The sequence below is a fragment of the Cryobacterium adonitolivorans genome, from assembly GCF_004402695.1.
In the GTDB taxonomy this organism is placed as follows: domain Bacteria; phylum Actinomycetota; class Actinomycetes; order Actinomycetales; family Microbacteriaceae; genus Cryobacterium; species Cryobacterium adonitolivorans.
Genome location: NZ_SOFL01000022.1, coordinates 57,370 through 97,805, shown reverse-complemented (window position 1 = coordinate 97,805; position 40,436 = coordinate 57,370). Strand labels below are relative to the sequence as shown.

The 40,436-nt window shown below is 69.1% G+C and carries 34 protein-coding genes; 15 read left to right on the top strand and 19 right to left on the bottom strand.

The features are described 5' to 3' along the window. The first annotated feature begins 257 nt into the window (after positions 1-257). The gene (locus E3O42_RS06705; protein ID WP_134453196.1) at positions 258-572 is read left to right on the top strand and encodes a DUF6457 domain-containing protein; all 315 of its coding nucleotides are present in this window, start codon (positions 258-260) and stop codon (positions 570-572) included. A gap of 54 nt (positions 573-626) precedes the next feature. Here the strand turns inward: E3O42_RS06705 and E3O42_RS06700 are convergent, their stop codons facing one another. The 6 genes from E3O42_RS06700 to nirD all read right to left on the bottom strand — a co-directional run bounded on the left by E3O42_RS06700 (position 627) and on the right by nirD (position 10,093). Beyond that, positions 627-2,990 (bottom strand): FdhF/YdeP family oxidoreductase, encoded by a 2,364-nt coding sequence (locus tag E3O42_RS06700; RefSeq protein WP_134453195.1) that lies wholly within the window; start codon positions 2,988-2,990, stop codon positions 627-629. 131 nt (positions 2,991-3,121) lie between these two features. After that, the gene (locus E3O42_RS06695; protein ID WP_134453194.1) at positions 3,122-4,870 is read right to left on the bottom strand and encodes an FAD-dependent oxidoreductase; all 1,749 of its coding nucleotides are present in this window, start codon (positions 4,868-4,870) and stop codon (positions 3,122-3,124) included. Then, complete coding sequence (locus E3O42_RS06690; protein ID WP_134453193.1) at positions 4,863-7,031, bottom strand: molybdopterin oxidoreductase family protein; 2,169 nt, start codon at positions 7,029-7,031, stop codon at positions 4,863-4,865. Before E3O42_RS06690 ends, E3O42_RS06695 begins: the two co-directional genes overlap by 8 nt. A 148-nt stretch (positions 7,032-7,179) precedes the next feature. Continuing rightward, positions 7,180-8,619 carry an MFS transporter gene (locus E3O42_RS06685; protein ID WP_134453192.1) on the bottom strand — a complete coding sequence of 480 codons (1,440 nt, stop codon included), beginning with the start codon at positions 8,617-8,619 and terminating at the stop codon, positions 7,180-7,182. Positions 8,620-8,831: 212 nt separating this feature from the next. Further along, entirely contained in the window at positions 8,832-9,626 is a 795-nt protein-coding gene (locus E3O42_RS06680) for a sirohydrochlorin chelatase (RefSeq protein WP_134453191.1), read from the bottom strand. Beyond that, positions 9,623-10,093: a nitrite reductase small subunit NirD gene (gene nirD / locus E3O42_RS06675; protein ID WP_420897867.1), complete on the bottom strand. Its 471-nt coding sequence runs from the start codon at positions 10,091-10,093 to the stop codon at positions 9,623-9,625. Before nirD ends, E3O42_RS06680 begins: the two co-directional genes overlap by 4 nt. 251 nt (positions 10,094-10,344) lie before the next feature. Here nirD and nirB point away from each other — a divergent pair, with 251 nt between their 5' ends. Genes nirB through E3O42_RS06660 form a run of 3 tightly spaced genes read left to right on the top strand, consistent with a single transcriptional unit; the run spans position 10,345 to position 15,495 of the window. After that, on the top strand, positions 10,345-13,227 hold the full coding sequence (gene nirB / locus E3O42_RS06670) for a nitrite reductase large subunit NirB (RefSeq protein ID WP_134453189.1): 2,883 nt from the start codon (positions 10,345-10,347) through the stop codon (positions 13,225-13,227). A 4-nt stretch (positions 13,228-13,231) separates the two neighbouring features. Then, positions 13,232-14,332, top strand: a complete 1,101-nt coding sequence (gene cobA, locus E3O42_RS06665; RefSeq protein WP_134453188.1) for a uroporphyrinogen-III C-methyltransferase — start codon at positions 13,232-13,234, stop codon at positions 14,330-14,332. 8 nt (positions 14,333-14,340) lie between these two features. Further along, a complete protein-coding gene (locus E3O42_RS06660; protein WP_338144933.1) occupies positions 14,341-15,495 on the top strand; it encodes a uroporphyrinogen-III synthase in 1,155 nt (384 codons plus the stop codon). A 169-nt stretch (positions 15,496-15,664) separates the two neighbouring features. Here E3O42_RS06660 and E3O42_RS06655 read toward each other — a convergent pair whose 3' ends face one another. Next, positions 15,665-16,543: an LLM class flavin-dependent oxidoreductase gene (locus E3O42_RS06655; RefSeq protein WP_134453186.1), complete on the bottom strand. Its 879-nt coding sequence runs from the start codon at positions 16,541-16,543 to the stop codon at positions 15,665-15,667. A gap of 142 nt (positions 16,544-16,685) precedes the next feature. Between E3O42_RS06655 and E3O42_RS06650 the strand changes: the two genes are divergently transcribed. The 5 genes from E3O42_RS06650 to E3O42_RS06630 all read left to right on the top strand — a co-directional run bounded on the left by E3O42_RS06650 (position 16,686) and on the right by E3O42_RS06630 (position 20,742). After that, a complete protein-coding gene (locus tag E3O42_RS06650; protein ID WP_134453185.1) occupies positions 16,686-17,447 on the top strand; it encodes an SDR family NAD(P)-dependent oxidoreductase in 762 nt (253 codons plus the stop codon). Positions 17,448-17,532: 85 nt separating this feature from the next. After that, entirely contained in the window at positions 17,533-18,702 is a 1,170-nt protein-coding gene (locus E3O42_RS06645; protein ID WP_134453184.1) for a M4 family metallopeptidase, read from the top strand. A gap of 91 nt (positions 18,703-18,793) precedes the next feature. After that, complete coding sequence (locus E3O42_RS06640) at positions 18,794-19,060, top strand: protealysin inhibitor emfourin (RefSeq protein ID WP_134453183.1); 267 nt, start codon at positions 18,794-18,796, stop codon at positions 19,058-19,060. A 109-nt stretch (positions 19,061-19,169) separates the two neighbouring features. Next, positions 19,170-20,252, top strand: a complete 1,083-nt coding sequence (locus E3O42_RS06635) for a hypothetical protein (protein ID WP_134453182.1) — start codon at positions 19,170-19,172, stop codon at positions 20,250-20,252. 64 nt (positions 20,253-20,316) lie between these two features. After that, positions 20,317-20,742 (top strand): pyridoxamine 5'-phosphate oxidase family protein, encoded by a 426-nt coding sequence (locus tag E3O42_RS06630; RefSeq protein WP_134453181.1) that lies wholly within the window; start codon positions 20,317-20,319, stop codon positions 20,740-20,742. Positions 20,743-20,771: 29 nt separating this feature from the next. Here the strand turns inward: E3O42_RS06630 and E3O42_RS06625 are convergent, their stop codons facing one another. After that, positions 20,772-21,212: a hypothetical protein gene (locus E3O42_RS06625; RefSeq protein ID WP_134453180.1), complete on the bottom strand. Its 441-nt coding sequence runs from the start codon at positions 21,210-21,212 to the stop codon at positions 20,772-20,774. 87 nt (positions 21,213-21,299) lie between these two features. On the opposite strand from E3O42_RS06625, the gene E3O42_RS06620 reads away from it, so the two are divergent. Then, positions 21,300-21,551: a DUF167 domain-containing protein gene (locus E3O42_RS06620; protein WP_134453179.1), complete on the top strand. Its 252-nt coding sequence runs from the start codon at positions 21,300-21,302 to the stop codon at positions 21,549-21,551. Here E3O42_RS06620 and E3O42_RS06615 read toward each other — a convergent pair. Beyond that, on the bottom strand, positions 21,544-21,915 hold the full coding sequence (locus tag E3O42_RS06615) for an FKBP-type peptidyl-prolyl cis-trans isomerase (protein WP_134453178.1): 372 nt from the start codon (positions 21,913-21,915) through the stop codon (positions 21,544-21,546). The two genes, E3O42_RS06620 and E3O42_RS06615, sit on opposite strands and share 8 nt — an antisense overlap. 195 nt (positions 21,916-22,110) lie before the next feature. Further along, positions 22,111-23,334: a PrsW family intramembrane metalloprotease gene (locus E3O42_RS06610; RefSeq protein WP_166787913.1), complete on the bottom strand. Its 1,224-nt coding sequence runs from the start codon at positions 23,332-23,334 to the stop codon at positions 22,111-22,113. A 247-nt stretch (positions 23,335-23,581) separates the two neighbouring features. Between E3O42_RS06610 and E3O42_RS06605 the strand changes: the two genes are divergently transcribed. Genes E3O42_RS06605 through E3O42_RS06595 form a run of 3 tightly spaced genes read left to right on the top strand, consistent with a single transcriptional unit; the run spans position 23,582 to position 26,799 of the window. After that, positions 23,582-25,162, top strand: coding sequence for a DNA-3-methyladenine glycosylase 2 family protein (locus tag E3O42_RS06605; RefSeq protein ID WP_134453176.1), 1,581 nt, complete (start codon positions 23,582-23,584; stop codon positions 25,160-25,162). A gap of 4 nt (positions 25,163-25,166) precedes the next feature. Then, complete coding sequence (locus E3O42_RS06600) at positions 25,167-26,042, top strand: fumarylacetoacetate hydrolase family protein (protein WP_134453175.1); 876 nt, start codon at positions 25,167-25,169, stop codon at positions 26,040-26,042. Continuing rightward, positions 26,032-26,799, top strand: a complete 768-nt coding sequence (locus E3O42_RS06595) for a glycosyltransferase family 2 protein (RefSeq protein ID WP_241984681.1) — start codon at positions 26,032-26,034, stop codon at positions 26,797-26,799. The genes E3O42_RS06600 and E3O42_RS06595 overlap by 11 nt, the downstream gene beginning before the upstream one ends. A gap of 16 nt (positions 26,800-26,815) precedes the next feature. Here E3O42_RS06595 and E3O42_RS06590 read toward each other — a convergent pair whose 3' ends face one another. The 4 genes from E3O42_RS06590 to E3O42_RS06575 form a co-directional block, all read right to left on the bottom strand. After that, positions 26,816-27,730, bottom strand: a complete 915-nt coding sequence (locus E3O42_RS06590; protein ID WP_338144932.1) for an alpha/beta fold hydrolase — start codon at positions 27,728-27,730, stop codon at positions 26,816-26,818. A 38-nt stretch (positions 27,731-27,768) separates the two neighbouring features. After that, entirely contained in the window at positions 27,769-29,346 is a 1,578-nt protein-coding gene (locus E3O42_RS06585; protein WP_241984680.1) for an aspartate ammonia-lyase, read from the bottom strand. 201 nt (positions 29,347-29,547) lie between these two features. Next, a complete protein-coding gene (locus tag E3O42_RS06580) occupies positions 29,548-31,032 on the bottom strand; it encodes an NCS2 family permease (RefSeq protein WP_134453174.1) in 1,485 nt (494 codons plus the stop codon). Between the two features lie 144 nt (positions 31,033-31,176). Continuing rightward, positions 31,177-32,808, bottom strand: a complete 1,632-nt coding sequence (locus tag E3O42_RS06575; protein WP_134453173.1) for a carboxylesterase/lipase family protein — start codon at positions 32,806-32,808, stop codon at positions 31,177-31,179. A 124-nt stretch (positions 32,809-32,932) separates the two neighbouring features. On the opposite strand from E3O42_RS06575, the gene E3O42_RS06570 reads away from it, so the two are divergent. Further along, the gene (locus E3O42_RS06570; RefSeq protein ID WP_134453172.1) at positions 32,933-34,207 is read left to right on the top strand and encodes a uracil-xanthine permease family protein; all 1,275 of its coding nucleotides are present in this window, start codon (positions 32,933-32,935) and stop codon (positions 34,205-34,207) included. Between the two features lie 83 nt (positions 34,208-34,290). On the opposite strand, the gene E3O42_RS06565 is transcribed toward E3O42_RS06570, so the two are convergent. The 3 genes from E3O42_RS06565 to E3O42_RS06555 all read right to left on the bottom strand — a co-directional run bounded on the left by E3O42_RS06565 (position 34,291) and on the right by E3O42_RS06555 (position 36,462). Next, a complete protein-coding gene (locus E3O42_RS06565; RefSeq protein WP_134453171.1) occupies positions 34,291-34,623 on the bottom strand; it encodes a peptidase in 333 nt (110 codons plus the stop codon). Next, complete coding sequence (locus E3O42_RS06560; RefSeq protein WP_134453170.1) at positions 34,620-35,810, bottom strand: inorganic phosphate transporter; 1,191 nt, start codon at positions 35,808-35,810, stop codon at positions 34,620-34,622. The genes E3O42_RS06565 and E3O42_RS06560 overlap by 4 nt, the downstream gene beginning before the upstream one ends. 175 nt (positions 35,811-35,985) lie before the next feature. Beyond that, a complete protein-coding gene (locus E3O42_RS06555) occupies positions 35,986-36,462 on the bottom strand; it encodes an 8-oxo-dGTP diphosphatase (RefSeq protein WP_134453169.1) in 477 nt (158 codons plus the stop codon). Positions 36,463-36,541: 79 nt separating this feature from the next. Between E3O42_RS06555 and E3O42_RS06550 the strand changes: the two genes are divergently transcribed. Further along, the gene (locus E3O42_RS06550; protein ID WP_134453168.1) at positions 36,542-36,805 is read left to right on the top strand and encodes a mycoredoxin; all 264 of its coding nucleotides are present in this window, start codon (positions 36,542-36,544) and stop codon (positions 36,803-36,805) included. Between the two features lie 101 nt (positions 36,806-36,906). Here the strand turns inward: E3O42_RS06550 and E3O42_RS06545 are convergent, their stop codons facing one another. Further along, positions 36,907-37,935, bottom strand: coding sequence for a 6-phosphofructokinase (locus tag E3O42_RS06545; protein ID WP_134453167.1), 1,029 nt, complete (start codon positions 37,933-37,935; stop codon positions 36,907-36,909). 131 nt (positions 37,936-38,066) lie between these two features. After that, positions 38,067-40,241, bottom strand: a complete 2,175-nt coding sequence (locus E3O42_RS06540; protein ID WP_134453166.1) for a DEAD/DEAH box helicase — start codon at positions 40,239-40,241, stop codon at positions 38,067-38,069. Positions 40,242-40,436: the final 195 nt, after the last annotated feature.

The following is a 40,436-nucleotide window of genomic DNA, read 5'->3' as shown; positions in this document are numbered from 1 at the left end:
GACCCGGGTCATCCGGGTCGGCCGGGAACTGCTCTGCTGGGCTGCTCATACCTTGATAATCGCACCGACCACCGACACTCCAGCCCCAGCAAAACCAGGTGTGGAAAGGTCTCTGACCAGCCGCTTGTGGAGGGGTGGCCGACGCGAAACCGACCCCAGACGGCCCGGACGGCGCACGTCAGAACGATTGCCGTGCCGGCGGCACGGTGGTATTCCTGAAGCGCACGTTCCCTGCCGCACCGGCCCGAAGGAGACCCATGAACGCCCCCGAAAACGACACAAGCCGGCTGGACGACCTGAGTCGACGTCTGACCCAGGCACTGCAAATTCTCGACCTGGAGGTTGACTATCCGTTGCTTCTTGGCCTGGCCGCCGAGACCACCCGCGCCGCCGGTCCTGCCGGTGGACCGATCAGCACTTTCCTGGTGGGATACGCGGCCGGCATGACGAGCACCTCGGGTAAACAAGCCGCCACCGACGCCGTTGAGCGCGCCGTCGGGGTGGCGAAGCAGGCTGCCCGGAAGACCGGTGACGGCGGCATCGACGACGGCTGGGCCAACACCGCCCAGTAACCGCACATCCAGAAGATGCTCGCGCGGCAACCGCCATCCAAAAACCGAATGTCCCTAGGTGGTCAGCAGCTCTTCCACGGCGTGCGCCGGCGCCAATCGCACAATCACGGCTTTCGACACCGGCGTATTGCTGCCCTCCGCTACGTGGTCGAGCGGCACGAGCACGTTGGCCTCCGGGTAGTACGCCGCCGCACAACCCCGGGCTGTGGGGTAGGCCACGGCACGGAACCCGCGCAGCACCCGCTCGACGCCGTCGTCGTACACCCCATGGACATCCACCAGCTGCTCATCGGCCAGGCCGAACTCGACGAGGTCATTGGGGTTGACGAACACCACATGCCGGCCCTTCTTGATGCCACGGTACCGATCGTCGTGCCCGTAGATGGTGGTGTTGAACTGGTCGTGTGAACGCAGGCTTTGCAAGATCAGGGTGCCCTCGGGCCGGTCCAGGTACTCGAGGTCGTTGACGGTGAGCATGGCCTTGCCGGTGGGGGTGGGGAAGGTGCGGGAGTCCCGTGGCCCGTTCGGCAGCAGGAAGCCGCCCTCCTGCCGGATCTTGGCGTTGTAGCCGTCGCATCCGGCGACGACGTGGGAGATGTGTTCGCGGATGAGGTCGTAGTCACGCTCGAATCCCACCCAGTCCACCGCCACCTTCGTGCCGAGCACGGCCCGGGCGAGGCGGCTCACGATGGCGACCTCCGACAGCAGGTTCGGCGCGACCGGGCGCACCTTGCCCCAGGACGGATGCACGGCACAGACGGTGTCTTCCACCGACACGAACTGCTCCCCGGTGGCCTGCCGGTCGATCTCGGTGCGCCCCATGGTCGGCAGGATCAGCGCCTCGTCGCCCACCACGGCATGGGACCGGTTGAGCTTGGTGGAGACCTGCACCGTCATCTCGGCGCCGAGCATCGCGGCCTCGGCAGCCTGGGTGTCGCTGATGGCGCCGACCAGGTTGCCGCCGAGTGCCATGAAGACCTTGATCTGACCGTCTCGCAGTCCCCTGATGGTGGCGACGGCGTCCACTCCGTGCTCCCGGGGTGGGTTGAAGCCGAACTCCCGTTCGAGGGCGTCGAGGAACGCCGGCGGCATCTGCTCCCAGATGCCCATGGTGCGGTCACCCTGCACGTTGCTGTGCCCGCGGATCGGCGACGCACCCGCACCGGGTTTGCCGATGTTGCCGCGCAGCAGCAGCAGGTTGATGATCTCCTTGATCGTCACGACGCCCTTTTTGTGCTGGGTGAGCCCCATCGCCCAGGTGATGATCACCTTCTCGGCGCGAAGGTACCGGGCGGCGAGCTCATCGATTTCGGCGGCGCGCAGGCCGGTGGCGTCGAGCACGGCCTTCTCGTCCACCTGGGCGAGATGCGCGGTGAGCTCCTCCAGACCCTGGCAGTGCTCGCGGAGGAATTCGTGGTCGAGCACCGTGCCCGGGTTCGCGGCCTCCGCGGCAAGCACGCGCTTGGACACCGCCTGCAGCAGGGCCATGTCGCCGCCGAGCCGCACCTGCACGAACTGGTCGGCCATTTCGGTGCCGTGACCGATGATGCCCTTGACCTTCTGCGGGTTCTTGTATCGTCTGAGGCCGGCCTCAGGCAGCGGATTGACCGCGACGATCTCGGCGCCGTTCTCCTTCGCTTCCTCCAGTGCCGTCAGCATCCGGGGATGGTTGGTGCCCGGATTCTGACCCATCACGATAATGAGGTCGGCCTTGGCGAAGTCGTCGTAGGTGATGGTGGCCTTGCCGATGCCGATCGTCTGGCCCATCGCCCAGCCGGACGACTCGTGGCACATATTGGAGCAGTCGGGCAGGTTGTTGGTTCCGAAGGCGCGCACGAAGAGTTGGTACGCGAAAGCGGCCTCGTTCGAGGTGCGGCCGCTGGTGTAGAACGCGGCCTGGTCGGGCGAGTCCAGGCCGTTGAGCTTGTCGGCGAGCACTCGGAACGCCTCGGCCCAGCTCACCGGCCGGTAGTAGTCGTCACCGGCGGCCTTGTAGACGGGTTCGGTCAACCGGCCCTGCATACCCAGCCAGTATTCCGAGCGGCCCTGCAGGTCGCTGACCGGATGCTCGGCCCACCACGATGTGCTGATGGTGATGGGCGTGGCCTCCCAGGTGACGGCCTTGGCGCCGTTCTCGCAGAACTCGAAGGTCTTGCGGTGAGTAGGGTCTGGCCAGGCGCAGCTCATGCAGTCGAAGCCGTCCCGTTGGTTCATCGCCAGCAGGGTCTTGCGGCTGCGGCTGACGCCCATTCGCTCCAGCGCCGGGATGGTGGAGTGCAACACCCCTGGCACGCCCGCCACCCAGGACTTGGGCGAGCCGACCTCGATCGTGGACTCCCCCGCCTCGTCGGTGTCGTCCAGGTGGACCGGGCTCTTCTCACGCGCCGCCGGGTTGGTGGTCACTTTCTTGGGGGTCATCCTGGGCATCCCTTTCGCCGGCCGGGGCCAGCCGGCGCTGTCGCGCCTTGGCCCGGAAAACAGTGGAGTTACCCCCTCAGGGCTATCAGCATCGCCGGCCGATGGCAAGGGCACAGGAGCTCACAGCGCCCTCAGACCACGGTTTGCGCCGCGAAACGCTCCAGCACCTCCCCGATCCGGCCCTTGCAACCGCCGCAGCCGGTTCCGGCGCGGGTGGCCGTGCCTATGCAGGCCACCGTGTCGTTGCCGGCCTGCGCCGAGGCGGTGATCGCCTCGACGGTGACACCGTTGCACCAACAGACCGTGGACTCCGGCGCGAAGGCGTCGCCCGCGGTGGCCGGGTCGTAGTCGGGGCCGTCGAACCGCAGCAGCACCGACCGGTCGGCGGGCAGTTCGCTGCCGCGCTCGAACAGCAGGGTGAGCTCGGCACCGGTGCGGGGCATGCCCACGCAGACGAAACCGGTGAGGATGCCGCCGCGGGTGACCATCTTGACGTAACGGCCGTGCTCGGGGTCGGCCCACTGGGATACCCCCAGCCGGCCCGGCGCACCGGTGGCACAGCCGTGCGCGTGAGCGTCGGCATCGGCCAGAGCCGCATCGAACGGGTCGGCCGTGGTGTCGCCGGCGGCGACCACGTCGATGCCCTCGGCCTTGAGCATCACGACGGATGCGCCGGGCTCGGCCGCGGTCGCCGGCACGGTGACCCCGGCTGCGGCGGCCTCGGCTGCGGCAGGCCCGGCTGCTGCGCGCACGCCCGCCCTGAGCTCGGCGGTGAACCGGGCCGCCAGGCTGTCAGCCTGCCGCCAGCCCGGCCCGATCAGGCCGGACGGCCCGCCGGCCGGCGCCATCCTCGTGCCGATCCAGGCTGCACCGAGGTCGGCGTCGGCGGGACGGGCGGACACGTGTGCGCAGTCGCCGATGGCGTGCACGGACGCATCCGCCCAGCTCTGCAGCGACTCGTCGACCAGGATGCCCGTCGACACGGGCAACCCGGCCAGGTGGGCGAGTTCGGTGCGGGCACCCACTCCACAGGAGAGCAGCAGCAGGTCGCCGCTGATCTGCTTGCCGTCGGCGCAGATGAGCGCCTCGAAGCGTTCCACGCCGTCGTCGTCGTGGTGGAACAAGACGCTCTCGGCCCTGGCGTGGTTGACCATGGTGACCCCGGCCAGGCGGGCGCTCGTGGTGAGCACCGAGCCGCCGCCGCGGTCGAGGTTGCGGTTCATCGGGATCTCGCCGTGATAGACCACGCACACCTCGGCGCCGGCCGCCGCGGCGGCGAGCGCGATCTCCATGCCGAGCACCCCCGCGCCGAGCACCACGATGCGCCGGCCGGCCTGCACGGCCGCCAACACCGTGGCGGCATCGGCGAGGTCGCGGAGCGCGCTGACCCCGCGAGGCAGCGGCGCGGCGGCGGAGTCGAGGCCACCGGCATCCGCACCGGGCTTCATCAGGCCGCGCCGCACCCGCTTGACGCCGTCGAGGGTGGGCACATTGGCGCGAGCACCGGTGGCCAACACCAGCCTGTCGTACGGCACCGAGGTGCCGTCGCCGAGCGAGACCGTGCGGATGGTGCGGTTCACCGAGGTCACGGTGGTGCCGGTGAGGATGCGCACGCCGGCGGCCCGGGCCCGGCTGCCGTCGGTGAGGTCGAGGGTGTCACGGTCGGTGCGCCCCACGGCGTAGTCGGCCAGGAGCACCCGGTTGTACGCGTGCACCTCTTCGGCTCCGACGACGGTGAGCTCGGCCAGGCCGGCCTCGACCAGAGGCAGGAGCTCGTCGACGAACCGGGCCCCGACCGGTCCGTAGCCCACGACGACGATGCGTTCGGGGGCGGCCGGTCCGGTGGCGCCGGGCAGTTCGGCAGAAGCGTGGTCAGGCATCCGCCATCACCCTCTCGTGGTCGGGAGCCGACAGGCCGGGCGCATCGATCGCCCGCACCCGCACGGCGGTGCGCTTGAACTCGGGCATGCCGGAGATCGGGTCGGTGGCGCCGGCGGTGAGCAGGTTGGCCCGTTGGTCGGCGGGAAAGTGGAAGGGCAGGAAGACCGTGTCTGGCCGGATGTCGGCGCTCAGCTGCGCGCGGCACCGCACGATGCCGCGCTCGTTGGCCAGTTCGACCCAGCCGCCGTCGACCACACCCAGGCTCGCGGCGGTGGCCGGGTGCACCTGCATGCGGGCCTCGGGCTGGGCATCCGACAACTCGGCCACCCGCCGGGTCTGGGAGCCGGACTGGTAGTGCTCGAGCAGCCGGCCGGTGATGAGGGTGAGAGCGCCCTCCGTCTGCGCCGGTACCAGAACGGTGCGCGGCGTCACGGCGACGATGCGCGCGCGGCCGTCGTCGTGCGCGAACCGCTCGAGGAAGAGCCGCGGGGTACCGCCTGACCCGGCCGGGTATGGCCAGTAGGCGGGCTCCCCCGCATCGAGCAGTGCATAGTCGAGGCCGGAGTAGTCGGCGATGCCGCCCTCGGAGGCCAGGCAGAGTTCGTCGAAGACGTCGCCGGGTTCGGCGCTGTAAACGCCGGGGGCGTCGAGGCGCCGGGCGAGCTCCTGGAAGATCCACAGCTCGCTGCGCACCCCGGCCGGCGGGTCGATTGCGCGGCGGCGGCGGAGGACCCGGCCCTCGAGCGAGGTCATGGTGCCCTCCTCCTCGGCCCACTGGGTGACCGGCAGCACCACGTCGGCCAGCGCCGCGGTCTCGGAGAAGAAGAAGTCGCACACCACCAGGAACTCGAGGTTCGCCAAGCCCTGGCGCACCCGGTCGGCGTCGGGCGCCGACACCACGACGTTCGCGCCGTGCACCAGAAGGGTGCGGATGCCGCCGGGCCGGCCGAGCGCGTTCAGCAGTTCCACGGCGGGGATACCCGCACCCGGGATCTGCTCGGGTGTCACACCCCAGACTCCGGCGACGTGGGCGCGGGCGGCGGGATCGGTGATCTTGCGGTAGCCCGGCAGTTGGTCGCATTTCTGGCCGTGTTCCCGGCCGCCCTGCCCGTTGCCCTGGCCGGTGAGGGTGCCGTAACCGGAATGCGTCGTGCCGACGAGACCGAGCACCAGCGCGAGGTTGATCGCCGCCGTGGCGGTGTCGGTGCCGTCGACGTGCTGCTCGACGCCGCGGCCGGTGAGGATGTAGGTGCCCCGGCCGGCGGCGAGCCTGCGCGCGAGGCCCTGCAGCTGCCAGACCGGAACACCGGTGTGCTCCTGCACTCGCTGGGGATACCAGCCGGCCACGCTGAAGCGCAGCTGGTCGAACCCGGTGGTGCGCCGGGACAGGTAGTCGGTGTCGGCGAGGCGTTCGGTGATAACGAGGTGGATGAGCCCCAGCAGCAGCACCAGGTCGGTGCCGGGGGCGGGCTGCACGTGCATGCCGGCGCCGTCATCGGTGAGGCGGGCGGTGGCGGTACGGCGCGGGTCCACGACGATGAGACCGCCGGCCTGCCTGGCACCATCGAGGTGGCCGATGAACGGCGGCATGGTCTGGGCCACATTGGAGCCGAGCATCAGGATGGTGTCGGCCGCGTCGAGGTCCTCGACCCGGAAGGGCAGGCCCCGGTCGAGGCCGAAGGCGCGGTTGCCGGCCGCGGCGGCGCTGGACATGCAGAACCGGCCGTTGTAGTCGATGCGGGAGGAGCCGAGGGCCAGCCGGGTGAACTTGCCCAGCTGGTAGGCCTTCTCGTTGGTGAGACCGCCGCCGCCGAACACCCCCACCGAGTCCGCGCCATGCTCGGCCCGGCCGGCGCGGAGCTTCCCGGCAACGAGGTCGAGTGCGTCGGTCCACGAGATCGGCGCGAAGCTGCCGTCGGCCACCCGGAGCATGGGTTCCCGGATGCGGTCGGCCGAGCCCAGTAGTTCCGCCGCGGTCCAGCCCTTCTTGCACAGACCGCCGCGGTTGGTGGGGAAGGCCCGGCCGGCGATGGTGACCGGAAGGCTGACGGCATCCGCGGGCCGGGCCGGGCCGGCGGGCGCGGCGTTGGCGAGTGCGGCGTTGGCGACTGCGGTGTTGGCGACTGCGGTGTTGGCGACTGCGGTGGGCGTGAGCGTCATCGCGCACTGCAGTGCGCAGTACGGGCAGTGCGTGTCGACGGGGTTCACGGTGGTGCCTTTCGGGATAGCGGTGCTGCTGGGCGAGCATCCGCTGATCGAGCTTGTCGAGATCCGGTGATGGGTCAGGGCAAGCTCGACCAGCGAATCACTAGATGCGGTGGCCGGCCACCGATGAGCCGCGGCGGAGGTAGACGAACGCGGTGACGGCCATCATGACCAGGTAGGCGCCGGCGAAGGCGTAGATCGCGCTGGAGTAGTCACCGGTGGAGGTCTTCGAGAAACCGAGCACCTGCGGGATGATGAAGCCGCCGTAGGCGCCGATCGCGGAGATCAGGCCGAGAGCCGCCGCGGTCTTCCGCTGCGTGTTGACGTCGCCGGAGTTCTTGTGGGCGTCCTTCACCCCGCTCTTGGCGGCGAAAACACTGGGGATCATGCGGTAGGTCGAGCCGTTGCCGACGCCGGTGGCCACGAAGATCATCAGGAATGTCACCAGGAATAGCCAGAAGTTGCCCAGCGGAAGCACCAGGTTCACCAGCACGGCCCCGACGGCCATGACCGCGAAGGCGCAGACCGTGACGAGGGCGCCGCCGAACCTGTCGGCCAGGCGGCCACCGAACGGGCGGGCCAGGGAGCCGGTGAGGGCGCCGAGGAACGCGAGTGACAGTGATGCCGAGACCACGTGGAAGGTGGAGAACTCCGGGAACTGGTCGGCGATGAGCTTGGGAAAGACGCTGGCGAAGCCGATGAAGGAGCCGAAGGTGCCTATGTACAAGAACGCGAGGATCCAGAGGTGCGGTTCCTTGACTGCGGCGATCGAGCCGGCGAAGTCGGCCTTGGCGCTGGAGAGGTTGTCCATGTACTTCCAGGCGCCGAACATGGCGAGCAGGATGAACGGTACCCAGAAGAAGCCGGCCAACGGCAGGTTCAGCGTGCCGAGGGCGCCAAGCGTGATGACGATCGGCACGACCAGCTGGGCCACGGCGGCACCGAGGTTGCCACCGGCGGCGTTCAGGCCGAGCGCCCAGCCCTTCTGGCTCTGCGGGTAGAAGTAGGTGATGTTCGACATGGAGCTGGCGAAGTTGCCGCCGCCGAGGCCGGCGAGCGCGGCGATGAGCAGCATCACCGGGAACGGGGTCTCGGGGTTGCCCACCGCGAAGCCGAGCGCGATCGACGGGATAAGCAGCAGGCCGGCGGAGATGATGGTCCAGTTGCGGCCACCGAACTTGGGTACCAGGAAGGTGTAGGGGAAGCGCAGGGTGGCGCCGACCAGGCTCGGGATCGAGATGAGCCAGAAGATCTGGCCGGTGTCGAAGGTGAAGCCAGCGTTCGGCAGCTGCACCACCACGATGCTCCAGAGCTGCCAGACCACGAAGCCGAGGAACTCGGCGAAGATCGACCACTTGAGGTTGCGGGAGGCGATGGCCTTGCCGCCGCCGGCCCACTGTTCGGGGTTCTCGGCGTTCCAGTTGTCGATCCACCGGCCCGGGCGGTGCACCAGTTCGGCGGATGCGGCGGACGCCGCGGTAGAGGTACCGCTCCGTGCATTCGTGGTGAGCGTGGATGGTGGGGCACTGGTGGTCGGGGTCATCAGGTTCTCCTCAAGAATGTGGTGCCGGGGGTGCTGCCCTGGCTGCGTGTCTTCGACGCTACGCAGCCGGTGTTTCGGCGAAACGCTGGCCCAGTAACCTTCTGGTCACCGTGTTCTCACCCCCGGCGAGCGCCACTGATAGGCCGCCGTTACACGACGGACACATGAGCGCTGATGGGCGCCCCACGCCTGATCGAGCCCGTCGACGCAGGTCAGGCACGGGAGCTGAGCGACCAGGGCAGGCCAGTCAGGGCCAGCTCGAGTCGAGCGATGGACGAGTACAGGTCGATGACCACATCCACCAGTTCCCGCGGCGGCTCCTGGCCGTCCACCAGCAGGGGGCGGCTCACGGCATCCGCCCCGCAATTCTCGGCCAGGCCGGCGAAGTAGCCGGGGGCGAGCAGGTAGGTGGCCACGACTACCCGGCCGGGCGCGCCGGCGCGGGCGGCGCGCACGGCGTCGGCCAGGCGCGGCCGGGCGGCCGAGATGAACCCGACGGTCACGGCACGGCCGAGGACCGCGGCGAGCTGGCCGCCCGCGGTGTGGCAGTCGGCGACGGCGCCGGCATCGGTGGAGCCCGCCGCGGCAAGCACCACAGTGTCGTTGGGCTCGAGGCCGATCTCGTGCAGCCGGTCGGCCAGGATGCGGGCCAGCCGGGGGTCGGGTCCGAGAGCCCCGGTGACCCGCACGGGCTGCACGGCTGCGGCGGCGGCCTCGGCCAGGTCGACGCGCACGTGGTACCCGGCCGAGAGCAGCAGGGGAACGATCACGACGGGGCGGTCGGCTCCGTCGGCGTCGGCGGGAGCACGGTCGGCGTGGCCGGACCCGGTGGCGATGGCGCGGAGGCAGGTCGGCACATCCGGGCTCTGCACGTCGACGTACCCGCCTCGCACGGCGAGGTGCGGTGCCGCGGCGGCAACCGCGTCGACCAGGGCCAGGACGGCGCGCTGGCCTGCGGGGTCGCTGGTACCGTGGGAGGTCGCGAGCAACACCGGGGCGTCCGTCATGCTGCGGCGAACTCCGCGGTCTCGGCCCGCTCGTCGGCCAGGCTCTGTGCGCTCGTGCGCACCTGGATCTGCACGGTCCCGTGATCGACGCGCACCGGGAAGGTGCGCAGGCTGTAGTCGGCGGAGGTGAAGCACTCCCCGGTTTCGAGGTCATAGACCTGCTTGTGCAACGGGGAGGCCAGGGTGGGCCGGTCCCCACGCGAACCGACGATGCCGCGGCTCATCACGAAGGAGCCCGTGGCCGGGTCCTGGTTGGAGACCGCGAACAGGTGCCCGTCGGGAAGCAGCACGAGGGCCACCTGCTCGCCGTCGATCAGCGCGGCCTCCGCCCACAGCGGTTCGAGTCGGTCGAGGTCGCACACATTGGCCCAGTCCACGCAGTGGCCGGCAGAGTCGTGGCCAGCTGTGTCGTGGCCAGCAGAGTCGTGGCCAGCAGAGTCGTGCGGGTGGGTGGGCGTTGTCTGCACGGGGTCCTCCAGTGGTTCTGCGGGCGAATGGTGGGGCGGCTGTTCACGGCGATTGGGTGAGGCCTGCCATCCACGGTAGGCAGGCCTCGTGTCGGCCATCGTGCGGGGCCGTGACGATCGCGTAACGAAGACCTCTCACTGCGCCCAAAACGACGTGAGGAGCCCGTCACACTCCGTTACCCGGGCGACACCGTCGGGAAATCGCCGAAATTTAGGCTGACTGAACAGCTCACCACTCGGAAGGCACTCCCATGGACCACGTCACCCCCGCCGCGGCCGGCCCCGTCGAAGGCCTCGGCACGCCCCGACGCGTCGTGGTGATCGGCGGCGGCCCCGCCGCGCACCGGTTCACCGAGGCCATGGCCGCCCGTGCCACCGCATCCGGCAACACCTCCGCCGCCGGAACCCTCGCCCACACCGTGACGGTGTTCGGCGAGGAGCCGCACCTGCCATACGACAGGGTGGCGCTGTCCCGCCGCCTCGTCGATTCCGAAGACCTCACCCTCGGCGACACCACCCTGTGGGACGCCGAGGCGATCAGCTACCGCGGCGGCAGCACCGTCGTGGACCTCGACACCACGGCCAAGGCGATCACCCTCGCCGACGGCGAACGGGTGCCGTACGACGACCTCGTCTTCGCCACCGGCTCCGCCGCCACGCGCCCGCCCATCCCCGGTGCAGAGGCCGGCCACGTGTACCGCACCCTCGAAGACGTCGACTTCCTCGTCGGCGAGATCGCCCGGCTGCGGGAACGGCTGGGACGTCCGGCCAACGTCGTCGTCGTCGGTGGTGGGTTGCTCGGCCTTGAGGCCGCCGGCGGTCTGGCCAGGCTCGGCGCCGCATCCACCCTGGTGCACTCGGGCACCTGGCTGATGTCCGCCCAGCTCGACGAGGGCGCCGGCCAGGCGCTCGGCCGGCTGATCGGCGCGCAGGGCATCACCCTGGCGCTCGGCACCCGGCCCACCGAGATCCTGCGCTCCCCCACTGGCCGGGTCCTCGGTGTCTCGCTCACCAACGGCTCCCAGCTGCACGCCGACCTCGTGGTCTTCTCTATCGGCATCACCCCCCGCGACGAACTCGCCCGCGCCGCGGGCCTGGAGCTCGGCCCGCGCGGCGGCATCGTCATCGGCGACGACTGCCGCACCTCGGCGGACGGCATCTGGGCCATAGGCGAGGTCGCCAGCATCAATGGTGTCTGCGTGGGCCTGGTCGCCCCGGCCAACGCCATGGCCGAGGTCACCGCCGACCGGCTGCACGGCGGCGAAGCCGTCTTCCCCGGCATCGATGACGCCACCAAGCTCAAGCTCTCCGGGGTGGAGGTCGCCAGCTTCGGCGACGCGCTGGGCCGCACCGAGCACTCCCTCGAGGTGGTCTACGCCGACCCGGCCCGCGGCCTGTACCAAAAGATCGTCGTCACCGGCGACGCCAAGACCCTGCTCGGCGGCATCTTCGTCGGCGACGCCTCGCCGTTCCTGTCGCTGCGCCCGCTGCTCGGCCGCGAACTGCCCGCGGAGCCCGGCGCCTACCTCTCCGCCGCCGGCGCCGAACCGCCCGCGAACAGCGACCTGCCCGACGACGTGCAGCTCTGCTCCTGCAACAACGTGTCCGTCGGCGCGGTCCGCGCGGCCGTCCGCGGCGACCACGGCGAGGCCTGCACCGAGCTCGGCCCGCTCAAAACCTGCACCCGAGCCGGCACCCAATGCGGCTCCTGCGTCCCCCTGGTGAAGAAGATCCTCGAGACCGAGCTGCGCAAGGCCGGCGTCGAGGTCTCCAAGGCCCTGTGCGAGCACATCGCGTTCAGCCGCAGCGAACTGTTCGAGAGCGTACGAATCCTGCAGCTCACCTCGTTCGACGACATCATGGAACGCTTCGGCACCGGCCTCGGCTGCGACATCTGCAAGCCGGTGATCGCGTCGATCCTGGCCTCCCAGACCAACGGCTACGTGCTGGATGCCGGCCGGGGCGGCCTGCAGGACACCAACGACCGTGCGCTGGCGAACATGCAGAAGGACGGCAGCTACTCGGTGGTGCCGCGCATCCCCGGCGGCGAGATCACCCCGGCCAAGCTCAAGGTGATCGCCGAGGTCGCCGAGCAGTACAACCTCTACACGAAGATCACCGGCGGCCAGCGCATCGACCTGTTCGGCGCCCGGCTCGAGCAGCTGCCCGAGATCTGGACGATCCTGGTCGACGCCGGCTTCGAATCCGGCCAGGCGTACGGCAAGTCGCTGCGCACCGTGAAGAGCTGCGTCGGCAGCACCTGGTGCCGGTTCGGCGTGCAGGACGCCGTCTCGATGGCCATCCAGCTGGAGCTGCGGTACCGGGGGCTGCGGTCGCCGCACAAGTTCAAGCTCGGCGTCTCCGGCTGCGCCCGCGAGTGCGCAGAGGCCCGCGGCAAGGACATCGGCATTATCGCCACCGATGCGGGCTGGAACCTGTACGTGGGCGGCAACGGCGGCTACCAGCCGGCGCACGCGCAACTGCTCGCCCAGGACCTCGACGACGACACCCTGATCGCCTACATCGACCGGTACCTGATGTACTACATCCGCACCGGCGACCGGTTGCAGCGCACCGCGCGCTGGCAGGAAGAGCTGCCCGGCGGGCTCGAGCACGTGCGCGAGGTGGTCGTGAACGACAGCCTGGGCCTGGCTGCCGAGCTCGAACTGGCGATGGCCGCGCACGTGGGCAGCTACGAGGACGAGTGGGCGGCGACACTGAAGGACCCGGAGCGGCTGCGCCGGTTCCGTTCCTTCGTGAACGCGCCGACCACCCCCGACCCGGCAATCGTGCAGATTCTCGAGCGCGGCCAGCCGCGCCCGGCCTGGCCCGGCGAGCGCGCGGCGCACGCGGATGCGGCACTGGCGGATGCGGCGCAAACCGTCACGGTGCAGACCGGCACAGTGCAGACCGGCACGGCGCAGACCGGCACAGTGCAGACCGGCACGGCGCAGACCGGCAGGGATTACTTCGGTGTCAGCGTCAACGAGCCCGACGACAGCGCCCCGGCCACGGGCCCGGTGCTGCTCTCCGGCGTCAGGATCCCCCTGCGGCCGGCCGACCGGAATGACACCGGGCGGAATGACACCGGGCGACACACAACCGCTCAGGCCGCGCGAGAAGAAGGAGAATAGGACCATGCCGAATCCGTCCCTCGACATCGGTCTCAATGTGACCGGTCGCCGCGTGCTCATCATCGGCGGTAGCCGCCCCGCGCGCCGGGTCATCGCCCGGTACTGTGCCGCCGGAGCCGTGCTCTACCTCGCCGCAGACACCTACGAGGTGCCGAACCCTCTGGTACGCGCCGTGGCCTGGCCACACTCGCCGAGCGCCTGGCGCGACCTGGTCTCGGCCGTGGACCTCGTCGTGGCCGTCGACCTGCCCGCGCACGACGACCCGCTGCTCGTCGCCGCCTGCGCCGAGAAAGCCGTCTGGCTCACCCGCGAGGCGGCCGCCCCGGTTTCCCGGCCCGGCCACGTCACCCTCGTCGGCGGCGGGCCCGGCGACGGCGACCTGCTCACCGTCGCCGCGCTCACAGCGCTGCGTGGCGCCGACATCGTCTACTACGACAGGCTCGGCCCGCACGACAGGCTCGACGAGTGGGCGCGCGGCGCCGAACTGGTGAACGTGGGCAAGCATCCGGGCCACCACGCCGTACCGCAGGCCGAGATCGAGCAGCTGCTCGTGACCAGCGCCCGCGCCGGCCTCACCGTCGTGCGCCTCAAGGGCGGCGACCCGTTCGTGTTCGGCCGAGGCGGCGAGGAAATGGCCGCCTGCCGCGCCGCCGGCGTACCGGTCACCGTGATCTCCGGCGTCACCAGCGCCATCGCCGTGCCGGCGCTGGCGGGCATCCCGGTCACCCACCGCGAGGTCTCCCGCATGTTCACGGTGCTCAGCGGCCACGTGCCGCTCAGCGAAGAGGAACTGGCCCATCTGGTGGGCCTGGGCGGCACCATCGTGGTGCTGATGGGCGTGGGCACATTGCCGCACCTGACCAGCGGCCTGGCCCGGCACGGTATGCGTACCGATATGCCCATCGCCATCATCGAGCGTGGCTTCTCCGAGCAACAGCGCACCACCGTCGCCGACATCGAAACTGTGGTGAAAGTCGCCGGCGAAGTCGGCGCCCGCTCCCCCGCCGTGCTCGTGATCGGCGAGGTCGTGCGGCTGGCCCAGCGCGACGACGCTGCAGCCGTTGAAGTGCTCGCAAACGCCGCTACACTCTCAGGCCAGAGGTAACCTCAGCCATCAGAACCATCGGAGACACCGTTAACGACATCGGATTAGAAGCGGGGCTGCCCGGCTTCCGACCGGACCAGCTTGAGGGCTTCCGGATCGGAGTCACCTCCGACCGCCGAAGCGAAGACCTGATCGCCGCGTTCGAACGACGCGGCGCCGACGTTCTACATGCCCCCGCCATCCGCATCGCGGCCGCTGCCGACGACTCGCAGATCACCGCCGACACCGCCACGATCATCGCCAGGCGGCCGGACATCCTGCTGGCGACCACGTCGTACGGCATCCGTCGCTGGCTCGAAGCGGCGGATGCGGCCGGGCTGGGCCACGCCCTCACCACGACCCTCGAGAACAGCCGCATCTTCGTGCGCGGGCCCAAGGCTCGCGGCGCCATCCGCGCCGCCGACCTGGACGACTCCGGCATGAGCGACGAGGAAACCACCAGCTCGCTTGTGGACAAGGTGCTCGGCGAAGGCGCCGCCGGGCTGACGGTGGCCGTGCAGCTGCACGGGTTCACCGACGAGTCCCAGATCCAGCGCCTGCAAGACGCCGGCGCCACGGTGCTCACTGTCGCGCCGTACCGGTGGCTGCTGCCCGACGACTCCAGCCGGGTCCTCAAACTCATCGACGCGGTCTGCACTGGGTCGCTGGACGCGGTCACCTTCACCAGCGCACCCGCTGTCGATGCGCTCTTCGGCGCGGCGGATGGCGTCGGCCGGCTCGACGCTCTGCAGGAGGCCCTGCGCGGACCGGTCGTGGCCGCCGCGGTCGGGCATGTCACCGCCGCCCCCCTGATTGCCGCCGGCATCTCCCCGATCGTGCCAGAACGATTCCGCATGGGTGCGCTGATCAAACTGGTCTGTGATTACCTCGCCGACGAACGTGTTCTGCGCCTGGACAGCCGGCTCGGACCGGTGGAACTCCGCGGACGGCGAGTGTCGATAGCCGGAGCATCCGCGCTGCTGCCGCCGACGTCGCTCACCATTCTGCGCGCCCTGCTCGCGGCACGGGGGTCAGTGCTCTCCCGCTCCGATCTGACGGCGGCGCTTCCTGAGATCCAGGACGACCACGCCGTCGACGTGGCCATCAGCCGGCTGCGCCAGGCCCTGCCGGTGCCCGCGCTGGTCGCCACGGTGATCAAGCGCGGCTACCGCATCGACGTCTAACCCGGTAACGCCCGACGAGACGACAGTTACGGCCGGTCCCGGCGCCCGGCGACTGGCCCCAACTGACCACTCGCGAGCTCTCGACCCGATGAGACGACAGTTACGGCCGGTCCCGGTGCCCGCGACGGGCCCCAACTGACCGCTCGCGTCCTCCTGACCCACCCTGCGGTCAGGCCAAGCGGGCGGCGACCTCGTCGAGGACCGACTCCGAACCGGCATAGATGCCATCGGGGCGGGGCCAGTGGCTGATCACATCGGTGAAGCCGAGCTCGGCGGCACGGCCGACGGCGTCATCGAAGGCGCCGACACTCTGCAGCGAGTACGCCCCGCCGCTGTCCAGCGAGAGGTAACGGTCAAGCGTGCCCGGCTCCCTACCTGCCGCGGAGAGGGTGTCTTCCAGCCGGCGCACCAGGGTCGTCACCGCGCTCCACCATTCCTCCCCCACGGCGCCGTCGGCGCCCGTGGTCACCCAGCCCGCCGCGTGCTCGGCCACGAGCTTGAGGCCCTTCGGGCCGTTGGCCGCGATCACGAACGGAACCCGGGGGTGCTGGGCCGGCCGGCCCACCATGCGGGCGTCCACCGCGGAGAACCAGTCTCCGGAGAAGCTGAAGCCACCGGCTCCGGGCTGCTCATGACGCAGCAGCAGGTCGAGGTCGGTGACGAATTCGGCGAACCTCTCGTGCCGCTGCCTTGGCGTGTAGGCCGGTTGCCCGAGCACGAATGCGTCAAAACCCGTTCCGCCCGATCCCACACCGAGCAGCATCCGCCCACCGGAGATGTCGTCGACGGTGGCGATCTCCTTGGCGAACGGCACCGGATGCCGAAAATTCGGTGAGGCGACGAAGGTGCCCATCCGGATTCGGTCGGTGACCGCCGCGGCTGCCGCCAACGTGGGGATGGTGGCCTGCCACGGCTGATCGGCGAGGCTGCGCCAGGACAGGTGGTCGTAGGTCCAGGCGTGATCGAAGCCGTATTGCTCGGCAGCCTGCCATTTCCGGCGGGCCTGGGGCCACTCGAACTGGGGCAGGATGACGATTCCATGGCGCATACCCGCAGTCTACAAAACCGGCTGGGCGCCGCACCGGCAGGAGCCCGCATCCGCCTCTCCCGCGCCGGGGCGGCCAGACGGTGCTATGACTGGTGCGGCGGCGCCGCGCCGCACCCGAGGAAATCTGCGAAGGAGCACTCCGATGGACACTGCCGTGACCCCGGGCCGGTTCGCCGGCCAGACCGCCATCGTCACCGGAGCCGGCTCCGGGATCGGGAAGGCGACGGCCGTGCGACTCGCCCAGGAGGGCGCCAAGGTAATCGCCGGCGACGTGGTTCCCGCCCGCCTGCAGGAGCTCCTCGACCAGTTCAGCGACCTTGACATCGTCACCGTCGACGGCGACATCAGCCACGAGGACACCACCACCAGGCTGGTCGCAGCGGCGAACGGCCGCATCGACGTTCTCGCCAACGTCGCGGGCATCATGGACGGCTTCCTGCCGATCGCCGAGGTCGACGACGCCACCTGGGAGCGCGTCTTCGGCATCAACGTCACGGGCATGATGCGCCTCATCCGCGGCGCCCTGCCGGTCATGGTGGCCGGCGGCGGCGGGGCGATCGTCAACGTCACGTCGGAGGCGGGCCTGCGCGGCGGCGCGGCCGGGGTCGCGTACACGGCGTCCAAGCACGCCGTGATCGGTTTGACGCGCAACACCTCCGTCATGTACTCGGCCCAGCGCATCCGGTGCAACGCTGTCGCGCCCGGCGGGGTGCAGACCAACATCGAGGCCCCGATGCTCTCTCCCCTGGCCGGGTCGGTGCTCGGCCCGGTGTTCCAGCATGTGTTGCCGCCGGTGGCCACCTCGGAGCAGCTCGCCGCTGCCATCACCTGGCTCGCCAGCGCTGACTCGGCCAACGTGACCGGCATCGTCCTGGCGTCGGACGGCGGCTGGTCGGCGATGTGACGACTCGCCGAACCACTGGTACTGGCACGTTAGTCGTCGGCAGGAGAGGGGTGCGGATGTCGGACGGTGCTGGCAGACTCTCCGCATGACAGGAACAGACCAGACTCAGAGCCCCGTCCCGTTCCCCGTGCTTCCGCACAGCCATCCGCACGGCCATCCGCACGGCCGTGGCCAATTCACCCAGCCCTTTCGTTGCAGCGTCGTACCGCCCTACCTCCTCGAGCACCTGGCCGCGGTCGATGACCCGCGCTTCGAGGCGGCGGCCGAGGCCGCCAGGCGATCCTTGCGCGTCGACGACCCCATCCGCAGCCTGCGTTTTGAGCGCCGCACCAGCGCCCTGCCCACGCTGCCCGTGCAGGCCGTGCCCGGCATCACCGCCCGCACCATCAGCGACGCCGGTCAGCTGCAGCGGCTGCCCGGCCGCACCGTGCGCACCGAAGGCCATCCCCCGGTCGCCGACGAGGCGGTCAACGAGGCCTACACCGGGCTCGGCGACACCCATGGCCTGTTCTGGAGCCGCTACCAGCGCGACTCCATCGACGGCCGCGGCCTGCCGCTGGACGCCACGGTGCACTACGGGCGGAACTACGACAACGCCTTCTGGGACGGCGAGCGCATGGTGTTCGGTGACGGCGACGGCGAGGTCTTCAACAGGTTCACGATCTCGTTGAGCGTGATCGCGCACGAGCTCACCCACGGTGTCACCCAGTACAGCGCAAACCTCGCCTACCAGGGCCAGTCCGGGGCGCTCAACGAATCGGTTTCGGATGTGTTCGGCGCCCTCGTCGAGCAGTACGCCGCCGGCCAGGACACCCAGTCTGCGAGCTGGTTGATCGGCGCCGGGCTCTTCACCGACCAGGTGCAGGGCCAGGCGTTGCGGTCGATGAAAGCTCCGGGCACCGCCTACGACGACGATGTACTCGGCGCCGATCCGCAGCCGGCATCGATGGACGGCTACATCGAAACCGAGGACGACTACGGCGGAGTGCACCTCAATTCGGGCATCCCGAATCGGGCTTTCTACCTGGTCGCCGAGGCACTCGGCGGCAACGCGTGGGAGGCGCCGGGGCAGATTTGGTACGACACGCTCACCGGGCCCAACCTCACCGCGAACGCCGACTTCGCGGCTTTCGCCGCGGCGACCGCCACGGCCGCGACCACCCGCTACGGAGTGGGCTCCGCCGAGCACGACGCGGTTCTCGCGGGGTGGGACGGAGTGGGCCTGGCGTTCGATCCGCTGCTCGCGGCCTCCTGACGGGGCGGTGACCGTTCGGTGTTCACTGGCAAGCTACCTCCGATCATGCCAACATCCCCGATCGTTACCCGGCCGGACGTACCATGGGGCCATGAAGGTCGTCGTCTCACGCAGCGGAGGCATCGCTGGGCTCCGGGTCACCTGGGACGTGCAGGTCGACGAGCAACCGGATGCCGCGTCGTGGATGCGCCTCCTCGAGGAACTGCCCTGGGACGAGGCCGAAGACATCGCACCGATGCCGGACCGCTACGTGTACCGCATCCGGTGCGCACCGCACGAAGTGGTGCTCGCCGAACCGCAGGTGCACGGCGCCTGGAAAGACCTGATCGACAGGGTCCGCGCGGCGAGCGAGCGCTGACCCTGGACCATTCGAATCGCGCCGTTGGAACCCTGTGATAACGGTCGCTCAGCGATACTGATAACGTGACTCAAAGTGGGGTCACGTGGCCCCATCTAGGGGGTCCATCATGGCTACGGCATATTCGTTCGATTCATCAGTTCCTGGCGTCGGCGGCACCGCCGATTTCCCGTCCCGGGCCGCCCGGCCGGACATCGGACGGGCCGGCGCCGTCCTGCGTCGGGGCCTCGCCGTCACGTTCGGCCTGGTCGTTGCCGCAGCCGCAATCCTCGGCACCGCGCAGGCACCCGCATCGGCAGCTCCGGTGCCGGGCACGGTCAACCAATGCAACTACATCCAGAACGGCGGCGGCAACGAAATTGCCTGCGACGTGACCATCACGAACTACCTCGACCTCGACACCGGGCTGTCGCGCTCGGATATCACCGTGCGAACCTGTGAGGGCGCGGTCGGCGAACTGCTCTGCACGGACATACCAGTGAGCTTCCCCACGGCCACCACCGTCGTCGACCAGTGCAACACCTCCGCCAACGGCGGCGGGTCGATCGCCACCTGCAACGTGACCGTGGTGAACAACATCATCGGAGATGCCACCACCTCCCCCGCGACCGTAGACCAGTGCAACGGCTCGGGTGCGGAAGGACCTGAACCCCGGCTGAACTGCAGTCCGGTGTCCGCGACGACCTCTGCCACCATCACGCAGTGCAATGCCTCCGCCAACGGCGGCGGGGCCGCCTTCCGCGTCACCTGCACCGTCGATCCTTCCACGGTCAGCGCGGCGCTGCCCGTGACCATCCGTCAGTGCAACGATTCCGTGAACGGCGGCGGCTCCACGCTCACGTGCACCGCCTCGATCACGCACCGAATCCTGCCGGCGGGAACCGTCGTTCCCACCCCGACACAGCCCCCCGTCTCCACCGACACGCCGACGACCGCATCAGCCGTGCCCAACCGGTCGGCTACCGCAGCGAACCCGTTGATCCCCATCGCCAGTGGCGGTGGCGGCAGGGGCGCCGGCTATGCCACCGAACTGGCCGAGACCGGCACGGAAGCACTGCCGGTGTTCCTGGTCGCCGCCGGTGCGCTGCTGATGGGTGGAATCCTCCTCACCGTGATGCTGGTGCGTCGCCGCACCGCCCAGGTTCAGGCCACCTCCGACTCGTCCGAACTGGCCTCCGGACCCCGGCTGTAGGGCAACACGCCGCGGTCCACTCGGGCGTGCTCGCCGAGTGGACTGCAAAGTGGGACGATGAGGTATGGACAACAACGACCTTGATCCCGTTCGCTTTCTCAGCGAGGACGAGTGCTGGGAGTTGCTGCTGTCCTCAAGCTTCGGCCGTCTCGCCGCAGCCGTCGCGGACGACATCGAGATCTTTCCGCTCAACTTCGTCGCGGCCGACAAGCGCCTCCTGTTTCGCACCGCCGAGGGAACCAAGCTTCTCGCCCTCACGGTCAACAACAAGGTGGCACTGGAGACCGACGCCATCGGGCGCGGCGACGCCTGGAGCGTCGTAGTGAAGGGCATCGCCCGGGTTCTCGATACCCAGGCCGAGATCGAAGCCGCCAACGCGCTTCCGCTTCGACCGCTCGTTCCCACGCTCAAGTACATCTGGGTGGAGATCTCTCCCACCGAGCTGAGCGGGCGACGGTTCGCCCTGGAACCGGAACCGGAACGGTATTAGCCGGAGCGGAATCAGCCGGAGCGGCTGAGCTAGTCGCTGGCCACTGCCGGAGCGACCCGGCCCTCGCCGGAGAGCCCGATGAGCATCAGCACCGCAAGGCCGTAGGCATCCGCCACGGTAGCCGCCTCGAACACCTCGTCGACGCCACGCACGTGCACGCTCACCCGGTATCGGTCGTCGCCGAGCCTGTACAGGGCGCGAAATGTGCCGCGCAGGAGCCCGCGCATCTGGTCTTCCCGCGGCAGCCACAGGGCGTCTTCGAGCGCGAGCGAATCAAGGGCCCACTCCGTCGTTCCGTTGAAACCGAGGATGGTGCCGGTGTCGAACTCATGCGCCTCGATGGTCATCTCACTGACCGTGAAGACCTCGGCGTCGAAGCCTGGTCGTTCGATGCGGAACGAGTCACCGGATGCCGGATGCCAGGCCAATCCGGCCTGCTGCAGGGCGCGAGCACAGTCGATTGAGATCATGTCCCATTATCGGCGCGCGGTACCGTTGAACGCGAGGCCCATTTTGGCACTCACACCGGCCCATCAGGCATAGAAGAATGGCAGGTCATGACCGCATCGACGCAGATGGTGCAGGTTCATGTGAAGCCGGGCAGCCGGAAGGGCCCACTCGTCGAGGCCGACCCGACGACGACCGGCGCGTTCACGGTCTTCCTGCAGCAGAGAGCCGTGGAGGGCTCCGCCAACGACGCCCTGGTGCGCCTGCTGGCCACACATTTCGGGGTGCCCCGGAGCGCCGTGAGCATTCTCCGGGGCCACCACTCACGAATCAAGCAGGTGCGGATCGAACGAGTTAGCTGACGCCGTTCAGATCGATCACGAAGATCAGGGTCTTGCCGGACAGCCGGTGACCGGATCCGGCCGGGCCGTAGGCCAGGTGCGGCGGCACGGTGAGCTTGCGTCGCCCGCCCACCTTCATGCCGGGGATGCCCTGCTGCCAGCCGGCGATGAGGGAGCCCAGCGGGAAGTTGATCGACTGGCCACGGTTCCAGGACGAGTCGAATTCGTCGCCGGTGTCGTATTCGACACCGAGGTAGTGCACGTCGACGGTGGCGCCGGCGGTGGCCTCGGCCCCGTCACCTACCACGATGTCGACGATGTCGAGCTGTTCGGGCGCGGGGCCCTCCGGGAAGTCGAGTTCGGGCTTGGAGTTCAAATCAGTCATAAGACCATCCAATCGGATTCCGGGTCCCGACGCACGCCCGAAAATTCCCCCTTGCGCGAACGTCGCAGCCAGGTGCACTCTTATTGCATAGAAACTCGCCGCACCGGGAGAGTTGTCGGCAGTGCCACACCACCGGGCGGCGAGTTTTCTTTGCCAGGGCAGGTCAGCACCCGAGCAGGTCAGCACCCGATCAGGTCAGTCGATGACCGCGGCGCGGTCGCTCATCAGCAGGCCCAGCAGCCGGGCCTCCTCCACCTGGTCGGGGGTCCCACCCGCACGCGCCGCAGCGCCTCCGCGCCGGGACGGGTGCAGTTGAGCGTTCACCAGGCGTTGCCGCACCGAAGCCAAGCGGGTGGCATCAAGAATGAAGCGGTTCATGGCGAGGCGCCGCTCCTGCGGTTGGCCATGGGCCCAGGCCCGCGCCTGGCGACGGCCACGGGGAGTGGCCAGCATCGCCACCTCGGCCGGGGTGAACCAGCCCACCGCGGCGTAGTCGCCGAGCCGTTGCACCGTCAGCGCCTCCTCCTTACGCCGCAGCATGACCACCACCAGGATCGCGCCGAGAAACATCGGCACCTGCACGAGGAAGTAGTAGCCCACCAGGGAGGCGTCGTCGGTGAGGAAGAAGAACGCCCCGTTCCACACCGCGTGCAGCAGAACCGCAGCGGCCAGGCCGATGAAGACGGCGCCGAGGTAACTGGACCCGCTCGCGCGCCGGGCGGCTAAGCCGATGGCCAGGCCGGTGCAGGCGGTGAACAGCACGTGCGCGAACGGGGAGATCACCCCGCGCAACAGGAAGGTCACACCGAGGTCGCCGAGCCCGCCGTCGAGCATCGCCACACCGAAGTACTGGATGTTCTCCGAGAACGCGAAGCCGGCGGCGATCATTGCCGCATAGACGACTCCGTCAATCGGACCGTTGAACTGGCCGCGGATCACCCAGAACAGCAGCAGGATGCCGAAGCCTTTCGCCGACTCCTCCACGAGCGGCGCCTGGATGGCGGCGGCCGTGAAGTCGCCCGCCGGTCGGGCCACGCCACTGGTCGCGACGACGATCTGCACGCCGAGGTCGAATACCAGCGCCGTCACAATCGAGACACCGGCACCCCAGAGGAAGGCGAACCAGAGGGCCGGCCGGGGTTCCGGCTCCCACCGGTCGATCCAGCGCACCGCCAGCACCACCAGGGTGAGCGGCACGAGCGCCAGCAGCAGGCAGACCAGCAGGGCGCCCGGACCAAGGAAGGTCGAGAGGTAAACGAGAACCAGCAGCAGCGCGAGCGCGGCGACCACGATGCCGATGCTGGCCCACACAATCGTGCTCAGGTTCGTGCGCCGCACCGGCGAACTCCACACCGGCGTCTGAATGGGGGTGTCCTGCCGCGGCACGGCGAGCGGTCGGCCGGTCGGGTCGAGGGTCATGCCCGCCAGTTTACGGGGACCGGACCGGTTCGAACCGGGGAGTTTCCTCTCTCGATCCGGCCCAGACGGCGGTGTCCGATTCCCGCTACCCGTCGGGCGGTGCGCGTGCCAGTCTTGAGGGGTGACAACCTCGACCAGCTCCCCCGATGCAGCGATCCCCCCGACCCGCTCCCACCGGTCCGGCCCGGTCGGCGCGTCGGCTCGGGGAAGCGTCGACGACCCGGTCTTCGCCGAACGATACCGGGCCATGTCGTCCCGCGACGCGCGCTTCGACGGCCAGTTCATCACCGGCGTCCACTCCACGGGCATCTACTGCCGACCGAGCTGCCCGGCGGTGACACCCAAGCCGGGCAATGTCTCGTTCTACCTCACCGCCGCCGCGGCCCATGAGGCGGGACTGCGAGCCTGCAAACGCTGCCTGCCCGATGCCGTGCCTGGGTCGCCGGCGTGGAACATCCGGGACGACCTGGCCGCCAGGGCGATGCGGCTGATCGGCGACGGCACCGTCGAACGCGAGGGCGTGCCCGGGCTGGCGAATCGGCTCGGATACACCCCTCGACACCTCACCAGGGTGCTCGTCGCCGAGGTGGGCGCCGGCCCTCTCGCCCTGGCCCGCGCCCACCGCGCGCAAACCGCTCGAGTGCTGCTCACCAGCACCGATCTGTCGGTCACCGACATCGCCTTCGCGGCCGGCTTCGGCAGCGTGAGGCAGTTCAATGACACCATCGCCGCGGTGTACGAACGCACACCGTCGGCGTTGCGGGCCGGCGCCAGGGTTCCGACGGGCAGCCGCAACCTTGACGGTGGCACCGCCTCCGGCACTGGCACTGGCACTGGCACTGGCACTGGCACTGGCACTGGCACTGGCACGAGGATCAGCCTGTTGCTGCCCGCCCGCGCGCCGTTCGATGGCCCGGGTCTGCTCGGTTTCCTGGGCGTGCGGGCCGTCACCGGTGTCGAACGGTCTACGTCCACCGGATACGAACGCACCCTGCGGCTCCCGCACGGCTGGGCCACCCTGCACCTGGCCCTCGCGGGCACCGTCGAAGCGCCCGCGATCGCCTGTACCGCCCGGTTGGGCAGCCTCGCCGATCTCGCACCGCTCGTGAGCCGGGTGCGCCGTCTGTGCGACCTCGACGCGGATGCGCAGGCCATCGATCGCGCCCTCGCCGACGACCCGGCCCTGGCCTGCTCCGTGCACGGCACCCCCGGCATCCGGGTGCCGGGCAGCCTCGACCCCGAAGAGACTCTGTTCAGGGCCCTGCTGGGCCAGCAGGTGTCCGTCGCCGCCGCCCGCACCGCCCTCGGCCGGCTCAGCGCGGCCCTCGGCGAGCCGGTGCCCGGCGGCCGCGGCCCGGACACGGCCGGTACCGCGGACACCGCCACCCCGCACCTGCTCTTCCCCACCGCCGCCCGCATCGCCGAGCACGGCCGCGAGGTGCTGCGGGGCCCGGCTGCCCGCATCGACACGATCATCCGCGTCGCCGAGGCGCTGGCCGTCGGGGACCTCGTGCTCGACGTCGGGGAGGCCCGCGACGACCTGCAAGCCCGCCTGACCGCCCTGCCCGGCATCGGTCCGTGGACAGCCGGGTACGTGGCCATGCGGGTGCTCGGCAGCCCCGACATTCTGCTCACCAGTGACCTCGCCCTGCGCCAGGGGGCCGATCGGCTTGGCCTGCCCGCCACGGCCAGGGATCTCGCCGCTCACGGCAGCGTGTGGGCGCCGTGGCGTAGTTACGCGGGCATGCACCTCTGGCGGGCGGCCGGCGCACCGCGACCGGCCGGGCCGTCAGTGCACGGCGAGAACGGTTCTGGCCGGTTACGCTGAAGAAGTGAAGTTCGCGCATCTCAGAGTCGAAGGCCAATCCACCCCCCGTCTAGCCGTCGTGGTGGATGACGCGGCGCTCTTCCTCGACGAGGTGATCGACGACGCCCCACGCGACCTCCAGGACCTCCTCGAAAAGGGCGCCCCGGAATACGACAGGGTGCGGGCGCTCACCGCGAACGCCCTGACCCACGGTGCCAGCCTCACCCCGATCGACGACCTGCGGCACTCGTCTGCGGTGTTGCGGCCCCCGCAGATCATCGCCATCGGCGCCAACTACGCCGCCCATTCCTCCGAGCTCAAGCTGCGCAGCGAGACCGCCGCCACGGTGTTCTCACTGTGGCCGAACTCGCTCACCGGTCATGAGTCCATCGTCTCCTGGCCGAGCGACCTCACCGGCCAGGTGGACTACGAGGCCGAACTCGGCGTGATCATCGGCCGGCCCGCCCGCAACGTGTCGGTGCGCAATGCCCTCGACTACGTCTTCGGCTACACCGTCGTGAACGATATCACCGCCCGCGACCTGCAGTTCTCCGAAGCACAGTGGTCCAGGTGCAAATCGTTCGACGGATTCACCCCCACCGGCCCGTTGGTGGTCACCGCAGACGAAATCGCCGACCCGCAGAACCTCTGGCTGACCACCCACGTCGACGGGCGTATCCTGCAGGACGCATCCAGCGGCGACATGGTGCGCACGGTTGCCGAGATCATCGCCTACCTGTCGCTGACCTCCACCCTGCTGCCCGGCACGCTGATCTCCACCGGCAGTCCCGGCGGCGCCGGCTACAGCCGCAAGCCGCAGGTGTTCCTCAAGGACGGGTCGACCGTCACCGTCTCGATCGACCGCATCGGGCTGCTCACGACCCACTGCCGTGAGATCTGAACCGGGGCGGCCCCGTCCCCCAATCACCATCTCGGTGGTCATCCCGGTCTACAACGACGCCGACTTCCTGCGCACCTGCCTGCGTGCCCTGTCGCAGCAGCGCCGGCAGGCCGACGAGATCATCGTCATCGACAACGCCAGCACGGATGCGACGGCCGCCGTGGCGAGCGCCGCCGGTGTGCGCCTGGTCACCGAACCGCTGCGGGGAATCTGGCCGGCCTCGGCTGCCGGCTACGACGCGGCCACCGGCGACGTGATCGCCCGGCTCGACGCCGACTCCGTTCCGCCGGTGGACTGGCTGGAGCGGATCGAGGCCCGGTTCACGGCCGCTCCCGACACGGCCGTGTACACCGGCCCCGGCGACTTTTACAATTGCGGGCCCGTCACGGCCTGGCTGGGCGGCCGGCTGTACATCGGCGGCTACTTCCGCTGGATGGGGTATTGGCTGGGCCACCCGCCGCTGTTCGGGTCGAACTTTGCGATGCGCCGGCAGGTTTGGACCGCCAACCGGGAGAGGGTGCGCCGCACCCGCAACGATGTGCACGACGACCTCGACTTCAGCATGCACCTGGGCCACGACGAACCGGTCACCCTCGACCGCTCCCTGCGGGTCGCGATCTCCGCCCGCCCGTTCGAAACACCCCGCGGGCTCGGACGCCGGGTGGCGTGGGCCGGTCGCACACTCTTCTCCGGCTGGCCGGACTACTCACCCTGGCGCATCCGCCGGCGCTCCGCGAGTCGCCGGATGCTGAATTGAACCGGGTGCTGCCCCGTCAGCGGCCGCGCGCGTAGAGGGCGAGCAGATCGCGGGCCAGCTGATGCGGGGTGGTCTCGCAGGGGCTGTGCCCGGCCGGGTAGACGCGCAGCTCCGCGCGAATCCGGCGGGCGAACCGCCGGTGCTGCGCCACCGTCCACAGGTCACGGTCCCCCACGGCGATGAGCTTGGGCACCGGGCTGCGGGCCAGTTCCCTGCGCACATCCGGCGTGTGTTTCATCAGCCCCATGATCTCGTCGAGGCTGGCGCGCCGGGTGTAACCGAATCGCCTGCGCGCCAGCTCGAGACGGCCGGGCTGGGTGTGGTTGAAGTTGGTGACGATGCCCCAGATCATCAGGGACGCGATGGAGTGCGGGGGCACCAGGCCGCTGACCGGCCCGAGCCAGCGCACGCCGCGAAAGGTCTGGCCCGGTCCAGGCGGCGTGGTCAGCAACACCAGTGACGCGAACAGCTCCGGCCGCCGCGCCAGAGTCAGCTCGGCGACGAGGCCCGCGAACGAGTAGCCGAGCACGTGCACCGGGGTGTCCCCCGATTCCAGCACCGCGACCAGGTCGGCCACGAACAGCTCATACCCGAAACGCCGGCCAGGCACCGGCCCTGCCGCCGCGGACTCGTACTGGCCGGCGAGGTCGAAGCTCTCCACCCGGTATCCGGCGTCGGCGAGGAGCGGCGCGAGCAGCACGAAGTCCTCCTTCGACCCGGTGGCCCCGGGCACGAGCAGCACCCGCGGGTCACCGGTGCGGCCCAGCGCGATCGCGGCCAGCCGGCCGCTCGGCGCCGGGAACCGGTACCGCTCGGTACCCGGCGGCAGGATCGTCCAGTCGAGGTCGGGTAGGGCGGCGTCGAGCATCGCGAGACGATCGGACCGGATCGGCTCGTTGTGGTGGAGCGGCTGCCTCACACGCAGGGACACGGCACCAGAGTAGCGCCGCCCGCCCTCCCTCGGCGGGGCTACTCGATGATGGGGATCGAGGAGGTGCCGGTGTCGGGCCGCACGCCGGACAGCCGGGCCGGTTCCAGCTCGCGCATCACGTCTTCCCTGGTCATCAGGTTGGCCTCCACCACCAGGTCAGCCACGTTGCGCCCGGTGAGCAGCGCCGTCTGGGCGAGCGCCGCGGCGGCCGCGTAGCCGATATGCGGAATGAGGGCGGTGATCACGCCGACGCTCGAGCCGACCATCGCCGCGAGCCGGTCCTCGTTCGCGGTGATGCCGTCGATGCAGTTCACCCGCAGGGTCCACATCGCCTGGGTCATCCAGGTGAGGCTCTGGAACAGGTAGTGCGCGATGACGGGCTCGAACGCGTTGAGCTGCAGCTGCCCGCCCTCTGCGGCCATTGTCACCGTCACATCCGCACCGGCGACGGCGAACGCCACCTGGTTGACGACCTCGGGGATGACCGGGTTGACCTTGCCGGGCATGATGCTCGAACCGGCCTGGCGGGGCGGCAGGTTGATCTCGCCGAAGCCGGCCTGGGGGCCGGAGGAGAGCAGGCGCAGGTCGTTGCAGATCTTGGAGAGCTTGATGGCGCTGCGCTTGAGATTTCCGCTGAACGACATGAAGCTGCCGGCGTCACTGGTCGACTCGATCAGGTCCGGCGCCGCCTCCAGCTTGAGTCCGGTGATCAGATTGAGGTGGCGGATGGCCGCGGCCGCGTAGCCGGGGTCGGCCGTGATGCCGGTGCCGATCGCTGTGGCACCCAGGTTGACCTCTGCGAGCAACCAGATCGTCTCGGTGAGCCTGTCGTAGTCCTCGCCGAGGGTGGTGGCGAAACCGTGGAATTCCTGGCCCAGGGTCATCGGCACCGCATCCTGCATCTGGGTGCGCCCCACCTTGAGGATCTGCTCGAACTCGTCGGCCTTGACCGAGAAGGAGCCCTGGAGCGCCTTGAGCTCCCTCAACAGGTGCTTGAGGAAAAACGCGAGGGCGATCTTGATCGCGGTGGGATAGGTGTCGTTGGTGGACTGGCTGCGGTTGACGTGGTCGATCGGGCTGAGAATGTCGTAGCGGCCGCGACCGTAGCCCTCGTTCTCCAGTGCGAGGTTGCAAATGACCTCGTTGGCGTTCATGTTGGTGGAGGTACCGGCGCCGCCCTGCATGACACCCACAACGAACTGGTCGTGATACTTGCCCTCGATGATCTCCTGGCAGGCGGCGTCGATCCAGTCGGCCCGTTCCTGGGACAGAGCGCCGACCTCGGCGTTCGCGCGGGCGCAGGCCTGCTTCACCGAGGCGAGAGCCACGACGAAGTCGGGGTACACCGAGATCGGGCGCTTGGCGATGGGGAAGTTCTCCAGCGCCCGCTTGGTGTGCACACCCCAGTAGGCGTCCACGGGGACCTCGACGCGGCCGAGCGAGTCGCGCTCGATGCGGAAGCCAGGAGTGACCGCGGGGATGTCGGCGCTGAGATCCCCCGGGATGGTCGTGTCTTCTATAGTCAATTCGGGGTTCGTCGTTTCGGTTCTTGCGGACATGCTGCTGGTGGGGTGCACGTGGGCTCCATTGCCGTCGGTGAAGAGCTTGTGGCTCATGACCGGTTCACTCTATCGCGAGGCCCGCTCCTGGCGCCGGAGCCGCACATTTCGGCGGCGTCACGCAGAGAACCGTCGTCTCCGAGCGGTGCCTGTGCAAGAAAACGCAGGTGCGACGGCACAAGTAGCGCGACGATGCTTCGTTCTCCTTCTGGACCTGGCGGTAGCAATCCGCTCTCTCTCTCGGGCGGCACGCATCCGTTAGACGCCGAACAGGACCTCGACGGGACCGCGTACGAAGAAGACCAGGAAGCCGACCGCGACGATCCAAAGCAGCGGGCTGATCTCACGGGCCTTGCCGGAGAGCGAGCGCACGATGACCCAGCTGATGAAGCCGGCGCCGATGCCGTTGGCGATGGAGTAGCTCAGCGGCATCACGATGATGGTGAGGAACACCGGCAGCACAATGGAGAAGTCGCTGAAGTCGATGAACCGGATCTGCGACACCATCATGGCGCCCACGATGACGAGGGCCGCCGCGGCCACCTCGAGCGGCACGATCTGGGTGAGCGGGGTGAAGAACATTGCCGCGAGGAACAGCAGCCCCGTGACGACGTTCGCGAAACCGGTGCGTGCGCCCTCACCGATACCGGCGCCGGACTCGATGAACACGGTGTTCGACGACGACGAGGTGGCGCCACCGACGACAGCCCCGACACCCTCGACGATCAGGGCCGACTTCAGCCGCGGGAAGTTGCCGTCCTTGTCGGCGACGCCGGCCTCGTTGGAGAGCCCGGTCATGGTGCCCATGGCGTCGAAGAAGTTCGTGAAGACCAGGGTGAAGACCAGCATCACGGCCGCGAGCACGCCGATGCGCTCGAACGCGCCGAAGCTCACCTCGCCCACCAGGGACAGGTCCGGCATCGCGACGAAGCTCGTCGGCAGCACCGGCGCGTTGAGGTTCCAGCCGGCCGGGTTGGTCCCGAGCGACGGTCCCACCTTGAAGATTGCCTCGAGGATGACGGCCAGAACCGTGGTGCCGACGATGCCGATGAGCAGGGCACCCTTGACCTTGCGGGCAACGAGCACGCCGATGAGCAGCAGCCCGATCACGAACACGGCCGTTGGCAGGCTGGCGACGGAGCCGGACTCGCCGAGCTGCACGGGCGGGGATGCGACGCCGCTGGCGCGCACAAAACCGGAGTCGACCAGGCCGATGAACGCGATGAAGAGGCCGATGCCCACGGTGATGGCAATCTTGAGCTGGCGCGGCACGGCGGTGAAGATCATCTCGCGGAGGCCGGTGCTGGCCAGCAGCACGATGATGAGGCCGTTGATGACGACCAGGCCCATGGCCTCCGGCCACGTGACCTGGCCCACGACGCTTACGGCCAGGAACGAGTTGATGCCGAGCCCCGCGGCGAAACCGAACGGCAGGCGGGCGATGACACCGAACAGGATGGTCATCACACCGGCCGTCAGCGCGGTGACCGCGGCGACCTGGCCGTTGGGCAGCCAGTTGCCGGCCACATCCACCGCAGCCTGGTCTGCGCTGAACCCACCGAGGATGAGCGGGTTGAGGATGACGATGTACGCCATCGTGACGAAAGTCACCAGGCCACCGCGCACCTCTCGGCTCCAGGTGGAGCCGCGGCGAGTGATCTCGAAGTACCGGTCGAGTACGGATGTGGTGCCGCGCCCCGTCGGCTCAGACGGGCCGGCCGCCGGGGGCGTTCCGGGCGAAATGCCGGTTGTGGCGGCTGCGGCTGCGGCGGTGGACTCGTGCTCTGGTGCGGAAATGATGCTCTCCCGGTCGATATGCGGCGGCGTGCCAAACGACTTATTCTACGACGCGTCCCGCGGCAGTGATAATCAGCCCAAACGGTCTGGCTAAACGTGCGGCACGAATTTGCCCCAGGCGATCCGCCGTTCGGCCTGCGGATCGGCCTCGATCCGGTCGCGGGTGTCGATGACCAGCGTCAATCGGTCGGCCTCGGTGTAAGGCGGCCAGGCCGCATCCGGAACGCCCGTACCGGCAAAGCCCAGCCACCAGCCCTGCATGCGCGACCCGATCGCCTTGAACGCCCGCCGCCCGCCCAGCACCGTCATGCCGCGGCCGAACCAGCCGTCGAGCCTGTCAAAGAGCGGAAAAAGCTCGAGGCCGTGCGTGGCATCCAGACCCATCCGCCGCAGCAGCCGTGGCGCGGCGTCGAACCTGTAGAAGTACACCGGAGCGTACCTGGAGTGTCGCTCTCCCACCTTTACGCTCGGGTACCAGAACGAGTAGTCGCCGCCGAAGTCGAGCGCGGCCCGCGCGGCGGGCATCCCCGGGTACAAAGCTTTGAGCGCCTTCTTGGCCTTCTTCTTGGTGTTGGCGAAGACCGCACGCATGCGCGGGGGCGTCGACGCGAGGATGTCGATTCGACCGCTGAAAAGCGAACCCTCGCGCTGGTTGGTGCCGATGATGAGCGGGACTCGGTGCGCCCGGCCGTCGCGGAATGCGTCCAGCGGCCGCTCAGGCAGGAAGTCACCATCGATGACGGGGCAGAGCGGGATGGTGCCGGGGTACTGGTCGGGGGAACGCACGGTAAGGGTGGTCGTGGCCCCCGCAAGGCGGGCGGGGTCGGCGTGCAATAGCAGGCGCACGGCCTCGGCGTCGGTGAGGCCCGAGCTCACCGGCGATTCGACCGGGCGGCTCGCGAGCTGCTCGGCGGGATGCAGGGGGTCGGCGCCGACGGACGGGGCGCCCAGCGTCTGCTCGGCGAGGATGCGCACGAATGTTGCCGCCCACTCGGCGGTCAGAGCCGGCGGATACACGGCGTTCGGCGGGGCGCTCTGCGCGATCGCCCGCTGGAACAGCCCCGCGGCCGCCGGAACCGTCATCAGGGTGGTCACGGCATTGCCGCCGGCTGATTCGCCGAACAGCGTCACCGCATCCGGGTCGCCCCCGAAGGCACGGATGTTGGCGCGCACCCAGGCGAGCGCCGCGACCTGGTCGCGCAGCCCCAGGTTGCTTTCGAACGGCCGCTCGGGCGTGGAGTACCGGCTGAAGTCGAGGTAGCCGAGCGCGCCCAGCCTGTAGTTGATGCTCACATACAGGATGCCGGCGCGGCGGACCAGCCCCTCACCCTGACGCGGATTCTCGCGGGACGACCCGACGCTGTAGGCGCCGCCGTGCACGAAGACCATCACGGGGCGCAGCGCGTCCTCGTCGATCGGTGCATCCGGGGCGATCACGTTGAGGGCCAGGCAGTCCTCGCTCTGCGGGATGCGGGGATGGGCACCGAGGAACTGACCCTTGTGGCTCTGGGTGGCGACGGGTCCGAACTCCGCCGCGTCGCGCACGCCCGGCCAGGGCGGGGCCGCCGCCGGTGCGCGGAAGCGCAGTGCGCCCACCGGCGCAGCCGCATACGGAATGCCTCGCCAGGCACGAATTCCGCGCTCGCTGACGCCGCGCACCAACCCACCGGAAACCCGGATCTCGAGCGGATCGAGAGCGCGGGCGCCGGTTTGCGAAGTCATGGGGCGATCCTAATCCGGTCCGCTGACCCCGGGGCAAACTCGGTGGCCGGCCGGCGGAGCACTACGCTCAGCTAGGGCCGCGCGAGGTATACGGGCGGCCGGATCCCACAGAATCGAGACACCAATGGCACTGCCCTGGACCTTGCACGGCGACGGAAAGACCGTCGGCCCGACTGACGTCGTGGCCCCCGGCGAACGCCTCAACTGGCCGATCACCATCGGCATCGGTGCCCAACATGTGGTCGCGATGTTCGGCGCCACCTTCCTGGTCCCGCTGATCACCGGCTTCCCGCCGAGCACCACCATCCTGTTCTCCGGCATCGGCACGATCCTGTTCCTGCTGATCACCCGCAACAAGCTGCCGTCCTACCTCGGGTCGTCGTTCGCGTTCATCGCCCCGATCACCGCCGCCGTCGCCACTGCGGGAATGGGCAGCGCCCTGTTCGGCATCCTGGCCGTGGGTGTCCTGTTGGCCGTGGTCGGCGCGATCGTGCAGGTCACCGGGGCCGGCTGGATCGACGCCCTGATGCCGCCGGTGGTGTCCGGCGCGATCGTCGCGCTGATCGGCTTCAACCTGGCGCCGGTGGCGAAGGCCAACTTCACCGTGGCGCCGCTGACCGCGCTCATCACCCTCGCCGCCGTCATCCTCTCCACCGTGCTGTTCCGCGGCATCCTCGGCCGGCTGTCGATCTTCCTGGGCGTCATCGTCGGCTACATCGCCGCCGTCATCCAGGGTGAGGTCGACTTCAGTGCCGTCGGTGACGCCGCCTGGGTCGGCCTGCCGCCGTTGACCCTGCCGACGAACCCGTTCGAGAACCCTGCAGTGTGGGCCATCCTGCCGGCGTTCCTGCCCGTGGTACTGGTGCTGATCGCCGAGAACGTGGGCCACATCCGCGGCGTCGCGCAGATGACCGACAGTAAGGTCAACAAGCTCACCGGCCGGGCGCTGCTGGCCGACGGCCTCGCCACGGTGCTGGCCGGCTTCGGCGGCGGCTCTGGCACCACTACCTACGGCGAGAACATCGGCGTGATGGCTGCCACCCGGATCTACTCGACGGCCGCATACTGGGTGGCCGGCATCACCGCGGTGCTGCTGGGCCTCTCCCCCAAGATCGGCGCCGTCATCAGCACCATCCCGGCGGGCGTGCTCGGCGGCGTCACGACGGCCCTGTACGGGCTCATCGGCATCATCGGCGTGAAGATCTGGCTGGACAACCGGGTGGACTTTAGCAAGCCGGTCAACCAGTTCACCGCCGCGACCGCGCTGATCATCGGTATCGCCGACTACACCTTCAGCGCCGGCACCCTCACGTTCAATGGCATCGCGCTCGGCACGGTAGCCGCCATCGTGATCTACCATTCGATGACCTGGGTCGCCCGCGTGCGCCGCACGGCGTAGCACCACGGCCCGCGAGCTGTGAGCTAAGCACCATCCCGAGGGGTTTTTCGGTGCTTAACTCACAGCTCGCGAGACGGGGAGGGCTAGCGGTGCAGCGCGGGGACGATCAGGTAGACGCCGTAGAGCACGATCAGTCCGCACAGCGCGAAGCAGAGGTAGCCGGCGTACAGGGCGAGCCGCTTCTGGTCGGCGGTGAGTGGGTTGGCCTTGAGGGCCTTGCGGGCGCGCTTGGCGTCCTTCGCGGCGCGCGCCGGGCTGAGCACGGTGATGGCGCCGGTGAACTCGGCGGGTTCCACCATCGGGATGCGCCCGGCCGTGGTGAGCAGGCGCAGCCCCAGCGAGTACAGCGAGACGACGACGGCCGATGACACCAGCGCGGCGACGGCGACAACGAGGAAAGCGGCCCAGTCGATCACAGTGCAACCTTCGCTCGGTCCTTGCGGGACGGCTTGCGGGGCGTCTTCTTGATCTTCACGACGTGGCCCGCGTCATCGATGTCGTGCAGATTGTCGTGCGAGATCCTGTCGCGCTTGGACCATTGGAAGAGCACGTAGACCACGACCGTGCCGATGACGACGTCCAACAGGATGCCGATCGGACCGAGCAACGCCAGGCCCGCCGCGAAGGCACCCATGATGGCGGATGCCGGCAGGGTGAGCAACCAGCCGAGAGCGATCTGGCCGGCCATGCCCCAGCGCACCGTGGAGCCACGGCGCCCCAGACCGGAACCGATGACCGACCCGGAGGCGACCTGGGTGGTGGACAGGGCGAAACCGAGGTGGCTGGACGCGAGGATGGTCGCGGCGGTGCTGGTCTCGGCGGCGAAACCCTGGGCCGGCTTGATCTCGGTGAGTCCGCGGCCCATGGTGAGGATGATGCGCCAGCCGCCGGTGTAGGTACCGATCGCGATCGCGAGGGCACAGCAGGCCACCACCCAGAACTGGGGCCCCGAGCCCACGGCCTGGTAGCCGCCGGCGATGAGGGTCAGGGTGATCACGCCCATGGTCTTCTGCGCGTCGTTGGTGCCGTGCGAGAGGGCCACCAGCGACGAGGAGAAGATCTGTGCGTAGCGGAACCCGCCTCGGCCATCGGGCCTGCCCGCATCGCGACGGGTGATGGCGTAGGCGAGGCGAGTGGCGAGGAACGCGACGATGCCGACGGTGATCGGGGCGATCAACGCGGGCAGGATCACCTTGGCCAGGACGACGTCGAAGGCCACGGCCTGGGCCCCCACCCCGATGACGGTGGCACCGATGAGTCCGCCGAACAGGGCGTGGCTGGAACTGGACGGGAGGCCGCGCAGCCAGGTGATCAGGTTCCAGACGATCGCGCCGATCAGTCCGGCGAAGATCATCTCCGGGGTGATCTGGATGCCGCCGTCACCCTCCTTGATGATGCCGCCGGAGACCGTCCTGGCGACCTCGGTGGACAGGAACGCTCCAACGAGGTTGAGCACGGCTGCGACGCCGACGGCGACCTTGGGCTTCATGGCCCCGGTGGCGATCGGTGTGGCCATGGCGTTGGCCGTGTCGTGGAATCCGTTGGTGAAGTCGAAGATGAGTGCCAGCGCGATGACCAGCGCGACGATAAGGGTGAAATCCACCGGCGTCTTTCTTTGTAATTCAACCCGAACCGTGGACGGGAACCTACAGACCCGGGCACGCCAGAGAGATGGCTGGCTCGAAACCGGGCCTCGTTGATCCTGACAGCCTCAGGCGGGCAGGTCAATTCAGGGAGGGTTCATCCGCGGTTCCCCCGGTAGACAGGTGGCCTGAAGTTCAGTCGCGGGTCACGACGGTGGCGAGGTCCTCACCGAAGGTGAATGTGGCCTCGACGCGCCGGCCGGCCAGCACACCGGGCAGCCAGTGCCTGGCGTCGTCCCACATCTCGTCGACGGGCAGCCGGGCGATCGTGAACCACTGCGGGTTCAGTTCGTCGGATTCCCGCGGGACGCCACTGAACCGGTCGGTGACGAAGACGTTCGACCGTTGGCTCCAGGTGGGCTTATGGGGGAACAGGTAGGTGAGCACGCCCATCGGGGTGAGAGCATCCGCCGTCACGCTCAGGCCGGACTCTTCTTCGATCTCGCGCACGGCCGCATCCAGGGCCGACTCCCCCGGCTCGAGCTTGCCGCCAAGCCCGACGATGTTGCCCAGGCCCAGGCCCTTCTTCTTACGGCCGAGCAGCACCTGGGGTTCGCCGGTCTCGGAGAGGCGGGTGAGGTAGCACACGCACACCTGGGGCAGGTCGGTCATGATTTCATCGTAGCGAGCGCCCCGGCCCCTCCCTCGGCACTTTCGCGAATGCCAAAAATGCTTAGGTTACGCTGTACGCATGGATTTTGTGCCTCAAACCGGAACTATCACGATGTTCACCACCACCTGGTGCGGGTACTGCTCGCGCCTGAAGAGCCAGCTCGACAAGGTCGGCATCGGCTACACCGAGGTGAACGTCGAAGAGGTCGACGGCACCTCTGAGCTAGTGATGAGCCTCAACGGTGGCAACCGCACCGTGCCGACGGTGCTGTTCCCGGATGGCTCTGCCGCGACGAACCCGTCGCTCGCGCAGGTGCAGGCCAAGCTCGCTCCCGCCGCATAACTCTTATGCCAGCGCAACACTGACCATAAACAACACTGCCCGGCCGACCTGAGTCGTCCGGGCAGTTTTGTCAACGGGCAGTGCCGTCTGCTGGTGCAGGTTTAGCCGAAGAGCACGGCCGCTTCGTCGTAACGCTCCTGGGTGACCCGGTTGAGGTCCATGGTGGCGTCGGCGATGCTGACGTTGCGGATGTCGGTGCCCTTGAGGGAAACCATCGAACCCCACTTGCCCTCGATGACGGCGTCAACGGCCGACATGCCGAGGCGGGTGGCGAGCACCCGGTCGTAGGCCGACGGTGCGCCACCACGCTGGGTGTGGCCGAGGACGGTCGCCCGCGCCTCGATGCCGGTGCGCTCTTCGACCATGGGGGCGATGAGCTCGCTGATACCGCCGAGACGCGGACGGTTGAACGCGTCCAGGCCCTTGTGCGAGTGCGCTTCGCCCATTTCGGCGAGCAGGAAGCCTTCGGAAACGACGAGGACCGGCGCGCGGCCGCGGTCGCGGACGCTCTCGACCCATTCGCAGATCTGCTCGATCGTCTGCGGCTGCTCCGGGATGAGGATGGCGTGGGCACCGCCGGCCATACCGGAGTGCAGGGCGATCCAGCCCACGTGGCGGCCCATGACCTCGACGATCATGCAGCGACCGTGGGAGTCTGCCGTGGTGCGGAGACGATCGATGGCCTCGGTGGCGATCTCGACGGCGGTGTTGAAGCCGAACGAGTAGTCGGTGGCGGCGAGGTCGTTGTCGATGGTCTTCGGCACGCCGACGATCTTGATGCCGGCATCGGTGAGGCGACGGGCAGCGGTGAGGGTGCCCTCGCCGCCGATCGCGATGATGGCGTCGATGCCCTCGGCATCCATGGTCTTCTGGATGTTCTCGGGTCCCGCGTTCTCGCCCTCGAACGGGTTGGTGCGCGAGCTGCCGAGGATGGTGCCACCCTGGCGGGACAGGCCACGAACACTGTGCCGGTCGAGTTTCATGAACTCGCCCTGCACCAGCCCGCGCCAGCCGTTGCGGATGCCCACGAACTCGGAGTCGTACGCGCGGCCTCCCTTGAGGACAGCACCCCGAATCACTGCGTTGAGGCCCGGGCAGTCTCCACCGCTGGTGAGGATACCGATCTTCATATCTGGCTACTCCTTATTGCATGCATGTGTGTTACGGCAGAATGCCAGACCACCATCATGGCGGCGGGCTCATACCTGAATCAAGTCAACACCGGCGGCGCTGCTCTCGGCTAGGGACTTCCGGCCCGGTGTTACAGCTCTCCGTCGAGCGCCTGCGTGAGTACGTATACCAACGCGCTGGCCTGCACGGAATCGGCAGCTGAAATCTCTTCGTCTGCGCCGTCGAGCGCGCGGGCCGCGAGGCCCTGCTTGCTGCCGATGAGTTCGGCGATTCGCGCGTCGATGGTGTGCGCGGCGATGATCCGCCACGCGGTGACAGGTTCGGCCTGGCCGATCCGGTGCACCCGGTCGATGGCCTGGGTCTGCTCCGCCGCCGTCCAGCTCAGTTCGGCCAGAACCACGTTGGATGCCGCCTGCAGGTTCACGCCCACGCCGGCCGCGGTGAGCGAACACACCACAATGGCGACCTCTGGGTCGGTGTTGAAGGAGTCGATCGCCGCCTGGCGGGCCAGGGCGCTCTGATCGCCGCGCAGCGACACCGTGCGCAGGCCCCGCCTGGCGAAGATCTCCTCCGCGGCATCCATCACATCGATGTGCTTGGCGAAGAACACCACCTTGCCAACCGAGTGGGCCAGCTGGGCCGCGTAGTCCGCGGCGAGCCCGGCCTTGGCCTGGCCGATCTTGCGCACCATGGTGAAGACGTTCTCACCGGTGCTGGTGCCCTTGGACTCTTCGAGGTCGGCGTGCGCGACGGCGCGGATGTATGCGGCGCGCTGGTCGTCATCGAGATCCGGGTTGCGCACACCGGGGTGCCGCGCGGTGACGAGGGCCTTGTATCGCTGCACCAGACGGGCGCCGAGCTCCCGTTCGGCCTTCTGGATGGAGCGGCCCAGTTCGCTGTCGAGTTCCACCGGGAGGTCGGCGATCCGCTTGGCGGGCAGGTCGGCGGCGACGTCGACCTTGCGGCGACGCACGATGCCCATGTCGATGACCGCGGCGCGGGCAGCGGTGTAGAAGCCGGCGTCGGCGGGGGTGAGCCCGGTTTCCTCCAGGCGTGACATGAGCTTGGCGGTGGGCTTGTCGCCGTCGATCCAACCGAGGAACTGCCAGATGGCGCGGAAGTCATCGACGTCGTTGATCAGCGGCGTTCCGGTGAGTGCCATCAGCAGAGGGTTGTTGCCCGGGGTGCGGCGGCGGATCTGCTCGGCGAGGCTGAGGACGTGCTTGGAACGCTGCGACTGCAGGTTCTTGATGAAGTGGGCCTCGTCGACGACCATGCCTTTGAAGCCCAGGGTGCCGAGCCAGGCCAGGTGCCGGTCGAGAACGTCGTAGTTGACCACGACGACGTCGGCGAAGGCGTCGAGGGTATCGCCGTCACCGTGGATGACCGTGGCGCGACGGTGCGGCGTCCACAGTTCGACCTCGCGCACCCAGTTCATCTTGACGACGTTGGGCACGATTGCCAGCAGCGGGTAGGCGCCGGCGACGGAGGCGGCGAGCAGGCTCTGCGCGGTCTTGCCCAGGCCGGGCTCGTCGGCGAGCAGGTAGCTGCGGTGGCCGGTGCGGGCGCTTTCGATGAAGCGGGCCTGGTGGCGCATGAGTTCCATGCCGCGCGGAGAGAACCTGTCGACGTGGGGAGCTTCGGGCAGGTCCATGCTGGCGGCCTGGCCGCCGGAACCGAATTCGAAGGCTTTGAACAGCGGGCCGAGCAGTTCCCAGTTGGCCAGACGGCGAGCGGACGAGACCGGCGCGGCCTTCACTGCGCTGAAGTCGGGGGCCAGGAACGGGTTGGCCAGCTGGCGGGCGCGCACCGACTGCGGGATGACCTGGTTCTGCGGAACCTCGGGCTTGGCCTCGGGTTCGCGGGTGATGATGAGTTCGTCCGGGCTGAGTTCCGCGCCGGATTCCAGCAGCCAGTCGCGGCGGAAGCGCTGCGCGACGGTTGAGACGCCGGCATCCGGTTCGAGCAGGGTGATCAGGCTGGTGTCGCGGGCGGCAGTCTTCGCGAGGATCTGGGCGATGCCGTCGAGGCGTTTGAGGAGTTCGGCGCGGTTCGCGTCGGTCAGTTCGGGGTCGGTCTTCACGCGGGCGCGTTCCTCACGCATCAGTAGCGCGATGACCTGGTACTTGGTGCGGTTGGTGGGTCCGAGCTTGGTGCCGCTCTGGGCCTTGGCTTCGACCTCGCGCACCTTGCGGGCGAGGATCGGGATGATCGGGGCGTCGTCGTCGCGCGAGCGCGGGCGTTGACGTGTTCGACCGCTGCCGGCTCCAGCGCGGCCCGCTCCGTTGGGGCGGGTGTATGCCATTTCTCTCCACTTCACACCAGCGCGGCACTCAATGCGCGCTCGTCGTGTTGCGCATCCGCAGGGATGCCTGTGCGATCGATACGCCGAACCCCATGAACGAGCAGCGGGACGCCGCAACTTTCAGTCACTTGTGCACTGATGGTCGCGGGGCCACGGTCGAGCCCGGCTCCAGACGCATCATTAGTCTATGCCCGC

What these genes read in the sequence shown, in the direction of transcription:
- E3O42_RS06705 (WP_134453196.1), top strand. Translation starts at nt 258, where the DNA reads ATGAACGCCCCCGAAAACGACACAAGCCGGCTGGACGACCTGAGTCGA.
- E3O42_RS06635 (WP_134453182.1), top strand. Translation starts at nt 19,170, where the DNA reads ATGGCTACGGCATATTCGTTCGATTCATCAGTTCCTGGCGTCGGCGGC.
- E3O42_RS06640 (WP_134453183.1), top strand. Translation starts at nt 18,794, where the DNA reads ATGAAGGTCGTCGTCTCACGCAGCGGAGGCATCGCTGGGCTCCGGGTC.
- E3O42_RS06575 (WP_134453173.1), bottom strand. Translation starts at nt 32,808, where the DNA reads ATGACTTCGCAAACCGGCGCCCGCGCTCTCGATCCGCTCGAGATCCGG.
- E3O42_RS06620 (WP_134453179.1), top strand. Translation starts at nt 21,300, where the DNA reads ATGACCGCATCGACGCAGATGGTGCAGGTTCATGTGAAGCCGGGCAGC.
- E3O42_RS06625 (WP_134453180.1), bottom strand. Translation starts at nt 21,212, where the DNA reads ATGATCTCAATCGACTGTGCTCGCGCCCTGCAGCAGGCCGGATTGGCC.
- E3O42_RS06540 (WP_134453166.1), bottom strand. Translation starts at nt 40,241, where the DNA reads ATGGCATACACCCGCCCCAACGGAGCGGGCCGCGCTGGAGCCGGCAGC.
- E3O42_RS06615 (WP_134453178.1), bottom strand. Translation starts at nt 21,915, where the DNA reads ATGACTGATTTGAACTCCAAGCCCGAACTCGACTTCCCGGAGGGCCCC.
- E3O42_RS06655 (WP_134453186.1), bottom strand. Translation starts at nt 16,543, where the DNA reads ATGCGCCATGGAATCGTCATCCTGCCCCAGTTCGAGTGGCCCCAGGCC.
- E3O42_RS06680 (WP_134453191.1), bottom strand. Translation starts at nt 9,626, where the DNA reads ATGACGGACGCCCCGGTGTTGCTCGCGACCTCCCACGGTACCAGCGAC.
- E3O42_RS06545 (WP_134453167.1), bottom strand. Translation starts at nt 37,935, where the DNA reads ATGAAGATCGGTATCCTCACCAGCGGTGGAGACTGCCCGGGCCTCAAC.
- E3O42_RS06605 (WP_134453176.1), top strand. Translation starts at nt 23,582, where the DNA reads ATGTCGTCCCGCGACGCGCGCTTCGACGGCCAGTTCATCACCGGCGTC.
- nirB (WP_134453189.1), top strand. Translation starts at nt 10,345, where the DNA reads ATGGACCACGTCACCCCCGCCGCGGCCGGCCCCGTCGAAGGCCTCGGC.
- E3O42_RS06685 (WP_134453192.1), bottom strand. Translation starts at nt 8,619, where the DNA reads ATGACCCCGACCACCAGTGCCCCACCATCCACGCTCACCACGAATGCA.
- cobA (WP_134453188.1), top strand. Translation starts at nt 13,232, where the DNA reads ATGCCGAATCCGTCCCTCGACATCGGTCTCAATGTGACCGGTCGCCGC.
- E3O42_RS06630 (WP_134453181.1), top strand. Translation starts at nt 20,317, where the DNA reads ATGGACAACAACGACCTTGATCCCGTTCGCTTTCTCAGCGAGGACGAG.
- E3O42_RS06700 (WP_134453195.1), bottom strand. Translation starts at nt 2,990, where the DNA reads ATGACCCCCAAGAAAGTGACCACCAACCCGGCGGCGCGTGAGAAGAGC.
- E3O42_RS06645 (WP_134453184.1), top strand. Translation starts at nt 17,533, where the DNA reads ATGACAGGAACAGACCAGACTCAGAGCCCCGTCCCGTTCCCCGTGCTT.
- E3O42_RS06650 (WP_134453185.1), top strand. Translation starts at nt 16,686, where the DNA reads ATGGACACTGCCGTGACCCCGGGCCGGTTCGCCGGCCAGACCGCCATC.
- E3O42_RS06610 (WP_166787913.1), bottom strand. Translation starts at nt 23,334, where the DNA reads ATGACCCTCGACCCGACCGGCCGACCGCTCGCCGTGCCGCGGCAGGAC.
- E3O42_RS06550 (WP_134453168.1), top strand. Translation starts at nt 36,542, where the DNA reads ATGGATTTTGTGCCTCAAACCGGAACTATCACGATGTTCACCACCACC.
- E3O42_RS06690 (WP_134453193.1), bottom strand. Translation starts at nt 7,031, where the DNA reads ATGACGCTCACGCCCACCGCAGTCGCCAACACCGCAGTCGCCAACACC.
- E3O42_RS06695 (WP_134453194.1), bottom strand. Translation starts at nt 4,870, where the DNA reads ATGCCTGACCACGCTTCTGCCGAACTGCCCGGCGCCACCGGACCGGCC.
- E3O42_RS06555 (WP_134453169.1), bottom strand. Translation starts at nt 36,462, where the DNA reads ATGACCGACCTGCCCCAGGTGTGCGTGTGCTACCTCACCCGCCTCTCC.
- E3O42_RS06570 (WP_134453172.1), top strand. Translation starts at nt 32,933, where the DNA reads ATGGCACTGCCCTGGACCTTGCACGGCGACGGAAAGACCGTCGGCCCG.
- E3O42_RS06585 (WP_241984680.1), bottom strand. Translation starts at nt 29,346, where the DNA reads ATGAGCCACAAGCTCTTCACCGACGGCAATGGAGCCCACGTGCACCCC.